A 57,671-nucleotide genomic window follows, 5' to 3' on the forward strand; every position below is an offset into this window, starting at 1 on the left:
GGGGGTGGGGGTGGCCCGGCACCTCGCCGCCCCCCGGGGCCCCCCCCTGCACCCGGGCGCCGCCTCGGGGCGGGGTTTGTTTGTCGGGGGGGTTCACGTGAAACCACGAACAACACAGCCCCTGTGTCCGTCCCGAGCGGTCATGTTTCACGTGAAACATGACCGCTCCGGCAGTATCAGCTCTGCGCCGACCACCACTCCTTGAGTGCCGCCACGGCCTCGTCCCGCTCCATGGGGCCGTTCTCCAGCCGGAGCTCCAGCAGATGCTTGTACGCCTTGCCGATCACCGGCCCCGGGCCCACCCCGAGGGTCTGCATGATCTCGTTACCGTCCAGGTCCGGCCGGATCGCGTCCAGCTCCTCCTGCTCCTGCAGCCGGGCGATGCGCTCCTCGAGACCGTCGTAAGCCCGTGACAGCGCCATGGCTTTCCGCTTGTTGCGTGTCGTGCAGTCCGAGCGGGTCAGCTTGTGCAGCCGGTCCAGAAGCGGCCCCGCGTCCCGTACGTACCTGCGGACCGCGGAGTCCGTCCACTCACCCGTGCCGTAGCCGTGGAACCGCAGATGCAGTTCCACCAGCCGGGAGACGTCCTTGACGAGATCGTTGGGGTACTTCAGCTTGAGCATCCGCGACTTGGTCATCTTCGCCCCCACCACCTCGTGGTGGTGGAAGGAGACCCGGCCATCGCTCTCGAAGCGCCGCGTCTTCGGCTTTCCGATGTCGTGCAGCAGAGCGGCGAGCCGCAGTACCAGATCCGGCTCCCCCTCCTCCAGAGCCATCGCCTGCTCCAGCACGGTCAGCGAGTGCTGGTACACATCCTTGTGCCGGTGGTGCTCGTCACGCTCGAGCCGGAGCTCAGGCAGCTCCGGAAGAACTCGGTCGGCAAGCCCGGTGTCGACCAGCAGTTTCAGGCCCTTCCTCGGCTGGGCTGCCAGGACCAGCTTGTTGAGCTCGTCACGCACCCGTTCCGCGGAGACGATCTCGATACGGTCCGCCATCGCCGTGATCGCGGCGACAACCTCCGGTGCGACCTCGAAGTCCAGCTGGGCGGCGAACCGCGCGGCCCGCATCATCCGCAGCGGATCGTCCGAGAACGAGTCCTCCGGGGCGCCCGGTGTCCGCAGCACCCGGGCCGCCAGATCCTCCAGGCCGTTGTGCGGATCGATGAACTCCTTCTCCGGGAGCGCGACGGCCATCGCGTTGACGGTGAAGTCCCGGCGGACGAGGTCCTGCTCGACGGAGTCTCCGTAGGACACGTCGGGCTTCCGGGACGTCCTGTCGTATGCCTCCGACCGGTACGTGGTCACCTCGATCTGGAACTCGCGAGGCCCCTCGCCGCCGTTTCCGGCGCGCTTGAGGCAACCGACCGTCCCGAAGGCGATGCCCACCTCCCACACGCTGTCCGCCCATGGCCGAACGATCTTCAGGATGTCATCGGGCCGGGCGTCCGTCGTGAAATCCAGGTCGTTGCCGAGCCGGCCGAGCAGCGCATCCCGTACCGAGCCTCCCACCAGGGCAAGCGTGTACCCGGCCTCCCGGAAGCGGCTGGCGAGGTCGTCGGCGACGGGAGAGACCCGCAACAGTTCACTCACCGCACGGCGCTGCACTTGGCTGAGCGCGTCCGTCGGCTGAGGGGTCTGCTGGGTCCGCGAAGTGTGGCTGTCATTGTTGGCGTTCGGCACAACAGAACAGAGTACGTGGCCGAGCCGCTCGGGGCCTCTCCGCTCCGATGGGCCGGGGCTCCCTTGCGATCATGTGGAGCACTCCCCAGCACTTAGCCGCAGCGGGCCTCGTTACCATTCGGGGACGCACATCCAACGACCACCACTGACGAACGAGGGACGGACGATAGCGTGGCCGAGGCGGCACAGTTCCAGGGGAGGCGATCCGCGTCTGCCCGCCGGTGGCTGCGGTGCGCGGTCGCCGCGCTCGTGGGAGGCCCGCTGCTCGCGGGCCTCCTGCAGATCCCCGCCGGCCCCCAGGCACAGGCCGACTCGAACGCCACCGGCTCACGCACCGTCGATGTCTCGATCGATTCGATGACTCCGGACTCCCCGGCCAAGAGCGACACGCTCACAGTCAAGGGAACCGTCACCAACGACGGCAGCTCCGCGGTCACGAACGCCCACGTCGGGCTGCGGCTCGGCCCGTCCCTCAACAGCCGGAGCGCGATCGACAGCGCCGCCCGGCGCACCGGGTTCTCGTACGGCGCCGACGGGCGGGAGGCAGGCGGTGAGCACACCGTCGAGATCGACAAGCTGCCGTCCGGTATTTCGCGCAGCTTCAGCCTCACCATCCCGGTGGAGGACCTGAACCTCGGCCGCGGCGGGGTCTACCAGCTGGGCGTCTCCCTTACCGGGCAGACACAGAAGCAGCCGTTCCAGCAGGTCCTGGGAATGGAGCGGACCTTCCTCCCCTGGCAGCCTTCGGCGGTCGAGCACAAGACTCGGATGAGCTTCATGTGGCCGCTCATCTCGTCCAGCCACCTCACCGCCCGGACCGACTCCGACGCCCAGCAGACCCCGATCCTCCGCGACGACTCCCTCGCCGCCGAGCTGGCGCCCGGCGGTCGGCTGCAGCAGATGGTGGCGCTCGGCAAGAACCTCCCGGTCACCTATGTGCTGGATCCGGACCTGCTGGCGACCGTCGACGCCATGACGAAGAACTACAAGATCGAGGGGCCCGACGGCACGACCACACCGGGCAGGAACCAGGCCGTCGCCAAGCAGTGGCTCAAGGACCTCCAGGACGCCGTGGACGACCATGAGGTCGTCGCCCTGCCGTTCGCCGACCCGGACCTCGCCTCCCTCGCCCACCGGGGCAAGGGCGTCTCCGCCGCACTCGGCCACCTCAAGCCCGCCACCGACCTCGCCTCGGTGACGGTGGAGACCATCCTCGGCACGAAACCCCGCACCGACTTCGCCTGGCCGGTGAACGGCGCCATCGACTCCTCGGTGATCGACGTCGCCACCTCCGCCGGTGCTCACAACGTCATCACCCGCAGCGACAGCCTCCGAGAGACCGGAGGCCTGCCCTACACACCCACGTCGGCCCGCCCGATCGGCGGCGGCAATACGGCTGTGTCGGCGGACGCCCGGCTCTCCACGGGCTTCCAGGGCGACATGTCGCGGGCGGAGGACTCCACGCTCGCCGTACAGCAGTTCCTCGCTCAGACCCTCATGCTCACGATGCAGGCACCGCAGAAGCAGCGCAGCATCGTCGTTGCCCCTCAGCGGACGCCCACGGCGAGCCAGGCCCGGACGATGGCCCAGGCGATCGGCGGACTGGAGAACGACCGCTGGACCGAGCCGGTGGGGCTGAGCGACGCGGCGAAGGCCAAGCCCGATCCGCGGGCGACCAGCCAGGTGCCTGCCGACGCCTCGTACCCCGGCTCGCTGCGCGGGCAGGAACTGCCCACAGAGGCCTTCCGTGAGATCCAGCGCACGCAGGGTGCCCTGGACGGCTTCCAGGTGATCCTCTCCCAGCCGGACCGGGTGGTGACGCCCATCGGCAACGCGATCATGCGCGAGATGTCCACCTCCTGGCGCGGCGACGCCGAGGGCGCGACGGGCTTCCGCAACTCCGTGCGGGGCTACCTCTCCGACCTCACGGAGGAAGTCCAGCTCATCCAGAAGTCGACGCAGACCCTCTCCGGGCAGAGCGCGACGATTCCGGTGACCGTGCAGAACAACCTGGTGCAGGGGATCGAAGGGCTGAAGCTGGTCCTCACCTCCAGCCAGCCGAACCGGCTCGATGTCGGCGAGGAACAGCCCGTCAGGATCGACGGCGGGCACAGCCAGTCGGTGAAGTTCAACACCACGGCGAACGCGAACGGCACCGCCTGGGTGAAGGCGCAGCTCTACACCGACGACGGCACTCCCTACGGCGGGCCGATGACGTTCAAGGTGAAGGTGACGGAGATCACCTCAACCGTGATGCTCGTCATCGCCGGCGGCGTCCTGCTGCTCGTGCTCGCCGGAGTCCGGATGTACACACAGCGCAAGCGCGCGGCGGCCCGCGGGACCGCGGAGAGCACCGAGTCCGATGAGGACCCCAAGACCGACGACCCAGCGGAGACCGAGGGCCCAGAAACCGAGGAGCCGACGACTGACGGGCCCGAAGGCCAGGAGCCGGATTCCGAGCAGCAGGGTGACGTGACGCCGGACACCGGACCGGAAAGCGGCAACGCATCCGGGACGGGTGAGAAAGTGGACCGTTGAGCGATGTCGGGGCCGGTCGGCCGGGGACGATGAGGTGGGGTAGCGATGAACGCGCCGTACGACGGTGACCGCGGCCAGAGCCCGGGCGGTGACCCGGCGGGCCAGGTGCCGCCGCACCCGCGCGCCCATGACCCGTACGTTCAGGACGCCTACGCCTCGGACCCGTACAGCGCCCAGGACCCCGTGACGCAGGATCCGGTGGCCGAAGCGCTGTACGACCGCGCCGCGCACCCGCCGCCGCCCCCCGGCACATACCCGGACCCGCTGCCCCTCTACCAGCAGCCCCCGGCTCCGCGGCATGCCCCGGACCCGAGGCTGTGGGCTCCGACCCCGCCGCCCGAGCCGGACGGCCCCTCCCGGCGGCTGCCGTACGGGGACGACGCCGCGACCACGCAGTACGTGGGCGTGGACGACCTCGTCGGGCAGTCGTCGAACGAACCCCCGCAGCATCAGGACGCTTTCGCCCACCTCTTCCGTGACCAACAACAGCCGTACGAGCCGCAGCGGCCCGCACCGACACCTCCGGCGGTCGAACCGGCCCCGGACCCCGTGCCCACGGCCGCCTCCCCCTCCAAGGGCTCCGGCGGCCGCGCGTCCGGTCTTCTGAAGTCCAGTGCGGTCATGGCAGCGGGCACGCTCGTCTCCCGGCTCACCGGCTTCCTGCGCACTCTCGTCATCACCGCCGCCCTCGGCGCTGCACTCCTGGGTGATGCCTGGACCGTCGCGTACACACTGCCGACGATGATCTACATCCTGACCATCGGCGGCGGCCTCAACTCCGTCTTCGTGCCTCAGCTCGTCAGGGCGATGAAGGACGACCACGACGGCGGCGAGGCGTACGCCAACCGTCTGCTCACCCTCGTCATCGTCGTCCTCGGTGGCATCGTCGCGCTGTCCGTGATCGGCGCTCCGCTGCTCATCCGCATGATGTCGGTCGAGATCGCCGACAACCCCGCCGCCAATGACGTGGCCGTCGCCTTCGCTCGCTACTGCCTGCCGACCATCTTCTTCATGGGCGTGCACGTGGTCATGGGTCAGATCCTCAATGCGCGGGGCCGGTTCGGCGCGATGATGTGGACCCCGGTCCTCAACAACATCGTCATGATCTTCACCTTCGGGATGTTCATCTGGGTCTACGGCACCGCCGACCAGAGCGACATGGGCGTCACGACCATCCCGCCGGAGGGTATCCGGCTCCTCGGCATCGGCACCCTGCTGGGGCTCGTGGTCCAGGCGCTCGCGATGATCCCGTACCTCTGGAACGCGGGATTCACCTTCCGCCCCCGCTTCGACTGGCGCGGACACGGCCTGGGCAAGGCAGCCAAACTCGCCAAGTGGACCGTGCTGTTCGTCCTCGCCAACCAGGCCGGCGTGCTCGTGGTGACGCAGCTCGCCACCTGGGCCGGCGCGCAGGCCGACGACCAGGGCTTCGCGGGCACCGGCATCCTGGCCTACTCCAACGCCCAGCTCATCTGGGGAATGCCGCAGGCCATCATCACCGTCTCCGTGATGGCCGCCCTGCTGCCCCGTATCTCCAGGGCCGCTGCGGACGGGGACCCCGGTGCCGTCCGCGACGACATCTCCCAGGGACTGCGGACCTCCGCCGTGGCGATCGTCCCGATCTCCTTCGCCTTCGTGGCATTCGGCGTTCCGCTGTGCACCTTGATGTACGCCTCCGCCAGCATCGAAGCCGCGCAGTCGATGGGCTACATGCTGATGGCCTTCGGCCTCGGCCTGATCCCGTTCTCGGTGCAGTACGTCATACTGCGCGGCTTCTACGCCTACGAGGACACCCGCACCCCCTTCTACAACACGGTGATCATCGCCGCGGTCAACGCCGCCGCGTCGGCGGTCTGTTTCCTCGTCCTCCCCGCCCGTTGGGCCGTGGTGGGCATGGCCGCCTCCTACGGGCTGGCGTACGCGATCGGCGTGGGTGTCGCCTGGAAGCGGCTGCGCCAGCGGCTGGGCGGCGATCTGGACGGAGCCCACATCCTCCGTACGTACGCCCGGCTGGCCGGCGCCAGCATCCCCGCAGCACTTCTCGGCGGAGCCGCGGGCTTCGGCATCACCCGGGCCCTCGGCAACGGCGCCCTCGGCTCCCTCGCGGCCCTGATCGGCGGCGGGATCGTTCTGGTCGGGGTGTTCTGCATGGCGGCGAAGCGCATGCGTATCGAGGAACTCACCGCCATGGTCGGGATGGTCCGCGGCCGTCTCGGTCGCTGAGCGAGTACAACCTTCGTCCGCCACCGCGTGTCGTGCATAGCGGCGGACTGTGGGCACAATTGGTTTTGCTGTGGTGCGAGAGCGTGCAACGGATGGGGAGGCAGGAACGACGGTGGCGGAACGGAGCACGGCTGCCGTCGACGTGGCCGACAGCAGCGGCGATGAGCCGCTGTCCGCGCAGGCGGAAAAGGCCATGGCCGACGGGACGGACGCCCAGGACAAGCCCGGCGCGGAAGCGGACACCGCGGGTACCGAGACGGCACGGACCGAGAGCGAGAGCTCTGTGCCCGACGTGGACCCCCCAGAGCTGCACAGCGGCCACAAACTCGCCAGACGCTACCGCCTCGAGGAGTGCGTCACCCGTCTGGACGGATTCAGCAGCTGGCGTGCTGTCGACGAGAAACTCCGCCGCGCGGTCGGCGTCCATGTGCTGCCCGCGGAGCATCCGCGTGCCCGCCCGGTGCTGGCCGCTGCCCGCTCGGCTGCGCTTCTGGGCGACCCGCGGTTCGTCCAGGTCCTCGACGCCGTCGAGGAGAACGACCTGGTCTACGTCGTCCATGAGTGGCTGCCCGACGCGACGGAACTCACCACCCTTCTCTCCTCCGGCCTGCTGGAGCCGCACGAGGCCTACCAGCTCGTCACCCAGGTCTCCCAGGCCATGGCCGCCGCACACCGCGAAGGCCTGGCCCATCTCCGGCTGACGCCGAGCTCCGTACTGCGCACCGACTCGGGCCAATACCGCATCCGCGGCCTCGCTGTGATGGCCGCGCTGCGCGGCATCAGCTGCCCCCAGCCGCAGCGCACCGACACCGAGGCCATTGGGGCACTGCTGTACGCCGCGCTGACGCAGCGGTGGCCGTACGAGGAGGACGCGTACGGCCTCTCCGGCCTTCCCAAGGGCGTCGGCCTGATCGCCCCGGACCAGGTACGAGCAGGCGTCCACCGCGGGCTGGCGGAGCTGGCCATGCGCGCGCTGGTGAACAACGGCGCCACCCCGTCCCGGCAGGAGCAGCCCTGCACCACGCCGGAAGAGCTGGCCAAAGCAGTGGCCGCGCTGCCGCGCATCCGCCCGCCGGAGCCGTCCTTCGCGACCCCCACCTACCAGCCCGCGGCATACCAACAGGGCGTGTACGGGAAGCCTGCGGGCACCGGGCAGGGAGCTCCCGCCCAGCCCGCAGCGACGCCCCCGCCGCCGCTCCAGAGCCGGAGCGGCAAGGTCCTCAAGTGGACGGTTGCGGCACTGCTCATCGCGGCGCTCGGGCTGGGCAGCTGGCAGCTGGCCGACACGCTGATGGACCGCGAGGGCCGGACCGACGATTCGGGCAGCTCCCAGGCGAAGGGCAGCGGCTCGGGCAAGAACAAGGACGCCCCCGGCAAGCCGCTGGACATCCGGAACACGACGGAATTCTCCCCGCTGGCCGCTCCCGTGGCCGTGGACAAGGTCGGCAACGCCACAGACGAGCAGGCCGACACCGCCTGGATAACGCCCCGCTACGACGGCTACCCGAACTTCGGCAACCTCTCGCAGCGCAAGCAGGGCAGCGGGCTCATCGTCGACCTCGGGCGCGTGACGGACGTATCCGGTGTCGACATCGACATGTACCGTCCCGGGCAGACCGTCGAGGTTCTCGCAGCCGGCACCTCCGCGTCGGACCCCACTACGCTCAGCGAATTCGATCGGCGCATCACCGAGCTCGACACCGTCGGCGGCAAGTTGGAAGCCACCCTCGACAAGAGCGTGCGGACGCGATACGTACTGATCCACATCACTGAGCTGGCCAACGACGGTTCAGCAGGTTCGTTCCGCGGCGGCATCTCGGAGATCAACGTGCTCGGCTGACCTGCTCAACCCAGTCCGAAGGGGAGGGGCCCGACGTTGGAGGACGCCATACCGGGCGCCGCAAGCGACCAGGACCTCCTCGCCCGCCATGTCGCGGGCGACCCGGAGGCCTTCGGCGAGATCGTCCGGCGCCACCGTGACCGGCTGTGGGCCGTCGCTCTGAGGACCCTCGGTGACCGGGAAGAGGCCGCCGACGCCGTTCAGGATGCCTTCCTCTCCGCTTACCGCGCGGCCCACACCTTCCGCGGCCAGTCGGCCGTCACAACCTGGCTGCACCGCATCACGGTGAATGCCTGCCTCGACAGGGCCCGTAAAGCCGCCTCTCGCCGCACTTCCCCGGTCGCCGAGACCGAGCGCCTCGAGCAGCTCCTGGAGCCCCATGAGTCCGCCGCCGCGCCTGCTGAGCGCAGCGACCTGCTCCGCGAACTCGTGCAGGCACTCGGCACCCTGCCCGCCGAACAGCGGGCAGTGCTCGTTCTGGTCGATATGCAGGGCTATCCAGTCGTCGAGGTCGCCCGCATCCTCGACGTCCCCACCGGAACGGTGAAAAGCCGCTGCGCCAGAGGCCGGGCACGGCTGCTTCCCATGCTCGCTCATTTGCGGGCCGAGGATGGGGATGCTCCCGACCCGGACCGCAGAAGGAACCGGACGCAGGGGCCATCCGTCCCACCAGCGGCAGGACCGAGGGACACAGATACCGTGAAGGGCGGAGGTGGGCGAGCGTGACATCCTCGACTGACACGGGCCAGCACCCGGACGTGGCGGAGATCTCGGCGCTCACCGAGGGCATTCTGGACCCCGACCGCTCTGCCGAGGTACGCGGCCACCTGGCGAGCTGCACCCTGTGTGCCGATGTCTACACGTCCCTCGACGAGATCCGCGGGCTGCTCGGCACGCTTCCCGGCCCGGCTCGCATGCCCGCCGACGTCGCCGGCCGGATCGAAGCCGCCCTGGCTGCCGAAGCCCTTCTGGACTCCACAGCGCCCTCCGGTGTTTCACGTGAAACCGAGCCCGACGCAGAGACGAGCCATGTTTCACGTGAAACGGCGCCCACGCCGAGCGCTCCGCGAACCGGGCAGCGCCCTGAGGGGCATGCGCGGGGCTCGACCGGGCCGGGCCGCCACCCGCAAACCCGCCGTCGCTGGCGCGCGGCCGTTTTCGGTGCCGCATGTGCACTCGCGGCGATCGGACTGGGAGGCGTGCTCATCCAGACCATCGACACCTCGGACAGTGGCTCCTCACCCAACTCGGCCGCCGCACACAAGTCCGATACGCAGAAGGATTCCTCCGGGTTGTCGGCTCACGGAGTCGAGTCGCGCGTTCAAAAGCTGCTCTCAGGTGCGGACACGAAGGCCGCCCCCTCGAACGAGGTCGGCGCCGACTCCAACCACCCGATGCGGGGGAGCGACGCGACTGTTCCCGCCTGCGTACGCGAGGGCATCGGCCGAGCGGACAGCCCGATCGCCTCGGAGCAGGGCAGGTACGAGGGTGCGGAGGTCTACCTCGTCGTTCTCCCGCACTCCTCCGACGCCGCCCGGGTCGACGCATACGTCGTTGACGCCTCCTGCACGGCCAAGACACCGCAGGGCCCCGGTGACGTCCTGCTGAGGCGCGTCTACCAGCGCCGCTGAGCCACGCAGCGTGCAGTGTGCCACGTCGGGAATGCTCGCCCCGTAGGATCCGTTGGGTGGGATGAGAGTCCCGAGTGACCCAGAGAGCAGTCGGCAGAGACGAGGACAACACCCGTGAGCGACGTCCGTAACGTGATCATCATCGGCTCTGGGCCGGCTGGATACACCGCGGCGCTGTACACCGCGCGCGCTTCCTTGAAGCCCCTCGTTTTCGAGGGTGCCGTCACCGCCGGTGGCGCGCTGATGAACACCACCGACGTGGAGAACTTCCCCGGCTTCCGCGACGGCATCATGGGCCCGGACCTGATGGACAACATGCGGGCCCAGGCCGAGCGCTTCGGTGCAGAGCTGATCCCGGACGATGTCATCACCGTGGACCTGGCAGGCGAGATCAAGTCCGTCACCGACTCCGCCGGCACGGTGCACCGAGCCAAGTCCGTGATCATCACCACCGGCTCCCAGCACCGCAAGCTGGGACTGCCGCGTGAGGACGAGCTCTCCGGCCGCGGCGTCTCCTGGTGCGCCACGTGTGACGGCTTCTTCTTCAAGGACCAGGACATCGCCGTGGTGGGCGGTGGCGACACCGCGATGGAGGAGGCCACCTTCCTCTCCCGCTTCGCCAAGTCGGTCACCGTCATCCACCGCCGGGACACCCTTCGCGCCTCCAAGGCCATGCAGGAGCGTGCCTTCGCCGACGCGAAGATCTCCTTCGCCTGGCACAGTGAAGTCGCCGCGATCCACGGAGACCAGAAGCTCTCCGGACTCACCCTGCGCAACACCAAGACCGGTGAGACCTCCGAGCTGCCGGTGACCGGGCTGTTCATCGCCGTCGGCCACGACCCGCGGACTGAACTGTTCAAGGGTCAGCTGGGCCTGGACGAGGAGGGCTACCTGACCGTCGAGGCGCCCTCGACCCGTACCAACTTGACCGGCGTCTTCGCCGCCGGCGACGTGGTGGACCACACCTATCGCCAGGCCATCACGGCCGCCGGTACCGGTTGCTCTGCCGCCCTTGACGCCGAGCGGTTCCTCGCGGCGCTGACGGACGCCAAGCCTGCAGAGCCGGAGAAGGCCGCAGCGGCCCTCTGACGCTTTTCTTCACCTCAGGATCAACGAACTAGGAGACCGCCATGGCCGGCGCCCTCAAGAACGTGACCGACTCCTCCTTCGACGAGGACGTTCTCAAGAACGACAAGCCCGTTCTCGTCGACTTCTGGGCTGCCTGGTGCGGCCCGTGCCGACAGATCGCTCCCTCCCTCGAGGCAATCGCGGCCGAGCACGGTGAGCAGATCGAGATCGTCAAGCTGAACATCGACGAGAACCCGGCCACTGCAGCCAAATACGGGGTGATGTCCATCCCGACGCTGAACGTGTACCAGGGCGGCGAGGTCAAGAAGACCATCGTCGGCGCCAAGCCGAAGGCCGCCATCCTGCGCGACCTCGAGGACTTCATCGGCTGACGCAGTTCGCCGTTTCACGTGAAACAGGCCCGCCCCTGAGGGGCGGGCCTGTTCGTATCTCTAGAGCGGTCGGAGAGCGGGCTCCTTCTGAACTGCGCCGAGCAGCCGGTCCAGCGCCAGCTCGACATCCTCCTTCCAGGAGAGTGTCGTCCGGAGTTCGAGCCGCAGCCGCGGGAAGCGGTGGTGGGGCCGGACGGTTTTGAACCCCACAGCCAGAAGATGCTCTGCGGGCAGAACGCAGGCCGGCTCCTTCCACCGCGCATCCCCAATTGCCTCAATCGCCTTGAAACCTCGCCGGAGAAGGTCCTTGGCCACCGTCTGCACTATGACCCGGCCCAGTCCCTGGCCCTGATAGCCCGGCATGATCCAGGCAGTCATCAGCTGCACGGCATCGGGCGACACCGGGCTGGTGGGAAATGCGGTGGAGCGGGGGACGTAGGCGGGGGGTGCGTACAGCACGAAGCCCACCGGCACCTCGTCCACGTACACCACTCGGCCGCAGGATCCCCATTCGAGGAGCACTGCGGAAATCCAGGCTTCCTTCTCGAACTCCGGCCGACCGGCTTTTACCGCGGCTTCTCCACTGACCGGGTCGAGCTCCCAGAAGACACAGGACCGGCAGCGCTTGGGAATGTCCGGAAGGTTGTCCAGCGTGAGCGGTACGAGCCGACGCCCCATGCAGCCAGTTCCTCACTTTCATCGCCTGCCGCCCCACGGGCGGCTGCCAGAGTTCCACGCTCCCTGATGAGACTGCCGACGAAACCGCCGACAGCCCCCAGGCTCAATCCTGCGGCCACCAGCCCGGTGCGGCTTACCGATCGCATGGCCCGTCCTCCAAATGAGGGGTCTCCACGTGGATGCGCCATACCCGAACACATCGTATCGACGTCGCGATTGCACCGATACCGCAAATAAAGCAAAGAGCGGGCCGTGTCGCCACCGATGGATCCCGTACGACGGGATGTCTCAGCCGGCAGCACAGCCCGCCTTGAGCGCAGAAGAACTATGGATTCGTTTCCTCGTCGTCCTCCGAGGCCTCTTCCGAGAGCATCTGCTCCAGCACTCGCCCTTCGCCGGGAGCCAGGGACCCCAAGATCCGGTCCAGGTCGTCCATCGAGGCGAACTCGACGACGATCTTTCCCTTCTTCTGTCCCAGGTCCACCTTCACCCGGGTTTCGAAACGGTCCGACAGTCGCGAGGCAAGATCCGTAAGCGCAGGCGACACCCGGTTACCGGCTCGCGGCCCCTTTGCCTTGGGCACACTGCTCGGTCGCGAGCCCATCAGGGTGACGATCTCCTCGATCGCCCGCACCGAGAGTCCCTCGGCCACGATCCGGTGAGCCAGCCGGTCCTGCTCCTCGGAGTCCTCGACCGACAGCAGTGCACGGGCGTGTCCGGCCGAGAGCACACCCGCGGCGACCCGGCGCTGCACAGAAGGAGAGAGCTTCAGCAGTCGCAGTGTGTTGGAGACCTGCGGGCGCGAGCGCCCGATTCGGTCCGCCAACTGATCATGCGTGCAGTTGAAGTCCTTCAGCAGCTGGTCGTAGGCAGCGGCCTCTTCCAACGGGTTCAGCTGCGCGCGATGCAGGTTCTCCAGCAGTGCGTCGAGCAGCAGCTTCTCGTCATCGGTCGCCCTGATGATCGCCGGAATGCGCTCCAGGCCGGCCTCACGGCAAGCCCGCCAGCGACGCTCGCCCATGATGAGCTCATAGCGCTCCGACGCCAACTGCCGTACAACCACCGGCTGGAGGAGTCCTACCTCCTGGATGGAATGTACGAGCTCAGCGAGAGCGTCCTCATCGAAGACCTCACGCGGTTGGCGAGGGTTGGGCGTAATGAAGTCCAGGGACAGCTCGGCGAAATGAGCACCGGCCGGCGGCTCTTCTACCGTCGCCGGGGCCGGTTCCTCATGGGAGTCGGCGCCGGTTTCACGTGAAACGCCATTCGGCGGGAGCGCGGCCACCTTGGCTGCCGCCACGCCACGATCCGGCGCCAACAGCGGTACCGCTGCCGGAGACGTGGCCCCTACGCCCACCGAGGAGACGGAATTCTCCGTCCCCTGCGGTGCCGCGGGGATCAGCGCACCAAGCCCACGGCCCAGTCCCCTACGTCGATCACTCACTGCATCCCCTCCGACATGCTTTGCTGGTCCTGCTCAGTGTTCTGGCCCGCGGCATGCACATACTGCGGGTCGTACTGCACTCCGACCCCGCGCAGGGCGATTTCACGAGCCGCTTCGAGATACGAGAGCGAGCCGCTGGAACCGGGGTCATAGGTGAGTACCGTCTGCCCGTAGCTGGGCGCCTCGGAGATCCGCACCGACCGCGGGATGCTGGTCCGCAGTACTTCACTTGCGAAGTGACTGCGAACCTCATCCGCCACCTGCGAGGCAAGTCGGGTCCTGCCGTCGTACATGGTGAGCAGGATGGTCGAGACATGAAGCTTGGGGTTGAGATGGCCTCGCACGAGGTCCACGTTGCGCAGCAGCTGCCCGAGACCCTCCAGAGCGTAGTACTCGCACTGGATCGGAATCAGCACCTCCGCCCCCGCGACCAGGGCATTCACCGTAAGTAGACCGAGAGATGGCGGGCAGTCGATGAGGATGTAGTCCAGGGGCTGCTCGTACGCCTGGATCGCCCGCTCCAACCGGCTCTCGCGAGCCACGAGGGAGACCAGCTCGATCTCGGCGCCAGCGAGGTCGATGGTGGCCGGAGCGCAGAAGAGGCCCTCCACATCCGGTACCGGCTGTACGACATCCGAGAGCGGCTTGCTGTCGATGAGGACGTCGTAGATTGAAGGGACCTCGGAGTGATGGTCGATCCCCAGGGCCGTTGAGGCATTGCCCTGCGGGTCGAGGTCCACCACCAGGACGCGCGCCCCGTGAAGGGCGAGCGAGGCGGCGAGGTTGACCGTGGTCGTGGTCTTGCCGACCCCACCCTTCTGGTTGGCAACCACCATCACCCGGGTCCGCTCCGGCCGGGGAAGTCCCTCACCGGCACGGCCCAGCGCTTCGACAGCGAGCTGGGCTGCACGGCCGATGGGAGTGTCATCCATGGGGGATGGAGTTTCACGTGAAACGTCCTCCCCCGCGGTGGGGGGCCCGGAGGTCACCCCCTGATAGGGCTCAGCGGTGCGGGGACCGGGGACCGGATCGGTCATCGGTCCCGCGATGTTGGCGTCGGACCGCAAGGATTCATCCTCCTCGACTTCAGGCTCGCAATGAACAGAGCCTGCCATGCTTTCGGGGTCGTGAACCAGCGCGGCCCGTTCTCCTGTGGATGAATCCACATCGAAAGCGGGTTTACGATCACGCGATGAGGCAGCCGCGCGGCCACGGCTGATGATTCCATGCAGCAGAGAGCGACGTTTCACGTGAAACACGATGCATGGATGTCAGCCCGAGAACGTCACGACACTCCGAATTGAGTAGTTTTGGCAGCTTGTATGGAGCATTTCGCCCTCAGCGGCGGCGGCGAGTCCGCCCCGTTCGGGCGGCCTTGGCCCGCTTGGCCGCGAAGCGAACACCGCCTGGGCTCTCGCCAACCTCCACCCGCACCACCGTGGACAGCGGCTGCACCACGCCCTCCCCGACGTGAAGTACTGAGGTCTCAACGACACCGAGCTTGCTCAGTGCCGCGCGGGCGGCCTTCAACTCCTCCTCGGCCGTATCTCCCTTGAGCAGGAGCATCTCGCCGTAGGGACGCAGCAACGGAACGCCCCAGCCCGCGAGCCGGTCCAACGGTGCCACGGCCCGTGCGGTCACGACATGCACAGGCGGCAGCTTCCCCAGAACCTCCTCGGCGCGGCCGCGTACTACCGTGACGTGATCCAGCCCCAGCAGCTCGACGACTTCCTGCAGGAAATTCGTACGCCGCAACAGCGGCTCCAGAAGCGTGATCCGCAGATCCGGCCGTACGAGCGCCAGCGGGATACCCGGCAGTCCGGCGCCCGATCCCACATCACAAACCGAGACACCTTCGGGCACGGCCTCGGAGAGCACGGCACAGTTCAGCAGATGCCGTTCCCAGAGCCGTGGGACCTCCCGTGGCCCGATGAGCCCGCGTTTCACCCCGGCATCGGCGAGCAGCTCCGCATAACGGACGGCGTCGGGAAAGCGCTCACCGAACACTGCCTCTGCTTCTTCGGGCGCCGGGGGGAGCTCCGCTGCCTCCGTCACGGGACCGTCCTTCCGTACACGCTGATGCATGCTGACTGTCAGGCTGACAAAGTCCGGCCCCGCCTGCGAACAGACGGGGCCGGGGACACTCCTGGTTCTCCTACCGCGAGGCCGGGGAGACGGTCCGGGTCAGACCGGGAGCACGACGACGCAACGCTGGGGTTCCTCACCCTCGGACTCGCTGCGCAGCCCCGCCGCCGCCACCGCGTCGTGGACCACCTTGCGCTCGAAGGGCGTCATCGCCCTGAGCTTCACCGGCTCGCCGGTTCCCTTGGCCTCCTCCGCGGCCTTGGCGCCGAGCTCCGCGAGCTCCTCACGCTTACGGGCCCGGAAGCCGCTGATGTCCAGCATCAGCCGGCTGCGGTCGCCGGTCTCACGGTGCACCGCGAGCCGGGTCAGCTCCTGGAGCGCCTCCAGCACCTCACCGTCACGGCCCACCAGCTTCTGCAGGTCGCGGCTGGTCGAGTCGCTGATGATCGACACCGCAGCCCGGTCGGCCTCGACATCCATGTCGATGTCGCCGTCGAGATCGGCGATGTCCAGCAGTCCCTCGAGGTAGTCGGCCGCGATCTCCCCTTCCTGCTCGAGGCGGGTCAGGGTGTCGCCCTCTTCGGCAGCCGGGGTCTCCGGGGTCTCCTCTGCCGAAGGCAAGGGGCTGGTCGTGCCTTCCGTCACCGGATGGCCTCCTTCTACTTCTTGGACGGGTGCTTGGGCCGCTGTTGGCCCTTGCGCTGCCCGGACTTGGCGTTACGGGAGTCACCGCTGCCCGGCTTCGACTCGGCGCCCTGCGGCTGCTGCCCCTTCTTCTCCAGCGAAGGCTTCGCATCCGAGCTTTCGGACACCGAGCTCTTGGCGGTGTGCGCCGAGGCAGCGGAATGGCGCTTGGCCTTGCTCTGGCGCTTCGGCTGATGCCGGTTCGCACGAGCGGCTTCGACAGCCTTCTTGGCCTCCACCTCGGCCGGCTCCTCCTTGAGCTTGCCCTGGGCCCGCAGCCTGTCCTGGCGCTGCTTGAAAGCGAGGCTGCCAGGCGTGGGGTTACGGCGGATCACGAACATCTGCTGACCCATGGTCCACATATTCGTGGTCAGCCAGTAGACGAGGACACCGACCGGGAAGTTGATCCCGAAGACGGCGAACATGATCGGGAAGACGTACATCAGCATCTTCTGCTGCTGCATGAACGGCGTCTTCACCGTCATGTCGACGTTCTTGGTCATCAGCTGGCGCTGCGTGTAGAACTGCGAGGCCGACATCAGAAGGATCATGATGACGGTGACGACCCGTACATCGGTGAGAGTGGCACCGAGCGACTCGATCTTGCCCGCGCTGTCCAGGAACTTGGATGCGATGGGAGCACCGAAGATCTTGGCGCTCCGCGCGCTGTCCACCAGATCCTGGCCCATCACACCGACGGCCTGGTCGTTCGCGATCTTGTTCAGCACCTGGTACAGCGCGATGAAGAACGGCGACTGGGCCAGAATCGGGAGACAGCTCGAGAGCGGGTTGGTGCCCGACTCCTTGTAGAGCTTCATCATCTCTTCGGACTGGCGCTGCTTGTCGCTCTTGTAGCGCTCCTGGATCGCCTTCATCTTCGGCTGGAGCACCTGCATGTTCCGCGTCGCCTTGATCTGCTTCACAAAAAGCGGGATCAGGCAGATACGGATCAGTACCACCAGGGAAACGATGGACAGACCCCAGGCCCAGCCACTGTCCTTGTCGAAGACAAGGCTGTACAGCGAGTGGAACTGGACAATGATCCAGGAAACTGCGGTATAGAGAGGACCGAGGATCGTGTCCACGAATCAGGCTCCTTGGGCGTTGGGCTGAGTCTTGGGCTGTCCCGCCGGCGCTTCGGGGGAGCTGTCGCTCCTCCGGCTCCGCAGCCTTTGGTGCCAGACCGGATGCTTCCGGGGAGGGACGTGGTCGACGCCACCGAGCGACCACGGATTGCAGCGCAGAATGCGCCAGGCGGTCAGTGCCGTCCCTTTCACCGCGCCGTGCACATCAATGGCCTGGTAGCCGTAGTGCGAGCACGACGGGTAGTACTTGCAGACCGGCCCGAGCATCGGGCTGATGGTCCACTGGTAGAGCTTGATCAACCACAGCAGCGGGTATTTCATCGCGCCGCCCCTCCCAGCAGCCGCTGCAACGCGGCGTCCAGGTCGCGGGCCAGCTGGTCGTGGTCCGCCTCGCCGGCACCGGGCAGCGCCCGTACGACAACCAGGCTACCTGCGGGCAGCCGGTCGATCCGAACACGCATGAGGTGACGCAGCCTCCGCTTCACCAGGTTGCGGACGACAGCACCGCCGACCGCCTTGCTGACGACGAAACCCGCACGTGAAGGGGGAGCGTTCTCCCCAGACGCGTGCGGGTCTTTACCCCTCTGTTCGGAAGGGCTGTCGCTTCGAAGGTGGACGACGAGGAGAGGGCGCCCGGCCCTGCGTCCCCGGCGTACCGCGGCTGCAAAGTCCTCGCGCCGCCTCAGCCGATTCTCGGTAGGCAGCACGTCATGGACCTTGAGGTCAGGCTGCTCAGGCCGACAGACGCGCGCGACCCTTGCCACGGCGGGTCGCGAGGATCGCGCGACCGGCACGGGTACGCATCCGCAGCCGGAAGCCGTGGGTCTTCGCGCGGCGGCGGTTGTTCGGCTGGAAGGTGCGCTTGCTCACTCGAGGGCTCCAGAATGAATCGGTGGTGGCGGGACATCGCCTGGCTGTCACCGTGCGCCCACGAGTAGCTCGTAATACGCCCGAGTGCACCGCTTCATGACCACGGATCGTGATCTTTGCCCATCGGAGGCAGGCGGCAGCAGCCATCGACAACTCGACCTGGTCACGGTACGCGCGGCTACGCCATCCGGTCAAACCGACCGAGCGCCGGGACACGCTGCACAGGAGCAACTGCCCCGGCCGGAGCACCGGCCATCCGGCATGGCACATTTGTACACACCCTGTGGACAACGACTTGAACGACGCACGTCGCCCTGACTACCGTGGCTCGACTCCGATTCTTCCTGCCCGTCCCGAGAACCACACATTCGTGGGACCTGTCGGCGCCACCCCCACCCAGTGAGCTGAGAGAGCGTGCCTTGTGGCTGACGTACCTGCCGATCTTGCCGCAGTGTGGCCGCGCGTGCTCGACCAGCTCCTCGGGGAAGGCCAGGGGATCGAAGCCAAGGACCAGCGGTGGCTCAAGGACTGCCAGCCCTTGGTCCTGGTCGCCGGCACGGCGGTGCTCGCCGTCCCCAATGAATACGCCAAGGGCGTGCTCGAGGGCCGCCTTTCCCCGCTGATCAGCGAAGCGCTCAGCCACGAGTGCAACCAGCCCATCCGCCTGGCGGTGACCGTCAGCGCCGCCGAGAGCGAGATGCCCGGCCCGCGGAGTCCGGCGCCGCAGAGTACGGCCCCCGCGCAGCCACCCGTACCTCAGCAGTCCCGGCGCTACGAGGAGCCGCCGCGCCGCGAGTCCTCCCATGACCACGACCGTGACCGCGGACCCGAGCGTGACCGCGATCGCGGACAGGACCGCGACCGCGACACGTACGACGGCTACGAGCGATACGACGCCTACGGTCGCCCGGCGGACACGCTGCCCACCGCCCGCCCCGCGTACCCCGAGTACCAGCAGAGCCGCCCCGAGCCCGGTGGCTGGCCCCGCTCCTCCGGCGGCATGGGCGGCCCCGGCCACCGCGACGACTACGGATGGCAGCAGCAGCGGCTGGGCGGCTTCCCCGAGCACGATCCGTACGCCTCCCCCCGCAGCGCGCCGCAGCAGGACCGGCCGCCGTACGAGCCGCCGCGCCGCGAGATCCCCGAGCAGGGCCCCGGCCGCTCGCGCAGCGCCCCGCCCGCGCCCAGTGGCGCCCCCGGACCACTCGCCGCGCAGCCCGCCCCCGCCACCGGCCCCGGCGAGCCGACCGCGCGCCTCAACCCGAAGTACCTCTTCGACACCTTCGTCATCGGCGCGTCCAACCGATTCGCGCACGCCGCCGCGGTCGCCGTCGCCGAAGCGCCTGCCAAGGCGTACAACCCCCTCTTCATCTACGGGGAGTCGGGCCTGGGGAAGACCCACCTGCTGCACGCGATCGGGCACTACGCGCGCAGCCTCTACCCCGGCACGCGGGTGCGCTATGTGAGCTCCGAGGAGTTCACCAACGAGTTCATCAACTCCATCCGCGACGGCAAGGCGGACGCGTTCCGCAAGCGCTACCGCGACATGGACATCCTCCTGGTCGACGACATCCAGTTCCTCGCGAGCAAGGAGTCGACGCAGGAGGAGTTCTTCCACACCTTCAACACGCTGCACAACGCCAACAAGCAGATCGTGCTCTCCTCGGACCGGCCGCCCAAGCAGCTGGTGACCCTCGAGGACCGGCTCCGCAACCGCTTCGAGTGGGGGCTGATCACGGATGTGCAGCCGCCGGAGCTGGAGACGCGGATCGCGATCCTCCGCAAGAAGGCGGTGCAGGAGCAGCTGAACGCCCCGCCGGAGGTGCTGGAGTTCATCGCGTCCCGGATCTCTCGCAACATTCGCGAGTTGGAGGGCGCGCTGATCAGGGTCACGGCCTTCGCCAGCCTGAACCGGCAGCCGGTGGACCTCGGGCTCACCGAGATCGTCCTCAAGGACCTGATCCCGGGCGGCGAGAACGCGGCGCCGGAGATCACCGCGACCGCGATCATGGCCGAGACCGCTCAGTACTTCGGGCTGACCGTGGACGATCTGTGCGGATCGTCGCGCAGCCGCGTGCTGGTGACGGCGCGGCAGATCGCGATGTACCTCTGCCGCGAGCTGACGGACCTGTCGCTGCCGAAGATCGGAGCGCAGTTCGGCGGCCGCGACCACACGACCGTGATGCACGCCGATCGCAAGATCCGCGCGCTGATGGCCGAGCGGCGCTCGATCTACAACCAGGTCACCGAGCTCACCAACCGCATCAAGAACGGCTGACGCGCGCTCTCAGCGCCGGCCGACCCGCGTCCGAAGGGCGCTCCGGGGACGAACTCCCGGAGCGCCCTTCGTCGTTGTGGCATCCATGCTGTTCGATTACGTGCCGGGGTGGTCGGCTTCTCCACAGATTTACCGCCGGGGTCCCGTCCACAGACTGGGGACTGCGGAGTTGTCCAGAACGTGTCCACAGCCGGGGTGGGCAGAAGGGCGTCCTGGGAGGTCAGCCGGGTGTGGAAATGTGGTCAACCCGATTCCACAGACTGTGGACGGCCGGGCCGTCCGGGGAGCACGGATCCCGTTGTCCACTGCCCGCCCACAGGCAGAAGCCACTTGTGCACAGCTTCTCCACACCCCTGTCCACTGTTCGGCAACCCGACACCCGCTCTCACCGGGCCGAGTGAAAGCCGTCACACCAACGAGGTCGGTTGGGCTGGGGAGAACATGGGTAAATCTGGGGACGGCGCTGGGGAGAACCGGCCTCGGGCTGTGTATCGGGTGTGCAGAACTTTCCGGTGTCCACAGCGGGGCCGACTTATCCACGGCTGCCGCCCACAGGGCCAGTGGACAAAAAACCGGTGCTGAGCTGCGCAGACGCGGTTATCCACGGTTTCCACAGGCCCTACTACTACGACTACGTAGATCTAGCGGGAAAGTCATCCGGAAACGGGGCCTGTGCACAACTCGGCTCCGGACCGCCCGGCACCCCTCGCAACGACTTGACCCCGACCCGCACCGACTGTCGGTGGCGTGCGTCAGACTGGTCCAGCGGCATCAGAGCCGACGAAGGCCGGCAGGGCGAGCGAGCAACAGCAGGAGGCGGTTCCGGTGAAGATCCGGGTGGAGCGCGATGTACTCGCGGAGGCGGTGGCCTGGGCGGCCCGTAGCCTCCCGGCCCGTCCGCCGGTGCCCGTCCTCGCGGGCCTGCTTCTGAAGGCGGAGGAGGGCAGCCTGAGCCTCTCCGGCTTCGACTACGAGGTCTCGGCCCGCGTCTCCGTCGAAGCGGATGTGGAGGAGGACGGCACCGTTCTCGTCTCCGGCCGGCTCCTCGCCGACATCTGCCGCGCTCTTCCCAACAGGCCTGTGGAGATCTCCACGGACGGTGTCCGGGTGAGCGTTGTCTGCGGCTCCTCGCGATTCACCCTGCACACCCTCCCGGTCGAGGAGTACCCGGCGCTGCCGCAGATGCCGACCGCCACCGGCACCGTCCCCGGTGACGTCTTCGCCGCCGCCGCCTCCCAGGTCGCCATCGCCGCGGGCCGTGACGACACGCTGCCGGTGCTCACCGGCGTACGGATCGAGATCGAGGGTGACACCGTCACGCTGGCGGCGACCGACCGCTACCGCTTCGCGGTCCGGGAATTCCTGTGGAAGCCCGAGACGGCCGACGTCTCCGCGGTCGCCCTGGTGCCCGCCAAGACGCTTCTCGACACCGCCAAGTCGCTCACCAGCGGTGACACGGTCAGCATCGCGCTGGCGGGTTCGGGTGAGGGTGAAGGCCTGATCGGCTTCGAGGGCGCCGGGCGCCGTACCACCACCCGCCTGCTCGAAGGTGACCTGCCGAAGTACCGCACGCTCTTCCCGACCGAGTTCAACTCGGTCGCGGTGATCGAGACCCCGCCGTTCGTCGACGCGGTCAAGCGCGTGGCGCTCGTCGCCGAGCGGAACACCCCGGTCCGGCTGAGCTTCGAGCAGGGTGTGCTCATCCTCGAGGCGGGGTCGAGCGACGATGCACAGGCTGTGGAGCGGGTCGACTGCAGACTCGAGGGCGACGACATCTCCATCGCCTTCAACCCGGGCTTCCTGCTCGAGGGCCTGAGCGCCATCGACTCCCCGGTCGCCCAGCTCTCCTTCACGACCTCTACGAAGCCCGCGCTGCTGAGCGGTAAGCCGGCCGTGGACGCCGAGGCCGACGACGCGTACAAGTACCTGATCATGCCGGTGCGGCTGAGCGGCTGAGCGTTGAGCGGCTGACCCGGGGCGGCGCTCGGTCCGCGAGCGCCCAGCCGCCGGGAGCGCGCGAGTCCTGCCCGGCAGTGCCGCCGCATGCCGGTGTGACGGTCGGGCCGAGTCCCCCCTTCCCGCTCCTGCGAGCGGTCGATCCCCACAGGTGAGCGCCCGTAACCGGGCGTAGGCTCGACCGCAGGTACGAAAGCTATGAAAGGGCAGTGATGGAGCTCGGTCTCGTCGGTCTCGGCAAGATGGGCGGCAATATGCGCGACCGCATCCGCCGCGCAGGTCACACCGTCATCGGATACGACCGCAACCCGGACCTCGCCGATGTCCACAGCCTCGAGGACCTGGTGGGCAGTCTCAAGGGGCCGCGCGTTGTATGGATCATGGTCCCGGCCGGAATCGCGACCCAGACCACCATCGACGAGCTGGCCGAGGTTCTGTCGCCCGGTGACGTCGTCGTCGACGGCGGCAACTCCCGCTGGACCGACGACGAGAAGCACGCCGAGCAACTGCACGCCAGGGGCATCGGCTTCGTCGACTGCGGTGTCTCCGGCGGCGTATGGGGCCTGGAGAACGGCTATGCGCTGATGTACGGCGGCGCCGCCGAGGACGTGGCCAAGGTCCAGCCGATCCTGGACGCGCTCAAGCCGGAGGGCGATTTCGGCTCCGTCCACGCCGGAAAGGTGGGCGCGGGCCACTTCGCGAAGATGGTCCACAACGGCATCGAGTACGCGATGATGCAGGCCTACGCCGAGGGATGGGAGCTCCTCGAGGCCGTGGACTCGGTCACCGATGTACGCGAGGTCTTCCGCAGCTGGCAGGAGGGCACGGTCATCCGCTCCTGGCTGCTCGATCTGGCCGTCAACGCCCTGGACGACGACGAGCATCTGGAGAAGCTGCGTGGTTACGCGGACGACTCCGGCGAAGGCCGCTGGACCGTGGAGGCAGCGATCAACCACGCTGTGCCACTGCCGGCGATCACCGCGTCACTCTTCGCCCGCTTCGCATCCCGCCAGGACGACTCTCCGCAGATGAAGATGGTCGCCGCGCTCCGCAACCAGTTCGGCGGACACTCGGTCGAGACCGCGTAGTCCGGGGGCCGGGGTTCGCGCCCCGGACAAGACAGCAGTAAGCACACCGCAGGGGAGGCCGGCGGCGCAGGCCGCAGCGCGTCATGCACGTATCGCATCTGTCGCTCGCCGACTTCCGTTCGTACGCCCGGGTCGAGGTCGCGCTCGACCCGGGCGCCACAGCGTTCGTCGGCCCCAACGGCCAGGGCAAGACCAATCTCGTCGAGGCGATCGGCTACCTGGCCACCCTCGGCAGCCACCGGGTGTCCTCCGATGCGCCGCTGGTGCGGATGGGCGCTGAGCGCGCGATCATCCGGGCGGCCGTCGTCCAGGGCGAACGGCAGCAGCTCGTCGAACTGGAGCTCAACCCGGGCAGGGCGAACCGCGCGCGGATCAACCGTTCATCCCAGGTCAAGCCACGTGACGTGCTCGGCATCGTCCGGTCGGTCCTGTTCGCGCCCGAGGACCTCGCCCTGGTCAAGGGCGACCCCGGGGAGCGGCGCCGTTTCCTCGACGAACTGATCACCGCCCGGTCGCCCCGGATGGCGGGCGTGCGCTCCGACTACGACCGCGTACTCAAGCAGCGCAACACCCTGCTCAAGAGCGCGGCGATGGCCCGTCGGCACGGCGGCCGCTCGATGGACCTGTCGACCCTCGATGTCTGGGATCAGCACCTCGCCCGCGCGGGGGCCGAGCTGCTGGCCGGGCGTCTGGACCTGATCGCGGCGCTGCAGCCGCTGGCCGACAAGGCGTACGAACAGCTGGCCCCCGGCGGCGGTCCCCTCGCGCTCGAATACCGCGGATCGACCGGCGAGGGACTCCCCGCCGTGAACACCCGGGAGGAGCTGTACGAGCTGCTGCTCGGTGCGCTCGCCGAGGCCCGCAAGCAGGAGATCGAGCGCGGTGTGACGCTGGTCGGCCCGCACCGCGACGACCTGCTGCTCAAACTCGGCCGACTGCCGGCCAAGGGGTACGCGAGCCACGGCGAGTCCTGGTCGTACGCGCTCGCGCTGCGTCTTGCCTCGTACGACCTGCTGCGCGCCGAACACCTCGGTCCCGAGGGGTCCGCCCCCGAGGGTGAGCCGGGTGGCGGCCGCCGGGCCGGTGAGCCTGTGCTCGTGCTGGACGACGTCTTCGCGGAGCTGGACGAGCGGCGCCGGGAACGGCTCGCCGAGCTGGTCGCACCGGCCGAGCAGGTGCTGGTCACGGCGGCGGTGGAGGACGATGTACCCGGTCTGCTGGCCGGGGCGCGCTTCGTGGTGGCCGACGGTGCGGTGGAGAAGGTGGCCTCATGACGGAGCAGCCGGAGCGGCCCGCATCCTCGGACGCCGAGGCTCCGCGTCCGCCGGAGCCGTCCGGTGTCGATCTCGCGCGGGTGGCGCTCCGGGCGGCGAAGGAGCAGGCCAGGGCCCGTGGCGCCGCCGCGCAGCAGAAGAAGCAGGCCCGCCGCGGCGGTCTGCGCTCGGGAGCGCGGGCGGACGGCCGCGACCCACTGCCGCTGGGCGCCGCGATCAACCGGCTGATCACCGAGCGTGGCTGGGAGGCTCCTGCGGCGGTTGGCGGTGTGATGGGCCGCTGGCCGCAGATGGTGGGGCCGGAGGTGGCGCAGCACTGTGAGCCGCAGAAGTACGACGAAGACGCGCGGGTGCTGACCGTGAGCTGCGATTCGACGGCCTGGGCGACGCAGCTGAGGCTGCTCGCGCCGCAGCTCGTCGCCCGGCTCAACGCGGATCTGGGGCAGGGCACGGTCAAGTTGATCAAGGTGCAGGGCCCTGCCGGCCCACCCCGTCGATACGGCCCGCTGAGGGCCCCGGGGAGCCAGGGGCCGGGCGACACGTACGGCTGAGCGCCCGGAGCCGGGCCGCCGTGCAAAAAGGGCGTTCCTCACCGTAGTGAAGGGTTGACGCTCGGAAGCGCTGAGCGCCACTGTGAGCCTCTTGGAGCCCGGGGCCGCATATGGGGAGTCGGCGGATGGCGGTTCAGGGCGGCACATGCGGACTCAGGCACCCGCAAACCGCCATTCATGTCGGCGCTACCGGTAGACTAGAGAGCAATCCCGCCGACTCGCGGAACATGTCGAACGACGCAGCCGCTCCCGTATGCCCGGAGACGGCTTGTGCTGTGCCAGAAAGGGCGCTTCGTGGCCGATTCCGGCAACCCCAACGAGAACATCACCGCTTCCACCACCGAGGGAGACGCTGTCGGCTCGGGCAACGGGCCCGCCGTGACGGAGGCACCGTCGTACGACGCGAGCGCGATCACGGTCCTCGAGGGTCTGGACGCGGTCCGCAAGCGACCCGGCATGTACATCGGGTCGACCGGTGAGCGGGGCCTGCACCACCTGGTGTACGAGGTCGTCGACAACTCCGTCGACGAGGCCCTGGCCGGGCATGCCGACACCATCGACGTGACGATCCTGCCCGACGGCGGGGTCCGCGTGGTCGACAACGGCCGCGGTATCCCGGTGGACATCGTCCCCTCCGAGGGCAAGCCGGCCATCGAGGTCGTGCTGACCGTCCTGCACGCGGGCGGCAAGTTCGGCGGCGGCGGCTACGCCGTGTCCGGCGGTCTGCACGGTGTCGGTGTCTCCGTGGTCAACGCGCTGTCGGCCAAGGTGTCGGTCGAGGTCAGGCGGGATGGCCACCGCTGGACGCAGGACTACAAGCTCGGTGCGCCGACGGCTCCGCTGGCGAAGAACGAGCAGGTCCACACCACGGGGACGACCGTCACTTTCTGGGCCGACCCGGACATCTTCGAGACCACGGACTACTCCTTCGAAACGCTGTCCAGGCGCTTCCAGGAGATGGCGTTCCTCAACAAGGGCCTCACCATCTCGCTGACCGACCAGCGCCCCGACCACGTGGACGAAGACGGCAACGCGCTGACGGTCCGGTACTACTACGAGGGCGGCATCGTCGACTTCGTGAAGTACCTCAACTCCCGCAAGGGCGACCTGATCCACCCCACGGTGATCGATGTCGAGGCCGAGGACAAGGAGCGGATGCTCTCCCTCGAGATCGCGATGCAGTGGAACTCGCAGTACAGCGAGGGTGTCTACAGCTTCGCGAACACGATCCACACGCATGAGGGCGGTACCCACGAGGAGGGCTTCCGCGCGGCGCTGACGGGTCTGATCAACCGCTACGCGCGCGAGAAGAAGCTGTTGCGGGAGAAGGACGACAACCTCACGGGTGAGGACATCCGCGAGGGCCTGACCGCGATCATCTCGGTCAAGCTCGGCGAGCCGCAGTTCGAGGGCCAGACGAAGACGAAGCTGGGCAACACCGAGGCGAAGACCTTCGTCCAGAAGATCGCCCACGAGCACCTGACCGACTGGCTGGACCGTAACCCCAACGAGGCCGCGGACATCATCCGCAAGGGCATCCAGGCCGCCACGGCCCGGGTCGCCGCCCGCAAGGCGCGCGATCTGACCCGCCGCAAGGGGCTGCTGGAGAGCGCGTCACTGCCGGGCAAGCTCAGCGACTGCCAGTCGAACGACCCGGCGAAGTGCGAGATCTTCATCGTCGAGGGCGACTCGGCCGGTGGCTCCGCGAAGTCCGGCCGCAACCCGCAGTACCAGGCCATCCTGCCGATCCGCGGCAAGATCCTGAACGTGGAGAAGGCGCGGATCGACAAGATCCTCCAGAACACCGAGGTCCAGGCCCTCATCTCGGCCTTCGGCACGGGTATCCACGAGGACTTCGACATCGAGAAGCTCCGCTATCACAAGATCATCCTGATGGCGGACGCCGATGTCGACGGCCAGCACATCAACACCCTGCTGCTGACCTTCCTCTTCCGGTTCATGCGGCCGCTGGTGGAGGCCGGGCACGTCTACCTCTCGCGCCCGCCGCTCTACAAGATCAAGTGGGGCCGGGACGACTTCGAGTACGCGTACTCGGACCGCGAGCGGGACGCCCTGATCGAGCTCGGCCGGCAGAACGGCAAGCGGATCCGGGACGACTCCGTCCAGCGCTTCAAGGGTCTCGGTGAGATGAACGCCGAGGAGCTGCGGATCACCACCATGGACGTGGACCACCGCGTCCTCGGCCAGGTCAGCCTGGATGACGCGGCACAGGCCGACGACCTCTTCTCGGTGCTGATGGGCGAGGACGTCGAGGCCCGGCGCTCGTTCATCCAGCGAAACGCCAAGGACGTCCGTTTCCTCGACATCTGAGTCGGCCTGCCCGCCCCCTGGCCTGCGGCACGGGGGACCTGAACTTCGAAAGGACGTTGACCAGTAATGGCCGACGACACTCCTGACATTCCCGAGACCACCGTCACGCCCGAGGGCACACCCGCGGCCGTCGAGGGCGTGGGCCTTCGCGTCGAGCCCGTCGGGCTCGAGACGGAGATGCAGCGCAGCTACCTCGACTACGCGATGTCCGTCATCGTGTCGCGTGCGCTGCCCGATGTCCGCGACGGCCTGAAGCCGGTGCACCGCCGCGTCCTGTACGCGATGTACGACGGCGGCTACCGGCCCGAGAAGGGCTTCTACAAGTGCGCCCGCGTCGTCGGCGACGTCATGGGTACGTACCACCCGCACGGCGACTCCTCGATCTACGACGCGCTGGTGCGGCTCGCCCAGCCGTGGTCGATGCGGATGCCGCTGGTCGACAGCAACGGCAACTTCGGTTCGCCGGGCAACGACCCGGCCGCCGCCATGCGGTACACCGAGTGCCGGATGAAGCCGCTGTCCATGGAGATGCTCCGGGACATCGACGAGGAGACCGTCGACTTCCAGGACAACTACGACGGCCGCAACCAGGAGCCGACGGTCCTGCCGGCCCGCTTCCCCAACCTGTTGATCAATGGCTCTGCCGGTATCGCGGTCGGTATGGCGACCAACATCCCGCCGCACAATCTGCGGGAGGTCGCCGAGGGTGCCCAGTGGGCGCTGGACCATCCGGAAGCCTCGCACGAGGAGTTGCTGGACGCACTCATCGAGCGGATCAAGGGCCCGGACTTCCCCAGCGGCGCGCTCGTGGTGGGCCGTAAGGGCATCGAGGAGGCGTACCGGACCGGGCGCGGCTCGATCACCATGCGCGCGGTGGTGGAGGTCGAGGAAATCCAGGGCCGGCAGTGCCTGGTGATCACCGAGCTGCCGTACCAGGTGAACCCCGACAACCTCGCGCAGAAGATCGCCGACCTGGTGAAGGACGGCAAGGTCGGCGGGATCGCGGACGTCCGGGACGAGACCTCCTCGCGTACGGGGCAGCGTCTGGTCATTGTGCTGAAGCGGGACGCTGTCGCCAAGGTCGTCATCAACAACCTCTACAAGCACACCGATCTGCAGACGAACTTCGGCGCGAACATGCTCGCGCTGGTGGACGGGGTGCCGCGCACGCTCTCGCTGGACGCGTTCATCCGCCACTGGGTGACGCACCAGGTCGAGGTCATCGTCCGCCGGACGAAGTACCGGCTGCGCAAGGCCGAGGAGCGGGCGCACATCCTGCGCGGTCTGCTCAAGGCGCTGGACGCGATCGATGAGGTCATCGCGCTGATCCGGCGCAGTGACACGGTCGAGGTGGCGCGCGAGGGCCTGATGGGCCTGCTCGAGATCGACGAGATCCAGGCGAACGCGATCCTGGAGATGCAGCTGCGCCGACTGGCGGCTCTGGAGCGCCAGAAGATCGTCCAGGAACACGACGATCTGCAGGCGAAGATCAACGAGTACAACGCCATCCTCGCTTCGCCCGAGCGGCAGCGGCAGATCATCAGCGAGGAGCTGACCGCGATCGTCGAGAAGTTCGGCGACGACCGGCGAAGCAAGCTGGTGCCGTTCGACGGTGACATGTCCATCGAGGACCTGATCGCCGAAGAGGACATCGTCGTGACGATCACGCGCGGCGGCTATGTGAAGCGTACGAAGACCGAGGACTACCGCTCGCAGAAGCGCGGTGGCAAAGGTGTGCGCGGCACGAAGCTGAAGCAGGACGACATCGTCGACCACTTCTTCGTCTCCACGACCCACCACTGGCTGCTGTTCTTCACCAACAAGGGCCGGGTGTACCGGGCGAAGGCGTACGAACTGCCGGACGCGAGCCGGGACGCGCGCGGTCAGCATGTGGCGAATCTGCTGGCGTTCCAGCCGGACGAGCAGATCGCGGAGATCCTGGCGATCCGGGACTACGAGGCTGTGCCGTATCTGGTGCTGGCCACCAAGTCCGGCCTGGTGAAGAAGACTCCGCTGAAGGACTACGACTCACCGCGCTCCGGCGGTGTCATCGCGATCAATCTCCGGGCGATGGACGACGGCCGGGAGGACGAACTGATCGGTGCCGAGCTGGTGTCGTCCGAGGACGATCTGCTGCTGGTCAGCCGGAAGGCGCAGTCGATCCGGTTCACGGCGACGGACGACGCTCTGCGGCCGATGGGACGCGCGACTTCCGGCGTCAAGGGCATGAGCTTCCGGGAAAGCGACGAACTTCTCTCGATGAATGTCGTCCGGCCGGGTACGTTCGTCTTCACCGCCACCGACGGCGGGTACGCGAAGCGGACGAATGTCGACGAGTACCGCGTCCAGGGTCGTGGGGGCCTCGGTATCAAGGCCGCCAAGATCGTGGAGGACCGTGGCTCCCTGGTCGGCGCTCTGGTGGTCGAGGAGACCGACGAGATTCTCGCCATCACGCTGAGCGGCGGTGTGATCCGTACGCGGGTCAACGAGATCAGGGAGACGGGCCGTGACACCATGGGCGTCCAACTGATCAACCTGGGCAAGCGCGATGCCGTGGTCGGCGTCGCCCGGAACGCCGAGGCAGGTCGTGAAGCTGAAGAGGTCGAGGAATTGGCCGACGCAGCCGAGGGTGCCGCGCCGGAGGCGGCCGAGGGCATTGACGCCCCGGCCGACGAGCACGAGGAGTAAGTCGTGAGTGGAGCCACGGGCGCCGGGACGGGCGGTCCGAGAGCCGAGGGGCGCGCCCCTTCCGGGTCCGCGACCGCGGCGGAGGGAGCCCGTGGCTCAGCCGGCGACGGCGGTGAAAGCCCGCAGGACGCTTCACACCAAGGGGACTCCGGTGGCGGGACGACGGTGACGGGCACGCGCCAGCCGCAACCGCAGCCCCAGCCGCAACCGCAACCGCAGCCCCAGCCGCAACCGCAGGTGCAGCTTCAGCCGCCACCGCCCCAGCCGTACCACCCGCCGCAGGCCTACGCGTCGCCGCCGCGCGCTGCGCAGGACGGTGGCGCACCGACAGGCCGTCCGGGGCAGCAGCAGTCGGTGCGGCGCCCCCGTACCGGCGCCCGTACGATTCCGCGCATCCGCAAGGCCCGGCTGCGGGTGGCCAAGGCCGACCCGTGGTCGGTGATGAAGGTCAGCTTCCTGCTCTCCATCGCGCTGGGGATCTGCACCATCGTTGCGGTCGCGGTGCTGTGGATGGTCATGGACGCGATGGGCGTCTTCAGTACCGTCGGCGGGACGATCAGCGAGGCAACGGGTTCGAACGAGAACAACGGCTTCGATCTGCAGTCCTTCCTTTCACTGCCCAGAGTGCTGATGTTCACCTCGATCATCGCGGTGATCGACGTCGTGCTGGCCACGGCGTTGGCTACGCTCGGCGCGTTCATCTACAACCTGTCGGCGGGCTTCGTCGGCGGTGTCGAGCTGACACTGGCCGAGGACGAGTAACCGATTTTGGGACTGTGCACGACGTGCGCTAATCTTTCGATGCAGCGCGGGGCTATAGCTCAGACGGTTAGAGCGCTTCCCTGATAAGGAAGAGGCCACAGGTTCAAGTCCTGTTAGCCCCACCGCGTGATCGGGCCCGGACGGAGGTTTCTCCGCCGGGCCCGACTCGTTGGCGGGGCGAGGAACTTGGGCCGGGCGTAGGTCACCGATCGGTATCGGTCGGTGTGTATAGTCGGGCGCCAGAGGTCCCCTACGTCAATGAAAGACGAGGTCGCGCGGTGAAGAAGCTTCTCCTGGTCGCACTGGCCGCCATCGGCGGGCTCCTCGTGTACCGCCAGATCCAGGCGGATCGCGCCGAGCAGGATCTGTGGACGGAGGCGACCGACTCCGTGCCCGCAGGTCCGGGTGTGTGAGCCGAACAGCCCTTTCAAGCCCCGGCCGCTCGGCGGCCGGGGCTTCATGCTGTTGCGGGACCGTGACGCAGGGCTCTTGAATTTGCCTCAGCAAATCAATACCTTGCGTGAGCAAAGCTTTTGGTCCTGTGAGGGGGAGTACAGGGATGGCGAGACTTCACTGCCGGGCGGCGGGGGCACTGATCTGCGGCACGTTGATCGCACTCACGGCGTCTTCGCTGCCGGCCGGCGCGGCGCCGGCAGCCGGGTCCGTCGCCGGGCCGGCCGATGGCAGGAGCAGCCTGGTGATGGTGCTCGACTCGTCCGGCTCGATGGCCGAGGACGACGGCTCCGGCAGTACGCGTATCGAATCGGCCCGTAAGGCGGTCCGCACGGTGGTGGACACCCTGCCCGACCGCTACCCCACCGGACTGCGGGTCTACGGCGCCGACAAACCGCAGGGCTGCACCGACACCCGGCTGGTACGCCCCGTGGAGCCGCTGGACCGTGGAGCCATGAAGCGGGCCGTCGCCGCCGTGCGGCCCAAGGGGGACACCCCTATCGGGCTGTCCCTGCAGAAGGCCGCGGCCGACCTGCCCGCGCGGACCGACAGCTCGCTCGGCCGCCGTACGATCCTGCTGATCTCCGACGGCGAGGACAACTGCGGTGCCCCGGAGGCGTGCAAGGTCGCCGAGCAGCTCGGAGAGAGCGGGGTCGATCTGCGGGTCGACGCCATCGGCTTCCAGGTGCGGGGAGCGGCCCGCAAGCAGCTGGAGTGCGTAGCCGAGGCGGGCAACGGCCGTTACTACGACGCTCCCGACGCCGACGCGCTGGCCCGGCAACTGCAGCGCGCAGGGCAGCTGTCGGCCGACGGTTACCGCTTCAAGGGGAAGAAGGTCACCGGTTCGCTGAGCCAGGGCAACGCCACTGCTCTGGAGCCGGGTCAGTACCTCGACACCATCGGGCCCGGCGAACGGCGCTACTACTCGGTGGAGTTGGACGGCACCTCGACCGCGAACTTCTCGGCCACGGCGGCCCCGCAGCCCGGAGCGGCCGTCGATGTCACCGACGCGCTGCGCACCCAGGTGCAGGCCGGGGCCGACAGCGTCTGCGAGAGCAGCACCGAGCAGTTCGCGCAGAACGAGGGGGCGACTCCGATCACCTCCGGAGTCAGCCGCATCCCGTCCGAGGACGGCTACGGGAGCTGCGACGATCCGGGCCGCTACCGGCTGATGGTCGAACGGGAGGCCGGGAAGGGCTCGGATGCCTCGCGGTGGCCGCTGGAGCTGACGTACGACGTCGAGAAGCCGCTGAAGAAGGGCGTCACACCCGCCCAGTCGGAGCCGGAGTACGGCGCGGGAGCCAAGGACGCCCAGCTGCCCACCGGAGCGCCGAAGCGGATCAACGGCGGTACGAGCTTCAATGACGCCAAGGAGATCGGGCAGGGCGTGTGGCGGGGCACGGTTCTCCCGTCGCAGACGCTCTGGTACAAGGTGCCCGTCGGCTGGGGGCAGCAGCTGCGCTACGACGTGGAGTTCGCCAACGAACCCACGGTCAAGGGGTACAGCTCGGAGATCTCCTACGGCGCCACCCAGGTCTACACCCCGGCCCGGCACCCGGTCGGCGGCGGCACCGGCGAGTTCACCCCGCAGGTCAGCTACGACGGACGGCTCAAGGCGCTCCGGATGGGCACGGTGCCGGTCGCGTGGACCAATCGCTACGAGTCACATCCCAACACCGTTCCGGTGCACGACGAAGGCAATTTCTACATCGCGGTCACCCTGGGCGCGAAGGCCGCCGAGATCGCGGAGAACCCGCAGATCGGCGTGAAGCTGCGAGTCGCCGTGCTCGGCAAGGAGAAGGCCGGGCCGCAGCACAACGCGCCCGTGGTGAAGGCCGCCGATTCCGGCCCCTCGGCAGACAGCGGGGAAGCCGGCGGTGGAGGATGGGCCTCCGGCCCGGTCGTCGCAGCCGTTGCCATCGGTCTGGGCGTCGTCCTCCTGTCCGGGCTCGCGGTGGCCTACGGACGGGCGCGTAAGAAGAACAGCGGTACGGACCCGATGAGGAGAGACGCGTGGTGACGCGGGGCACGAGGGCGAGCGGCCTCGCCGCGGTGGCGGCGCTGTGCACGGTGGTGGTGCTGCCGGGAGCGGTTCTGGCCGATGACAAGGGTGAGTTGCCGACGTACCGGGCCGCCGACGACGCCAAGCCGGTGAAGGGCGCACGCACCAGCGCGGACGCGCCCCCGATCGAGCCCGGAACGTACACCGACACGATCGGGCGCGGTGAGAAGAAGGTCTACAGCGTCGAGCTGGACGCCAGATCGAGCGCTTTCCTCTCGGCGGTGGCGGCTCCGGCCCCCGGCACGAAGGTCGAGGACTACACCGACGGGCTGAAGGTGACGCTGTCGGACCACAGCGGCGACGAATGCTCCACCAGTGAGGACGCGAACTTCGAGGGTGGCGGGATGGCGTATCCCATCGCCGATTACGCCACCCGCCTGGTGGGTGGGGACCGGACGGCCTGCCAGCAGAAGGGCCCGTACTACTTCTACGTGGAGCGGCAGGGCGAGGCCACGTCCAACCCCGGCCGCTGGCCCATCGAGCTGCGCTTCATGTCCGAACCTGGGCTGAAGGGAAGTGTGCCCGCCGAGCCGGGCGAGGGCAGTTGGAGCACGGAGACGCCCGCGCCGCTGGCCGGCAGCTCGAAGCGGAAGGCTATGGGCGGGACCGGTTTCAATGACGCCGGATCGGTCGGCCAGGGCGTGTGGAAGGACCGGATCAGGCCGGGCGAGACCCGCTTCTACCGGGTGCCGGTCAACTGGGCGCAGCAGCTCAATGTGAGTGCCGAGCTGCCCAACTCGCCATCTGAAAAGGGAACTTCGAATGGCTACATTCCGGATGCCCTGGGGCTGTCGGTGTTCAACCCGGCACGAGGGCCGGTGGACGGCGCCGACTTCGCCGACTACGAGGGCGAGCAGTCGGCAACGTCGCTGTTCACCGCTCCGGTGAACTACGGCAATCGCTTCAGCAGCAACGGACCGGTCTCGGCCATGCGATTCGCGGGCTGGTACTACCTCGCTGTGTCCATGCACCCCGACACCGCCAAGTTCTTCGGGGGGAAGGGCGCCGACCTCACGCTGCGCGTGGACCTGAAGGGCACGCCGAAGGCCGGGCCCGCGTACAGCAAGGAAGCGGCGGACTTCTCCGTCACCCCGCAGGACCGGGAGATGGCCGAGAACGGGCTGACGGAGGAGCAGGCGGAGCGGAACGACACCATGCAGCTGGTCGCGTACGCCGGGATCGGCGCCGGTACGGTCCTGCTGCTGGGGCTCGGTGTCTGGATCCTGCTGGCCCGGCGGCGCTCATCGGCCGGTGCCGCACCGGCCGCCGGTGCCGCGACGGCCTCGCGGCAGGCACAGTTGCCCCCGCAACACTCTCCGCACCCGCAGCAGGCAGGCCACGCACAGCAAGGGGGCCACGGGCAGGCAGGGCCGCCGCCCCAGGATCAGCAGTACGGGCCGCCGCCCAGCTGGTGAGTCACCCCGCGGTCAGCGCCCAGATGCCGACCGCGAAGCAGAGCAGTGCCACGAGCAGCACCGGGACCGTCACCTTCGGGGGCGGTCCCGGACGGCTTTGCGGGGCAGGAACCGGCGATGCCGGCGGAGCGGGAGCAGGAGCGGGAACCTGCGGGCCGTGAGCGGTGTATGGACGAGTAGGTGCGTAATCGCGATGTGCCGCCGACGCCGGAGTCTGGGATTGGTTCGGCGGGGCTGAGGACAGGGGGGCCAAATCATGGGACGTCTGTGGGACCGGGGCAGGAGCGTGTGCGGGCGGTTGCGTCGGTACCGGTGTGGGCGTCGGTGGGGTGCTCGGCTGCGCGGGCGGTGCCAGCTGGAAGCTGCCCGTCTCCGACGGAGCGGACTGGGGGGGTACGAGCCCTCCCGCGGCTCCCGCGGCTCCCGCGGTGCCCGTGGGGCTCTCGGGGGTGTGGGGAGCCCCCGAAACCGGGCCGTCCGGGCCGAACCCTGCGGGCAGTGGCCCGATGTGGTCGAAGACCTCGACGGCCTCTTCCTCGACGGTCGCTTCGGTCAGCATCTCCGCCGCGGCGACGATCGCCTTGCGCGCTCCCGTGGCCGTCCTGAACCGCGCCTGCGGGTCAGGTTCCAGCAGATTCGCGAGCACCTGCCACAGCGGCTCCGGGACGCTCTCGGGCGCGCTCGGCACACCGTGCGAGGCGAAGTGCTCGATCAGGGCCTGGGAGTCCGGCTTGCGGCCGGTCAGCAGATACAGAGCGACCAGGCCGACCGCGAAGAGGTCCGCGGGAAAGTCCGGTTCGGCGCCCATCATCTGCTCGGGCGCGAAGTAACCGGGCGTTCCCACCACATAGTTGGTCTCGGTGAGCCGGGGCTCGCCCTTGCGCATGGAGATGCCGAAGTCGGACAGCCGCAGATGGGGGCGGCCGGTGCCGGTGGCCTCCAGAAGGATGTTGGCCGGCTTGATGTCGCGGTGCACAACGCCCTCCGCGTGCACCGCGGTCAGTCCGGACAGCAGCTGGTCGAGAAGCGCACAGACGAAACGGGGCGGCAGCGGGCCGTAGTCTCCTATGAGGTGGGCGAGCGAGCCGCCGCTCACCAAGTCCATGGTGAACAGCACCTTGTCGTCGTCCGCGGCCCAGCTCGCCGGGGCGAGGACATGCGGATGGTCGATCCGCAGCGCCTGTTCCCGTACGAACCGCAGCAGGGTGTGCGCATCGCTCTGCTGCAGCACCTTGGCAGCGACATAGCGCCGCCGTCGCTGGTCCCATGCGCGCCAGACAGCGCCCACCCCACCGCGCCCGATCGGGTCGATCAGCTCGTACCGGCCAGCGAAGACCTCACCCATTGCGCCTTGTCCGCCCTCGTCGCTCAGCCTTGGTGCGCCTCGTAATGGGCCACCGCTTCCGCGGTCCGCCCGGCGCCGTACACCCGGAGGAACTCTGCCAGCTCCGGCTGGGTCGGTGCGAGTGAGTCCGCCGCTTCGATGATGTCCCCAGCCGCCGCGACCGATCGCAGCAGCGACTGGATCTCGCGGACCACACGGCGCACGGTCGGAGCCCCGGAGCTCGACGTGGACTGGGACGTGGTGCTCAGCATGGAGCCGCCGGAGGTCTTCTTGATCTCTTCCATGCGGTCCGCGGCCTCGGCCGCGCTGACACTGCCGTCCGCGACCTGCCCCGCCAACTGCTGGAGCGCCTGGACTCGTTGAACGACAGCAGGGTTCCCGATCTTCGCTCGCTGACCGCTCATCAGCTGCGACAGCATGGGGGCCGACAGTCCCAGCACAGCGGCCAGTCGCGCCTGATTGAGGCCGAGGTCATCGATCAGCCGGCGGAAGAGCGCCCCCAGCGGTTCCCCGTACCAGCTGCGCTGCAGCTCACGGGCCCTGGCGGTGGTTTCCTGCTGTGCTGCATCCATGACGACTCCCCTTCGCTGCTGCGAACCTCGCGCGACATCCTACGGAGCGTGATTGCGGATCGGGAGTCCCTTATCCTTTTGCGAGGTTCCCCCGAACACCAGGTACTCTGGTCTGCGGCAGTCGGCGGGGCGCAGTGCGCGACGGTCCGATTCACCACCCCTCGGGGCCTTAGCTCAGTTGGTAGAGCGCTGTCTTTGCATGGCAGATGTCAGGGGTTCGACTCCCCTAGGCTCCACATCGAGAAAGCCCCTCTGAACTGCGGAAACGCGGTCAGAGGGGCTTTCTGTGTTGTCCTTCTGGGGACACGGAGTGGGCACATCACTTCGATTACGGCCTTTCGCCTGGCCCTCCATCGAGACCAAGGGACGCAGGGACGGGGAGCCCACATACGTCGTCCGCCGGCGCGCAGGTGAAGCCCGGCACGGCAAGCGAGTCGGAGCCCTCCGACGACCTCAAGTCGGCCGAGCTCTACGCGTGCATGGCGGCCCTCGTCCCGTGCAGCGCTGCGTGCAGCATCGCGGCGGCAGCGTCGCCACAGCGGGTGCGGCGGCGGGGCCGCGGCACCCGCTGTGGCGACGCTGAACCGTGAGCACGTGACGCCGGACGCAGTCGCAGCGTGTGCGATCCCACATAACCCGAGCCATCCCATCGGCTCCTGGCGAAATCCCGTTGGTGAATGTCACTTCAGCCACTACTGCGAACGGAAGGCGGGCCCATAGCGTCTGTTGGGCCATCCTCCTCGCCTCAGGCCAGGTGGTTTTCCAGCGAAGGGCAGGCCCCGACCATGACCGTCGTCGCGCCGATTTTCATTGGCGTCTTGTATGTGTGTCTCATGTCCCTCATCCGCGAGCCGCACCGGCGCCGATTCAATGCGATCATGGTCGCCGGAGCCGGAGCCGTCTACATCAGCGGAGGGGGCTTCGGTCCTTGGGAATTCGCTTTCACGGCGGTCGTCACGTACTGCGCTTACCGTGGCTTGGAGTCGTGGACGTTCATCGGCATAGCGTGGCTGCTGCACACCGGATGGGACCTGCTGCACCACCTGCACGGTAACCCGATCATCCCGTTCGCGGAACACTCCTCTTTCGGCTGCGCTGTCTGCGACCCCGTGATCGCCGTGTGGTGCTTCACGGGTGGCCCCTCGGTCACCGACATTCTCCGATCGCGGATCTCCCGCTCCCGGTCGGCCATCGGTCAAAGGAAGATGGCCACGACGCCGGGAAGTGATGAGGCGGCCAGCGCAATCAGGCCCCAGAGGGACGGGCCCCCGCCGGCGTCGCTGCCCGTCTCCGTTCGCTGGCTGCTTTCGCACCCGACGGGAAGAAAGACCCGTGATGCTCGACCGAGTTCTATTCCGCCCATCCGGCGGTGTGCATCGCAGAAGAATCCGCACCCTGATAACGGCCATGGTCGTAGCCGGGGCGTTGGTCTGGGGAGCCCTTGTGGTTACCGCCGATTCCCCGGGCGGGCGATAGAAGGCGGCTAGGAAGTCAATGGGCCCGATGAAGGAACCGATGTGGCACAGCTCTGGCGTAAACGGAAGGTGATACGCCGGATACGACTGGCTGGTCGGACAGGGGATGGGGGTTTACGACCCCGGCCTTGACGGGCTGAGGGAGCGGAGTGTCACGCTCATGCTGATGGGTGACTCGATCACCCACGGCTTGGGCAGTTCCAACAAGGCAGGTCACCGGTGGAACTGTGGGACGACCTGGAGGGGAAACGAAGAAGCTGGACTTCGTCGGGTCGCGGCGGTGGGGTGATATGCCCGACGGCGACAACGAGGGCCACCCTGGCCGGCGGATCGATCAGATCGCCGAGATCGCGGATTGCTCGGTGCCGTCAAGTCGGCCCATTGTGATCACGTTGCACCACGCCGGCACCAACGACCTGAACCAGAACCATGAGATCGGGCGCCGACCAGGCTCAGCGGCCTGATCAGCGAGGCATTCCAAGACGCCCCGGAAACGATGGTGCTGGTCGCCGCTCTCATTCCCGCCGGGAAGCCGGGCCTGCAGCCCAGGATCGACGCGTACAACGCCAAGGCCGACTACCTGGTGGTCCAGGACGGGGGATCCGTCCGCGTCTGGCTGAACAGAGGCGGAAACACCGGAGGTTGCATCCACCTTCGGGCGGCGGTGGCGACCAGCCTCCTCCTTCGGGCGGTGGAGGCGTCGTCGGACCGGGCACCCCGGGACTGACCCGACCGACAGGGCCGGCCCGGCAATTCGACTCCCCTGGCCTCCACCCCGATACTCCGTGCGGCGGGAGACCTCAGGTCTCCCGCCGCACGGCATGTGCCGGCCCTCACCGGCTCCCACCGGCTTTCAAGAGTTCAGCGCTTGTGTCCGCGCTTGCGTCCCTGCGCCTCGGCCTCGGCCTGCTTTGCCTGCACCTCCGGGTCCAGAGCGGCTTGCTCGCTGCCGTCCACCGAGGTCAGCGGGCGGTCACCCAGTTCTGTCGCGGCGGGGGGCTCGACCAGCCAGTCCGGGTTGGCCTGCTTCTCCCACCACTTCCATACGGCGATGGCGCCTCCGGCCAGCGCGCCGAGCACCAGCACCCGCTTCGCAGCCCGGGCGCCCTTCGCCCGTCGGCGGCGCTTCCTCACCAGCTTCTCGATGTCCGCGGCTGTCACGTCTCCGCGCAGCGCTGCGAGAGCCGCGGCGCTGCGCTGTACGGCTTCCTCGCGCATCGGTTCGGCGGCGGCCACCGCGTGCTCAACCCTGGGCACGGTGTATTCCGCCGCCTGCTTGGCGGCCTTGCGAGCGCGCTTGGCCGCGCGGCTCGCGGCGGCGTCGACCTTCGGTGGCAGCGCACCGCGAGCCTGGTCGAAACCGTGCTGGAGACGCGGCTGGAGGTGCGTGTCGTACTGGACGAGAGCGCTGTCACGGGCTTGCTGTGCGGCGTGGGAGACCTTGGGCGCCAGCCGAGCGCGGGCCTCTTGCGCGTAGTGCGCGGCCTGGTCCCTGGCCGTGCCGGCGTATGGCGCCACCACCTCCGCGGCGTGCACCACGCTGTCCTTTGCGGTGCCGGTCGCGGCGCGCACGCTGTCGATGCGGGTCACGGGATCCTCCTCTTCGGTGGCGGTACGGTTTTCGCCTTTCCACCCGATAAGAGATCATGCCCGTTCGCGCCGTATACGGAATGGCGGCCGGGCATCCGGGTAAAGGTCCCCAAAAGCAGATCAAGCAGACGCTTCGGGACCTTCTGCTGACGATGCCATGGTTCGGCGTCGCGCGCTCCGGTTCGGCGGGTACTCGTCGCGATACCGTCCGTGCGAGGATCGTGGAAGGCCAGTGAAAACTACGGAAGGCAGATCGTGGCTGAGCAGCTCTACGCCACCCTGAAGACCAACAACGGCGACATCGAGATCCGGCTTCTGCCGAACCACGCGCCGAAGACGGTCAAGAACTTTGTCGAGCTCGCGGAGGGCTCTCGTGAGTGGACGCACCCCGCGACCGGCAAGACGTCCACGGACAGGCTGTACGACGGCACCGTCTTCCACCGGGTGATCAGCGGCTTCATGATCCAGGGCGGGGACCCGCTGGGCAACGGCACCGGTGGCCCGGGCTACGAGTTCGGTGACGAGTTCCACCCGGACCTCGCCTTCGACAAGCCCTACCTGCTGGCGATGGCCAACGCCGGCCCGGGCACCAACGGCTCGCAGTTCTTCATCACCGTGTCGCCCACCGCGTGGCTCACGAACAAGCACAGCATCTTCGGCGAGATCGTCGACCCGAAGAGCCAGCAGGTCGTGGATGCCATCGTGGCGGCCCCGACCAACCCGCGCACCGACCGTCCGCTGAAGGACATCGTGATCGAGTCGGTCGTCGTGGAGACCCGGGAAGGCTGACCCGGAACGGGAACCAACCTGCCCCGCCCGTCCGTATGACGTGCGGGGCAGGTCTTTGGCGGGCCCGAGCCCGTTGAGCATGGAGACGAGGGGACCGATGGATCAGGCGCCAGGAAGCCCGGACAGTCCTGCGGCCGCGGGCGGCATGCCGGTCTGCTACCGGCACCCGGACCGTTCGACCGGCATCAGCTGCACTCGCTGCGAGCGCCCGATCTGCCCGGACTGCATGGTCAGCGCCGCGGTCGGTTTCCAGTGCCCGGAGTGTGCCCGGGGCGGCTCCGGTACGGGGCATGCGCCGCACGCCTCCCGGCCGCGCACCATCGCGGGCGGCACCGTCACCGACGACCCGCGCCTGGTCACCAAGATTCTTCTGGGCCTCAATCTGGCGATCTGGTTCGCGGTGCTCGCCGCCGGCGACCGGCTCGTCAACGATCTGGACCTGGTCGGGACCGTCACATACTCCTACGAGGGCGCCCAGGGCGTCGCCGAGGGCCAGTGGTACCGGCTGCTGACCGCGATGTTCCTGCATCAGCAGGTCATGCACATCGCCTTCAACATGCTCTCGCTGTGGTGGCTCGGCCCGCCGCTGGAGGCCGCACTCGGCCGGGTGCGCTTCCTGGCGCTGTACATGCTCTCCGGGCTCGGCGGCAGCGCGCTGTCGTACCTGCTGGCGGCTCCGAACCAGCCCTCGCTCGGTGCCTCCGGTGCGATCTTCGGCCTTCTCGGCGCGACCGCCGTACTGATGCGCCGGATGAATTACGACATGCGGCCGGTCATCGCACTGCTCGCGCTCAACCTCGTCTTCACGTTCACCTGGAGCAACATCGCCTGGCAGGCCCACATCGGCGGCCTGGTGGTGGGCGCGGCGGTCGCGTACGGCATGGTGCACGCGCCGCGTGAGCACCGCGCCCTCATACAGCGCGTCACCTGCCTGGTGGCGCTGCTGGCGATAGTCGCGGTGGTGTGGGTACGCACGCTCCAGCTCGCGGGCTGAGCCTCCCGGCGAGCCCGGGGCGGTCAGTTGTCCACAGCGGGTGGCGGATCTTGTGCATGCTGTGGGGAACGGCTGTCCGCAATCGCACTGACCTGCGTTTTCCCAGCAAGGTCAAGGGGTGGACGGGGGTCGTAGGACGTACCACCAGTCACACCGGCGTCAACGGCCGAGAGGTTATCCACAGATCGTCTGACCTTTTCCCCATGTGGACAGAGCTGTGGATAACTCTGTGGGCAACCTTGGGTCAAGGCTTGCGGGAACGGGCCGGTCGGTGACCAATGGCCGGGGACCGAGGCAGCGGCGGGCCCGCCCTGCCCGGTCGGTGAGGACCGGAAGGGCGGGGCGGCGCCGGGCGGTGCTGTGCGGAAGCGGGCGGGGCCGCTACTTCCACTGGGTGGAGACCACGAACCCCGCGGCGATGAAGCCGAAGCCGACCACGATGTTCCAGTTGCCCAGCGAGCCGATCGGCATGTCGCCCGTGGTCACGTAGAAGACGACGATCCAGGCCAGGCCGATGAGGAACATCGCCAGCATCAGGGGCGCGACCCAGCTGCGGCCGCTGGAGAGGTTGATGCTGGTCTGCTTTGTCGTCGTCGGCGGCGTGAAATCGGCCTTTTTGCGGATACGTGACTTCGGCACGAGGAGTTCTCCTGTCGATGCGCTGCGTGGCCGCGCAGATATCTCGGTCTGTCGGCCGGGGCGGGGGGCTACGGGGAGCGCTTCCTCTCCCAGGCGTCAGTTAGCGTAGTGCTTCCACGGCGTTGAAGGAGATAAGGGTACGGTGAGCAATTCTGCGGGCCCTCCCGCCGGCCAGTCCACGCGGTCCCGCCGGTTCCGTCCGGTACGACTGCTGACCGCCGGGGTCTTTGCCCTCGCCGGGCTCATTTTCTGGACAAGTTTCAACACGGCCCAGGGTACTGATCTCCGTACCGATGCCTCGATGTTGAAGCTCTCCGATCTGATCCGGGAGCGCAGCCGGAAGAACGCCGCGCTGAACGACGAGGCCGGGGCCATGCGCTCGCAGGTCGAGCGACTCGCCGAGCGCGACGACGACAGCACCGAGGCCGAGAAGATCAAGCTCAACACGCTGGAACGATTCGCAGGCACCAAGAAGCTCAGCGGCCCGGGCCTGACGGTCACCCTCACCGACGCGCCCCCGAATGCCACCGCCCGCATCCCCGGCATCCCCGAGCCGCAGCCCAATGACCTCGTGATCCACCAGCAGGACCTCCAGGCCGTGGTCAACGCTCTGTGGCAGGGCGGCGCCCACGGCATCAGGGTCATGGACCAGCGGCTGATCTCCACCAGCGCGGTCCGCTGCGTCGGCAACACCCTGATCCTCCAGGGCCGGGTCTACTCGCCGCCGTACAAGGTGACCGCCGTCGGTGACCGCGCCCGGCTGCAGAAGGCGCTGACCGACTCCCCGACGATCCAGAACTACATGCAGTACGTCAACGCCTACGGGCTCGGCTGGAAAGTCGAACAGCGCCCGGCGGTGACTCTTCCCGGCTACTCCGGCACAGTGGATCTCCACTACGCGAAGCCCGTGAGGTAAGCCCGGGACGGAGGGACCACCGGTGGCGGGGACGGTGCGGCTGATCGTCAGGACATTCAGCGAAGTCTGCGTCACCGTCGGCACCGTCATCGTGCTGTTTGTCGTCCATGTGCTGTTCTGGACCGGAGTGCGGGCCGACGCCGCGATGGACGGCGAGATCGGCCGGCTCCAGGAGCGGTGGTCGACCGGCCCCGTGACCGACGCCACGCAGGGACAGGAAAAGCCGCAGCAGGACGGGTCGGCGGCGGAGCACGGACCGAAGCCGTACGAGAGCGGCAAGGCCTTCGCCGTCATGTACATACCGCGCTTCGGTGGCAGTTGGGCCAAGCCGGTGCTGGAAGGCACCGGCACCGGCACTCTCAAGAAGGGCCTGGGCCACTACGCCCGCACCGCCCCCCTCGGCGGCACCGGCAACTTCTCGGTCGCGGGCCATCGCCGCACGTACGGCGACCCGTTCAAGGACTTCCCGGAGCTGCGCCCCGGCGACGCGGTGGTGCTGACCGACGGCGCCACCTGGTTCACGTACCGCATCGACCGGAAGCCGTACCGCACCCTTCCGTCCGACACCGGGGTCCTCGATCCCGTCCCGCAGAAGGCGGGTTTCGGCCGCCCGGGCCGGTATATGACGCTGACCACCTGCGAGCCGGAGTGGGGCCACAGCCACCGTCTGATCGCCTGGGCGCACCTCGACGCGACCCGGCCCGTCGAGCGTGGCAAGCCGGCCGCATTGCGCAGCTGACCCACCTGGCCCACCCGCGAGCCTTACTCTGGTGCTGCAATCGACTTCGGATCGGCGAGTAGGGACAGCATGTACGGCTGGGTCTGGCGGCATCTGCCGGGTAACGCTTGGGTACGGGCGGGGATCTCGCTGGTGCTCGTACTGGCGATCGTCTTTGTGCTCTTCCAGTACGTCTTCCCGTGGGCGGAGCCGCTGCTGCCGTTCAACGATGTGACGGTCGACAACGGCGGAGCCGCCCGATGAGCGCCCGCATCCTCGTCGTCGACAACTACGACAGCTTTGTCTTCAACCTCGTCCAGTACCTGTACCAGCTCGGCGCGGAGTGCGAAGTGCTGCGCAACGACGAGGTCGGTCCGGCGCACGCACAGGACGGCTTCGACGGCGTGCTGCTGTCCCCCGGGCCGGGCGCTCCGGAACAGGCCGGTGTCTGCATCGACATGGTGCGGCACTGTGCGGACACCGGGGTGCCGGTGTTCGGGGTGTGTCTGGGCATGCAGTCGATGGCGGTCGCGTACGGCGGGGTCGTCGACCGGGCACCCGAGTTGCTGCACGGCAAGACCTCGCGCGTGACGCACGAGGGCGTGGGTGTCTTCGAGGGCCTGCCGTCGCCGTTCACCGCGACCCGCTACCACTCGCTGTCGGTCGAACGGGGCACGGTCCCCGACGCGTTGGAGATCACCGCCTGGACCGGCGGCGCCGACGCGACCAGTGGCATCGCGATGGGGCTGCGGCACCGGGATCTGCCGGTGGAGGGTGTGCAGTTCCACCCGGAGTCGGTGCTGACGGAGTGGGGGCACCGGATGCTGGCCAACTGGCTGGTGGCATGCGGGGATGACGGCGCCGTGGAGCGGTCGGCGGGGCTCGCGCCGGTGGTCGGCAAGGTCGGCGCGTGACCGAACTCCGCCCCGAAAGCGACTCCGCGTCGCCGTACGGAGACTCGTACGGCGATACGGGCGCGTTCGAGGCGGCTGTCGGGCGCCTCGACGATCCGCTGAACGATCCCCTCCCGGGACAGGCTTCCCCCCAGGTGCCCCGGCAGGTGCCCGGCCAGGCGTCGGGCCAGGCGCCGGGGCTCGTACCGGAGCAGTCGAACGGCCAACTGCCGGGCCGGCAGGGCTCACCCTGGTTCCGCCCCCGGGAGGAGCCGGAGCCCGGGCCCGGGGCGGCTTCGCAGTCGACGTCGTACGGCCAGGGGTACGCGGCCAAGCAGCAGGGCCAGGAGTACGCACCTTCGCCGGAAGGCGGTCAGTCGTACACGACAGCCGAAGCCTGGCGGATCGTCGCCCGGACTCCCGCCCCGGAGGCATACGCGGCCCCGGCCGACGCGACGGCCCCGGACACCCCGGCGGACCCGGTCGCCCCAGCCGTACGGCGGTTCGCCGAAGTGCCCTTCGACGACAAGCCGTTCGGCGATGAGCCCTTCGACTCCGAGACGGTGGCCCTCCGGGTGGCCGAGCCCCGGGCGGGCGGCCGGGGAGCCGCGGGATCACCCGAGTCGGGGCCGCCGCAGGACGGTGGCCGCGCCGCGCGCCGGCGGGCCGCCAAACAGCGCGGCGGCCGGCGTGCGCGGGGGCGCCGGCCCGCTCACGGCGCCGCAGCGACGGCATCCGCAGCGACGGCATCCGCAGCGACGGCATCCGCAGCGACGGCGTCCGCCGCGGCGGTGACCGCTCCCCGGTCCCGCGTGGAAGCCCGTCGGCAGGCGCGGGCCCGCAAGGATCCGCCCGGAGTCATCGCCAGCCGGGCCATCGGTGAGACGTTCATCACGCTCGGTGTGCTGATGCTGCTGTTCGTGACCTATCAGCTCTGGTACACGAACATCCTCGCCCAGCAGGAGGCGGGCGGCGCCGCGAACAACCTGCAGAACAGGTGGGACGAGGGAGGCGAGGGGGACCGGAAGCCGGACGCGTTCTCGCCCGGCCAGGGCTTCGCCATCATGTACATCCCCAAGCTGGATGTGAAGGTCCCGATCGCCGAAGGCATCGACAAGCAGAAGGTCCTCGACCGCGGGATGGTCGGCCACTACTCCAAGGGCAGGCTCAAGACCGCGATGCCCTGGCAGAAGGGCAACTTCGCGGTCGCCGGGCACCGCAATACGCACGGCGAGCCGTTCCGGTACATCAACAGGCTCAAGCCGGGCGACGAGATCATCGTTGAGACGCAGAGCACCTACTACACGTACGAGATGGCGAGCATCCTTCCGCAGACCTCGCCCAGGAACATCGACGTGATCGAGCCGGTGCCGCCGGGATCGGGGTTCACCAAGCCGGGGCGGTACATCACGCTGACGACCTGCACTCCCGAATTCACCAGTACGTATCGAATGATCGTCTGGGGCAGGATGGCCGACGAGCGGCCGCGCAGCGAGGGCAAGCCCGACGCACTCGTCGCCTAGCAAATCCCCGGGAACGGCGTATCTGCACAGCAGTCACAGCAGATACAACAGGCATGGCAAGCACAACAGGCACAACAGGTACAACAGGCACACAGAAAACATCAAAGCCTTGAAACGGAGTACGACGCGGTGGCAGCGACCCAGCACGCACAGGACACCGAGGCGCATCCACCGCAGCGCCCCCGCCGTACGGGCGGCCGGATAGCGCTGGCCATCAGCGTCGTCGGCGAGCTGCTCATCACCGCTGGTCTGATCCTCGCGCTGTTCGTCGTCTACTCGCTGTGGTGGACGAACGTCCTCGCGGACCGGGACGCCGCGAAGAAGGGTGACCGGATCCGTGACCGCTGGGCGGGCGGGCCGGGCGCGCTGGACACCGGGGACGGCATCGGCTTCCTGCACGTGCCCGCGATGAGGGCGGGCGAGGTGCTGGTCACCAAGGGCACCGACGCCGACGAGCTCAACCACGGTGTGGCGGGCTACTACACCAAGCCCGTGAAGTCCGCGATGCCCTGGGACAAGAAGGGCAATTTCACCCTGGCCGCGCACCGCGACGGGCACGGTGCGCAGTTTCACAACATCGACAAGCTCGACGAGGGCGATTCGGTCGTCTTCGAGACCCGGGACACCTGGTACGTCTACAAGGTCTTCGCGAAGCTGCCGCAGACCTCGAAATTCAATGTGGACGTGCTCGAGGACATCCCGAAGGAGTCGGGGAAGAAGAAGGCGGGCCGCTACCTCACCCTGACGACGTGCACGCCCGTCTACACCTCGAAGTACCGGTACATCGTGTGGGCGGACCTGGAGCGTACGGAGAAGGTGGACGCCGACCGTACGCCGCCGAAGGAGCTGAGCCCGGCCTCGTAGCCGTAGCCGTAGTCGAAGCCGTAGGCGGCCGCGAGAGCGGCTCGGAGGCAACGAGAAGGCCCCGGGAACCCTGTGCGGTTCCCGGGGCCTCTGCGCGCCGTGTGGCGGCTTGTCAGTCCTTGGCCCTGGCGCCGGTCTGGCCGCCGAAGAACCCGCCGTCGTCGCCGCCGTCCTGCCCACCGTTGCCCTGCTCGGGAGTGGTGGCCAGGCCGACCGAGTCGCCCTTCTTCACCTCGGTGCCCGCCGCCGGGCTGGTGGCCACCACGGTGGCGTTGTCCTCCTGCGCCGGACCGATGCTGCCGACGACCAGCCCCGCGTCCTCGAGCGCCTTCTTGGCGTCCTTCACCTTCTGGTTGGTCACATCCGGCATGGGGAACGTCTCCGCCGCCTTGGCCACCGTCAGGGTGACCGTGGAGTTGACCTTCGCCGACTCATTGGCCCCGGGGCTCTGCCGCAGGACGGTGCCGGGCGGCTGGTCCGACTCCTCCTCCTGCTTGTCGACGTCGAAGCCCTGTGCCTCGAGCTGCTGCTTCGCGGCGTCGAAGGCGAGCCCGGTCACCGGGGGGACCGTCCTGCGCTCCGCCGCCTTGGCCACCGAGAGGGTGATGGTCGCGGTCTTCGGCCGATCGCTGCCCGCGTCGGGGGTCTGGGCGATGACCGTGTCGGGGGTCCGCTCCGACTCGACCGGCTTGACCCGGACGGTGTCGAAGCCCTTCTTGCTCAGCTCGTCCTTGGCCTCTTCGAGCGACGCGCCCTCGACGTTCGGAACCGAGATCAGCTGCGGGCCCGAGCACAGGGTGACCTTGACCGTGCTGTTCTTCTCGATCTTGCTGCCGGAGGGCGGGTTCTGCTTGTTGACGTGGCCCTTCTTCCGGTCGTCGCAGGGCTCCTTGCCGTCCGGGACGACGGTGAAGCCGCCGTTCTCGCCCTGTTTCTGGGCCTCGGCGAGGGTGTCGTCGACCAGATTCGGCACGTTCACCCGGTTCGAGGCGTTGCCGCCCGCGAACAGTTCCCGCCCGATGAAGATCGCCCCGACCAGCACCAGTATGCCCGCGACCACCAGCAGTACCGTCGAGGTGCTGCTCTTCTTGCCACCGCCGCCACGGCGCCGGTCAGGGCGCTCGTCGTAGCCGTAGCCGCCGTCGTCGTCGCGCATCGGCGGCAGCATGGACGTCTGCCCGCCCGCGTCCTGCTGGCGCAGCGCGGTCGTCGGCTGGTCCTGGCCGTACCCGCCGTAGCCGACCGCTCCCATGGCGGCCGTGGCGGCCACCGGCTGGCCGTCGAGGGCCGCCTCGATGTCGGCACGCATCTCGTCGGCCGACTGGTAGCGGTAGTCGGGATCCTTGGTGAGCGCCTTGAGGACGATCGCGTCCATCTCCGGAGTGAGCTCCGGATCGAAGGTGCTCGGCGGCTGCGGATCCTCACGGACGTGCTGGTACGCCACCGCGACCGGGGAGTCGCCCACGAAGGGCGGCCGTACCGTCAGCAGCTCGTACACCAGGCAGCCGGTGGAGTAGAGGTCGGAGCGCGCGTCGACCTGCTCGCCCTTGGCCTGCTCGGGCGAGAGGTACTGGGCGGTGCCGATGACGGCGGCGGTCTGGGTCATGGTCATGCCGGAGTCGCCCATGGCGCGGGCGATGCCGAAGTCCATGACCTTGACCTGACCGGTGCGCGTCAGCATGACGTTCGCCGGCTTGATATCACGGTGCACAATCCCGGCCCGGTGCGAGTACTCCAGCGCCTGAAGGATTCCCACGGTCATCTCCAGTGACCGTTCGGGCAGCAGCTTTCTGCCGGAGTGCAGGAGCTCGCGGAGGGTCGACCCGTCCACGTACTCCATCACGATGTACGGGATCGAGACCCCGTCGACGTAGTCCTCGCCGGTGTCGTAGACCGCGACGATCGACGGGTGGTTGAGCGATGCGGCCGACTGGGCCTCTCGGCGGAACCGGGCCTGGAACGACGGGTCGCGGGCAAGATCCACCCGCAGCGTCTTCACAGCAACGGTGCGGCCGAGGCGCGTGTCGTGGGCGAGGTGAACCTCGGCCATGCCACCGCGGCCGAGCACCGAGCCCAGCTCGTACCGGCCGCCGAGGCGACGCGGCTCTTCCATAGCTTTCTCCAGCCCTCTCCGTCTTTCCCGACGCACCGGTGTGGGGTCCGGCGATGTGCTGCTCGGGATACCGTACCCGGCACGCCGTGGGAGACCCGGCCAGCGGCTGCGACCTGATACCTGACCGGTACGTATGCGCGCACGGATCGGCTCAGATCGTGACCCGGGTCACTTGTTGCCGCTGATTACCGCCTCCATGACGTTCTGGGCGATGGGTGCGGCGAGGCCGCCGCCCGAGATGTCGTCCCGGCTGGCGCTTCCGTCCTCGACGACGACGGCGACCGCGACGGGGGAGCCCTCGTCGGTCTTGGCGTAGGAGATGAACCAGGCGTACGGCTTTTCGCTGTTGTCCACGCCGTGCTGGGCCGTACCCGTCTTGCCACCGACGGTGACACCCGGGATCTGGGCCTTGGTGCCGGTGCCCTCCTTGACGACCGTCTCCATCATTTCCTGGAGCTTCTGGGCGTTGCCCGGCTGGAGCGGCTGGCTCATCTCCTCGGGCGTGTGCTGCTCGACCTTGGTGAGGTTGGGGGCACGCAGCTCGTCCACCATGTACGGCTTCATGAGCTTGCCGTCGTTGGCGACGGCGGAGGCGACCATGGCCATCTGCAGCGGGGTGGTGGCCGTGTTGAACTGGCCGATCGAGGAGAGGGCGTTGCCGGGCGGGTCCATGGTCTTGTCGTAGACGCTCTTGTCGGCGCGGACCGGTGTGAGCACCTCGTCGTTGAAGCCGAACTTCTCGGCCTGCTCGACCATCTTGTCCCGCTTGAGGTCGGCGCCGATCTTGCCGAAGACGGTGTTGCAGGACACCTGCAGGGCCACCCGGAGGGTGGCGTTCTTGCAGGGGATGTCGCCCTCGTTCTCGAGGTTCTTGGAGCTGAGCGGCAGCTGCCAGGGCAGCGGCGTGTTCGTCGGCGCGTCGATGTCCGTGTAGAGGCCGTTCTCCAGGGCTGCCGCGGCGGTGACGACCTTGAACGTGGAGCCGGGCGGGTACGTCTCGCGCAGCGCCCGGTTGACCATGGGCTTGTCCTCGTCCTTGTTCAGCTCGATCCAGGCCTTCTCGTCGGACTTGGAGCTGCCGGCGATGCGGGACGGGTCGTAGCTGGGGGTACTGGCAAGGGCGAGAATCGCGCCGGTCTTGGGCTCGAGCGCGACGACGGCGCCCTTCTTGTCGCCCAGGCCCTGGAAGGCCGCCTTCTGCGCGTCGGCGTTGAGCGTGGAGACGACCTGGCCGCCCCGCTTCTCCTTGCCCGTGACCATGTCGATCGTGCGGTTGAAGAACAGGGTGTCGTCGTCCCCGGTCAGGATGCCGTCGTTGAGCTTCTCGAGCTGGTTGGAGCCGTACACCTGGGACGCGTAGCCGGTGACCGGGGCCCACATCGGGCCGTCCTTGTACGTCCGCTTGTACTTGAAGTCGGTGCCGTTGGTCGCGGTGGAACCGGTGATCGGCTGGCCGTCGACGATGATGTTGCCGCGCTTTTGGCTGTAGCGCTCGATGCCGACCCGCCGGTTCTTGTCATGGGTCTTCAGCTCGTCGGCCTGGACGAACTGGACCCAGTTGGCGCGGACCATCAGGGCGAGGACGAGAAGGCCGCAGAAGATCGCGACCCGGCGCAGGGGCTTGTTCATGGTCGGACCACCTGGGTCATCTCGGCGTCGGGGGACGGGGCGGGGGCGGGCGCCGGGCGCCGCGCCGTGTCGCTGATGCGCAACAGGATGGCGACCAGTGCCCAGTTGGCGATGACGGATGAGCCGCCCTGTGCGATGAAGGGCATGTTCATACCGGTCAGCGGGATCAGACCGGTGACGCCGCCGACGACGGCGAAGATCTGGATGGCGAAGGCGGCGGAGAGACCGATCGCGAAGAGTTTGCCGAACGGGTCGCGGGCGGCGAGTGCGGTCCGTACGCCGCGCTCGACCAGCAGGCCGTACAGCAGCAGGAACGCCATCATGCCCGCGAGGCCGAGTTCTTCGCCCACGGTGCCGAGGATGAAGTCGGCCTTGGCGGCGAACTGGATGAGGTCGGAGTTGCCCTGCCCGAGACCGGTGCCGAAGATGCCGCCGGAGCCGAAGGCGAACAGGGACTGGGCGATCTGGTCGGTCGTCGCCCAGGACGGCGGGTTGGCGTCGAACACGGCGAAGGGGTGCAGCCAGGCCATGACGCGGACGTTGACGTGCGGTTCGACGGAACCGACGATCGCCGCGCCCGCCGAGGACATCAGCAGACCGAAGACGATCCAGCTGGTGCGCTCGGTCGCGACGTACAGCATCACGACGAACATGCCGAAGAACAGCATCGAGGTGCCGAGGTCGGTCTCGAAGACCAGGATCAGCAGGCTCATCGCCCAGACCACGAGAATCGGTCCGAGGTCACGGCCGCGCGGCAGGTACAGGCCCATGAAGCGGCGGCTCGCCAGTGCCAGCGCGTCCCGCTTGACCATCAGGTAACCGGCGAAGAACACGGCGAGAACGATCTTCGCGAACTCCGCGGGCTGGATGGAGAATCCGCCGATGCTGACCCAGATCTTCGCGCCGTTGATGGCGGGGAAGAAGATCGGGGCGATCAGCATCACCAGCGCGACGACCATGCTGATGTAGGTGTAGCGCTGCAGGATGCGGTGGTCCTTGAGGAACAGCAGCACACCGACGAAGAGCGCGATACCCACGGCGGAGTACAGCAGCTGGGTGGGTGCCGCGCTGTTCGAGATGCCCTGCAGTTTCGCCAGCCGCTCCAGCCGCGGGGACTGGTCGAGCCGCCAGATCAGCACCAGGCCGAGCCCGTTGAGCAGCGTCGCGATGGGGAGCATCAGCGGGTCGGCGTACGGGGCGAACTTGCGCACCATGAGGTGCCCGACGCCCGCGAGGAGGCCGAGGCCCAGTCCGTAGCCGAGCATGCCTGTCGGCATCTCGCCGTCGAGGGCGAGGCCCACGTTGGCGTAGGCGAAGATCGGGATCAGGACGGCGAAGACGAGCAGGGCGAGTTCGGTGTTGCGCCTGCTCGGTGCTCCCACGGAGCTGATCGTGGTCGTGTTCGTGGTGCTGCTCATGGCTTGGATGGCCCCCTACGGCTACTGCTGGGTGCTATCGCACTGCTTGGCCAGCTGCTGCTCTTCCTCCGACAGGGTGGGGCCGGGCGCCGGAGTGCTGTTGCTGGTGAGGTCGGTGTTCTGGTCGCCGGTCCGGGTCACGGGCCGGCTGCCGGCCGCGCCGCCGGCTTCCCCCTGCTTGTCCCCGGCCTTGTCCTTGGCCTTCTCGCGCTCCTTGGCGGCCTGCTCTTCGGCGGCCTTCGCCTGGTCGGCACGCTTCTGGCAGGCCGAGGCCTGCTTGCTGAGCTCGCCGACCTTGTCCTTGGCCTGGCCGAGGTCGCTGACGGCGATGGTCTCCTTGACCTGGTTCCGCTGGTAGGCCGGGAGGTACTTGAGTTCGATCTCGGGGTGGTCCGCGTGGACCTCGCTGAGGCTGATCCAGCCGAGGTCCTGGCTGATGCCCTGGTAGAGGGCGATGTGCTCACCCTTGGTGCCGACGTAGTACTGGGTCTGGGTCCAGCGGTAGCCGCCGTACAGGGCCCCGCCCACGACGCCGAGCGCAAGCGTGATGAGCAGCGATCTCTTGAGCCACGTGCCGCGCCGGGGCTTGATGAAGTCCTCGTCCGTGTACGCGCCGTAGCCGCCGTCGGAGAGGCCGGCGATCCCGGGGTCGCCGCTGCCGGGAGGGCCGAAGCCGCCGGCCGGGGCTCCCGAGGACTGCGGCGGCACGCCTCGGCCGAGCTCGGCGGCGCGGCCGGCTGGGGTCTGCATGGCGCCGTTGTCGTTCAGCTGATGCTGGTTCTCGGCCACCGCGCCGACGACGACGGGGGTGTCGTTGAGTTGCCCGGTGAGGGTGTCGCTGTCGTCGACGTCGAGGACGTCCGCGACGATGCAGGTGATGTTGTCGGGGCCGCCGCCGCGCAGCGCGAGCTGGATGAGCTCCTGCACGGTCTCGTGCGGGCCCTGGTAGCTCGCGAGGGTGTCCTCGAGGGTCTGCTGGCTCACGACGCCGGAGAGGCCGTCCGAGCAGATGAGGTAGCGGTCCCCGGGGCGCACCTCACGGATGGAGAGATCGGGCTCGACGTGGTCGCCGCTGCCCAGTGCGCGCATCAGCAGGGAGCGCTGCGGGTGGGTGGTCGCCTCTTCCTCGGTGATCCGGCCCTCGTCGACGAGCCGCTGCACCCAGGTGTGGTCCTGGGTGATCTGCGTGAGGACGCCGTCGCGCAGCAGGTACGCGCGCGAGTCGCCGACATGGACGAGGCCGAGTCGCCGGCCGGTCCACAGCAGGGCGGTGAGCGTGGTGCCCATGCCCTCGAGCTGCGGGTCCTCCTCGACCATGACGCGCAGCTGGTCATTGGCGCGCTGCACGGCCGTACCGAGTGAGGTGAGGATGTCGGAGCCCGGGACGTCGTCGTCGAGCTGGACGAGGGTGGAGATCACCTCGGAGCTGGCGACCTCACCGGCGGCCTGGCCGCCCATGCCGTCGGCGATGGCGAGGAGGCGTGGCCCGGCGTAGCCGGAGTCCTCGTTGCCCTCGCGGATCATGCCTTTGTGCGATCCGGCGGCGAAACGCAGTGACAGACTCATGCGCACCTCGCCCGTCGGCTCGGGGTACATCCGCACGGTGCCCACCCTCCGGTCGTCATGGTCCTACTACTTCCGCAGCTCGATGACGGTCTTGCCGATGCGGATCGGCGCGCCCAGCGGAATCGGTGTCGGAGTGGTGAGTCGGGTCCGGTCGAGATAGGTGCCGTTCGTGGACCCGAGATCCTCGACGATCCATTGGCCGTCACGGTCCGGGTAGATCCTGGCATGCCGGCTGGACGCGTAGTCGTCGTCCAGCACGATCGTCGAGTCGTGCGCCCGGCCGAGGGTGATGGTCTGGCCCTGGAGCGCGACCGTGGTGCCGGTCAGGGTGCCCTCGGAGACCACCAGCTTGCTGGGTGCCCCCCGCCGCTGGCGATTGCCGCCGCTGCCGCTGCCACGGCCGCTCGGCTGGGTGCGCTGCGGCGGTGGCTGCTGCTGGCGGCCGGCCGGTGGCCGGTTCTGGTTCTCTGCGCGACGGGACGCGCGCTGGGTCACACGCGTACCGAACAGATCGCTACGGATGACCTGTACGGCCACGATGACGAACAGCCACAGTACGGCGAGAAAACCCAGCCGCATGACCGTCAGGGTCAGCTCTGACATTGCCCCCGCTTCACCCTTCGGCTTGCCGGTAAACGATGGTGGTGCTGCCCACGACGATCCGCGAGCCGTCGCGGAGCGTAGCGCGGGTGGTGTGCTGCCCGTCTACCACGATGCCGTTGGTGGACCCCAGGTCCTGGATCGTCGGGGGCGTTCCTGCCCGGATCTCGCAGTGCCGACGCGAGACACCGGGGTCGTCGACCCGCACGTCCGCCTCGGTGCTGCGGCCCAGAACCAGGGTGGGCCCGGAGATCTGGTGGCGTGTGCCATTGATCTCGATCCAGCGTCGGATCTGCGTGCTCGGCATCGGGCCCGCGCTCGCGCCGGGCAGCCGGGTCACGGGTGACGGACGGCCGCCGGGAGGCGGTGAGGCGGGGACCGGCGGCGGGTTCGCGGGCTGCGCGGGGTATCCGCCGGGGTGCGGGGCGGCGACGGGGCGCCTGCCCTGCGGGTTCTGGGTTTCGCTGGACGCCAGGGTGCGGCTGCGTACGCGGTACAGGCCCGTGTCGAGGTCCTCAGCCTTCTCCAGGTGCACCTTGATCGAGCCCATGAAGGTGTACCGCTGCTGCTTGGCGTAGTCGCGCACCATGCTGGAGAGCTCGTCGCCGAGCTGACCCGAGTACGGGCTGAGCCGGTCGTAGTCCGGTGCACTCAGCTCGACGATGAAGTCGTTGGGGACCACGGTGCGGTCCCGGTTCCAGATGGTGGCGTTGTTGTCGCACTCACGCTGGAGTGCTCCCGCGATCTCGACGGGCTGCACCTCGGACTTGAACACCTTGGCGAAGGTGCCGTTCACGAGACCCTCGAGACGCTGCTCGAAGCGCTTCAGTACTCCCACGGGGCACCTCCTTCCCTGATGCGTTCCTCGAAGTCGTCCTGGTACTGCTTACTGATCGTATCCACGAGCGGCAAACACAGGTGGTTCCACTTCCCGGATCCGCCGTCGAGTGTCGCCTCTCACAGCCCCTGGCGGGACTGCTTCCGGGACCCCGCGGGGGCCGCCGGTGGAGCCGGCGGCCGGACCTGCTCGACGGACCGGTCACTGCGGATCGTAGAGGCGGAACCTAGGACAGTGTCGCGCAACCGCAGCGGTGCCCGGACCGGTGGGGCGAGGAAATACGCGTGTGAACCCACCCTTGCCAGCGTGCTAATCTTCTGGATGTCGGAAGGAGCTCCCACACGACGCGGCCGGATCGGTCCGGGGACTGTGCGAGCATCGAACGGCAACACCCTTTGCGCGGGTGGCGGAATAGGCAGACGCGCTGGATTCAGGTTCCAGTGCCCGAAAGGGCGTGGGGGTTCAACTCCCCCCTCGCGCACCATGAGGTACCGACGAAACGGACCCCTCCGAAGTGACGATAGTCACTCGGAGGGGTCCGTTTCGCATTGTCGAGCGATGGTCGCCGGGCGTGACGAGCCTCCAGTGTTGTGTTCCAACCGCAACTTGTTGGCTGATCGGGCGTCAGTTCCGTTTGATCGGCGCTAACTTGGTGAAAGTCTCTGCGGTCCGGGGTTGTGTCCCCCTCGGGCGTTGGGCTGGGGCAGGTCCAGGTGTCAGCAGGTCCCCAAGGGCGGCAGGTCCAGGTGTCAGCAGGTCCACTGTCGCGCCCGGCGCGCGGCGAGGGCGGACTCGAGGTTGCCGGCCATGGCCGACAGGGTCCGGACGACCTCCGTGTACTGCTGCGGGGCCAGGCCTTCCATGGCGACGGCCCGGGAGCGGCCGATCCCGGGCTCCCGGGCTGCCGCGCTGCCCGCACCGGACGCCGGGCCTGGTTTCGGGGCCGTCCTCGGACGGTTCCAGCAGTGCCCGGCGCCCTGGCGGATCAGCGGTTCTCGCGTGGGCGTCAGGCGGCGACGCGCGAGGCGAGCGCCTTGCCCTTCTCCGAGGCCTCCTCGTGAGCCTTCGCGCGGGACGCGTCGGAGAGGTCGACCAGGTCCGCCATCGCCGGGTTGGAGCGGGCGACGGTCAGCTCCGGGACGATGAAGTCGACCTCGAGGCCGAGAAAGTCTCCCAGCACCTTCTGCAGGTACGTCTGCACGAACTCGAAGTCCTCGCGCGGGGTGCCCGGAGCGTACGAGCCACCGCGGCTGGCGACCACGGTGACCGGGGTGCCGGCGGCGGAGGGGGCGTCACCTCCGGTGCGGCCCATCACGATCACCTGGTCCAGCCATGTCTTCAGGGTGGAGGGAATCGTGAAGTTGTACATCGGCGCGCCGATCAGGACGGCATCGGCCTGCTCGAGCTCGGAGGCGAGCTCGGTGCGCAGGGCGAAGGCGGCCTGCTGCTCCGCGGTGTGCTCGGAGGGGTCGGAGAAGCCCGCGGAGATCGCGGGCAGGTCGATGTGCGGCAACGGGTCGGCGGCCAGGTCGCGGTAGATGACCACGCCGTCCGGGTGCTGCTCCTCCCAGGCCTTGCGGAAGGTGGCCGTGACGTCACGGGAAGCGGAGCCGCCCAGCGGGGAGGCGGAGGAGTCGAGGTGCAGGAGCGTGGGCATGGGGAGCCTCCGGCAGATGTCGTGCCTGGTTAAATTCCGTGCGTAGCTATTAATAGCACAGTTGCTTACTTTTCTGCAGTCCCGAACATTGAGGCAGTACCCTGGAGCCATGGCGGACCACGGCGAGGACGAGCGGGCGTGCAAGAAGGTCGACAGCGGTATGACGCGCGTCTTCACGCTGCTCGGCAAGCGCTGGACGGGGCTGATCGTGTCCGTGCTGATGCAGCGGGCCGTGCACTTCGCCGAACTGCGCAGGGCGATCCCGGGGATCAGTGAGCGCATGCTGTCCGACCGGTTGGCGGAGCTGGCGGCTGCGGGGCTGCTCGTACGGGAGGTGGACTCGGGGCCGCCGCTGCGGGTGGCATACCGGCTGACGGAATCCGGTCTGGCGCTGGAGCCCGCGCTCAAGGAGCTGGGACGGTGGGCCGAACAGCATCTGCCGGAGGGCGGCGCCTGC

50 protein-coding genes, 3 tRNA genes and 1 pseudogene (1 of these 54 running past the window's edge) are annotated in these 57,671 nt (G+C 68.4%); 33 read left to right on the forward strand and 21 right to left on the reverse strand.

Annotated features, from left to right (window positions below):
• Positions 1 to 176: 176 nt before the first annotated feature.
• The gene (locus ABZW18_RS12350; protein WP_356185852.1) at positions 177 to 1,679 is read right to left on the reverse strand and encodes a CCA tRNA nucleotidyltransferase; all 1,503 of its coding nucleotides are present in this window, start codon (positions 1,677 to 1,679) and stop codon (positions 177 to 179) included.
• A gap of 171 nt (positions 1,680 to 1,850) precedes the next feature.
• Here ABZW18_RS12350 and ABZW18_RS12355 point away from each other — a divergent pair, with 171 nt between their 5' ends.
• The 7 genes from ABZW18_RS12355 to trxA all read left to right on the forward strand — a co-directional run bounded on the left by ABZW18_RS12355 (position 1,851) and on the right by trxA (position 11,371).
• The gene (locus tag ABZW18_RS12355; protein WP_356185855.1) at positions 1,851 to 4,217 is read left to right on the forward strand and encodes a DUF6049 family protein; all 2,367 of its coding nucleotides are present in this window, start codon (positions 1,851 to 1,853) and stop codon (positions 4,215 to 4,217) included.
• 45 nt (positions 4,218 to 4,262) lie between these two features.
• Positions 4,263 to 6,440 carry a murein biosynthesis integral membrane protein MurJ gene (gene murJ, locus ABZW18_RS12360; RefSeq protein WP_356185858.1) on the forward strand — a complete coding sequence of 726 codons (2,178 nt, stop codon included), beginning with the start codon at positions 4,263 to 4,265 and terminating at the stop codon, positions 6,438 to 6,440.
• A gap of 112 nt (positions 6,441 to 6,552) precedes the next feature.
• A complete protein-coding gene (locus ABZW18_RS12365; RefSeq protein ID WP_356185860.1) occupies positions 6,553 to 8,280 on the forward strand; it encodes a protein kinase family protein in 1,728 nt (575 codons plus the stop codon).
• Positions 8,281 to 8,316: 36 nt separating this feature from the next.
• Positions 8,317 to 9,006 carry an RNA polymerase sigma factor SigM gene (sigM, locus tag ABZW18_RS12370; RefSeq protein ID WP_356185863.1) on the forward strand — a complete coding sequence of 230 codons (690 nt, stop codon included), beginning with the start codon at positions 8,317 to 8,319 and terminating at the stop codon, positions 9,004 to 9,006.
• Positions 9,003 to 9,911 (forward strand): hypothetical protein, encoded by a 909-nt coding sequence (locus tag ABZW18_RS12375; RefSeq protein WP_356185866.1) that lies wholly within the window; start codon positions 9,003 to 9,005, stop codon positions 9,909 to 9,911. The genes sigM and ABZW18_RS12375 overlap by 4 nt, the downstream gene beginning before the upstream one ends.
• A 114-nt stretch (positions 9,912 to 10,025) precedes the next feature.
• Positions 10,026 to 11,000 carry a thioredoxin-disulfide reductase gene (gene trxB / locus ABZW18_RS12380; RefSeq protein ID WP_356185868.1) on the forward strand — a complete coding sequence of 325 codons (975 nt, stop codon included), beginning with the start codon at positions 10,026 to 10,028 and terminating at the stop codon, positions 10,998 to 11,000.
• Positions 11,001 to 11,041: 41 nt separating this feature from the next.
• Entirely contained in the window at positions 11,042 to 11,371 is a 330-nt protein-coding gene (gene trxA, locus ABZW18_RS12385) for a thioredoxin (protein WP_356185871.1), read from the forward strand.
• Between the two features lie 60 nt (positions 11,372 to 11,431).
• Here the strand turns inward: trxA and ABZW18_RS12390 are convergent, their stop codons facing one another.
• From ABZW18_RS12390 to rpmH, 9 genes are all read right to left on the reverse strand, one after another.
• A complete protein-coding gene (locus tag ABZW18_RS12390) occupies positions 11,432 to 12,049 on the reverse strand; it encodes a GNAT family N-acetyltransferase (protein ID WP_356185873.1) in 618 nt (205 codons plus the stop codon).
• 325 nt (positions 12,050 to 12,374) lie between these two features.
• Positions 12,375 to 13,493, reverse strand: a complete 1,119-nt coding sequence (locus tag ABZW18_RS12395; protein ID WP_356185876.1) for a ParB/RepB/Spo0J family partition protein — start codon at positions 13,491 to 13,493, stop codon at positions 12,375 to 12,377.
• The gene (locus ABZW18_RS12400; protein ID WP_356185878.1) at positions 13,490 to 14,608 is read right to left on the reverse strand and encodes a ParA family protein; all 1,119 of its coding nucleotides are present in this window, start codon (positions 14,606 to 14,608) and stop codon (positions 13,490 to 13,492) included. The genes ABZW18_RS12395 and ABZW18_RS12400 overlap by 4 nt, the downstream gene beginning before the upstream one ends.
• A gap of 223 nt (positions 14,609 to 14,831) precedes the next feature.
• On the reverse strand, positions 14,832 to 15,548 hold the full coding sequence (rsmG, locus tag ABZW18_RS12405) for a 16S rRNA (guanine(527)-N(7))-methyltransferase RsmG (protein ID WP_356185881.1): 717 nt from the start codon (positions 15,546 to 15,548) through the stop codon (positions 14,832 to 14,834).
• Between the two features lie 129 nt (positions 15,549 to 15,677).
• On the reverse strand, positions 15,678 to 16,199 hold the full coding sequence (locus tag ABZW18_RS12410; protein ID WP_356186050.1) for a R3H domain-containing nucleic acid-binding protein: 522 nt from the start codon (positions 16,197 to 16,199) through the stop codon (positions 15,678 to 15,680).
• Between the two features lie 38 nt (positions 16,200 to 16,237).
• The gene (yidC, locus tag ABZW18_RS12415) at positions 16,238 to 17,347 is read right to left on the reverse strand and encodes a membrane protein insertase YidC (protein ID WP_356185883.1); all 1,110 of its coding nucleotides are present in this window, start codon (positions 17,345 to 17,347) and stop codon (positions 16,238 to 16,240) included.
• Positions 17,348 to 17,350: 3 nt separating this feature from the next.
• Positions 17,351 to 17,668: a membrane protein insertion efficiency factor YidD gene (yidD, locus tag ABZW18_RS12420; protein WP_356185886.1), complete on the reverse strand. Its 318-nt coding sequence runs from the start codon at positions 17,666 to 17,668 to the stop codon at positions 17,351 to 17,353.
• Positions 17,665 to 18,054 carry a ribonuclease P protein component gene (gene rnpA, locus ABZW18_RS12425; protein WP_356185889.1) on the reverse strand — a complete coding sequence of 130 codons (390 nt, stop codon included), beginning with the start codon at positions 18,052 to 18,054 and terminating at the stop codon, positions 17,665 to 17,667. The genes yidD and rnpA overlap by 4 nt, the downstream gene beginning before the upstream one ends.
• Positions 18,055 to 18,079: 25 nt before the next feature.
• On the reverse strand, positions 18,080 to 18,217 hold the full coding sequence (rpmH, locus tag ABZW18_RS12430) for a 50S ribosomal protein L34 (protein ID WP_030354375.1): 138 nt from the start codon (positions 18,215 to 18,217) through the stop codon (positions 18,080 to 18,082).
• Between the two features lie 421 nt (positions 18,218 to 18,638).
• Between rpmH and dnaA the strand changes: the two genes are divergently transcribed.
• From dnaA to ABZW18_RS12490, 12 genes are all read left to right on the forward strand, one after another.
• Entirely contained in the window at positions 18,639 to 20,495 is a 1,857-nt protein-coding gene (gene dnaA / locus ABZW18_RS12435; protein ID WP_356185893.1) for a chromosomal replication initiator protein DnaA, read from the forward strand.
• Positions 20,496 to 21,320: 825 nt separating this feature from the next.
• On the forward strand, positions 21,321 to 22,451 hold the full coding sequence (dnaN, locus tag ABZW18_RS12440) for a DNA polymerase III subunit beta (RefSeq protein WP_356185896.1): 1,131 nt from the start codon (positions 21,321 to 21,323) through the stop codon (positions 22,449 to 22,451).
• 212 nt (positions 22,452 to 22,663) lie between these two features.
• Positions 22,664 to 23,539: a phosphogluconate dehydrogenase (NAD(+)-dependent, decarboxylating) gene (gnd, locus tag ABZW18_RS12445; RefSeq protein ID WP_356186052.1), complete on the forward strand. Its 876-nt coding sequence runs from the start codon at positions 22,664 to 22,666 to the stop codon at positions 23,537 to 23,539.
• Positions 23,540 to 23,622: 83 nt separating this feature from the next.
• Positions 23,623 to 24,813: a DNA replication/repair protein RecF gene (gene recF, locus ABZW18_RS12450; RefSeq protein ID WP_356185898.1), complete on the forward strand. Its 1,191-nt coding sequence runs from the start codon at positions 23,623 to 23,625 to the stop codon at positions 24,811 to 24,813.
• Positions 24,810 to 25,364 carry a DciA family protein gene (locus ABZW18_RS12455; protein WP_356185901.1) on the forward strand — a complete coding sequence of 185 codons (555 nt, stop codon included), beginning with the start codon at positions 24,810 to 24,812 and terminating at the stop codon, positions 25,362 to 25,364. Before recF ends, ABZW18_RS12455 begins: the two co-directional genes overlap by 4 nt.
• Positions 25,365 to 25,634: 270 nt before the next feature.
• Complete coding sequence (gene gyrB, locus ABZW18_RS12460) at positions 25,635 to 27,695, forward strand: DNA topoisomerase (ATP-hydrolyzing) subunit B (protein WP_356185904.1); 2,061 nt, start codon at positions 25,635 to 25,637, stop codon at positions 27,693 to 27,695.
• A 66-nt stretch (positions 27,696 to 27,761) separates the two neighbouring features.
• Positions 27,762 to 30,383: a DNA gyrase subunit A gene (gene gyrA / locus ABZW18_RS12465; protein WP_356185907.1), complete on the forward strand. Its 2,622-nt coding sequence runs from the start codon at positions 27,762 to 27,764 to the stop codon at positions 30,381 to 30,383.
• A gap of 3 nt (positions 30,384 to 30,386) precedes the next feature.
• Positions 30,387 to 31,145 carry a DUF3566 domain-containing protein gene (locus ABZW18_RS12470; protein WP_356185909.1) on the forward strand — a complete coding sequence of 253 codons (759 nt, stop codon included), beginning with the start codon at positions 30,387 to 30,389 and terminating at the stop codon, positions 31,143 to 31,145.
• 48 nt (positions 31,146 to 31,193) lie between these two features.
• A tRNA-Ile gene (locus ABZW18_RS12475) sits at positions 31,194 to 31,267 on the forward strand.
• Positions 31,268 to 31,423: 156 nt separating this feature from the next.
• Positions 31,424 to 31,558, forward strand: coding sequence for a DLW-39 family protein (locus ABZW18_RS12480; protein WP_219818897.1), 135 nt, complete (start codon positions 31,424 to 31,426; stop codon positions 31,556 to 31,558).
• Positions 31,559 to 31,704: 146 nt separating this feature from the next.
• Positions 31,705 to 33,618: a VWA domain-containing protein gene (locus ABZW18_RS12485; RefSeq protein WP_356185913.1), complete on the forward strand. Its 1,914-nt coding sequence runs from the start codon at positions 31,705 to 31,707 to the stop codon at positions 33,616 to 33,618.
• Positions 33,612 to 35,075, forward strand: coding sequence for a hypothetical protein (locus ABZW18_RS12490; protein WP_356185915.1), 1,464 nt, complete (start codon positions 33,612 to 33,614; stop codon positions 35,073 to 35,075). Before ABZW18_RS12485 ends, ABZW18_RS12490 begins: the two co-directional genes overlap by 7 nt.
• Before the next feature lies 1 nt (position 35,076).
• Here the strand turns inward: ABZW18_RS12490 and ABZW18_RS12495 are convergent, their stop codons facing one another.
• Together ABZW18_RS12495 and ABZW18_RS12500 are read right to left on the reverse strand one after the other, a co-directional pair.
• Positions 35,077 to 36,420, reverse strand: coding sequence for a serine/threonine-protein kinase (locus ABZW18_RS12495; RefSeq protein ID WP_356185918.1), 1,344 nt, complete (start codon positions 36,418 to 36,420; stop codon positions 35,077 to 35,079).
• 23 nt (positions 36,421 to 36,443) lie between these two features.
• Positions 36,444 to 36,992 carry a DNA-binding protein gene (locus ABZW18_RS12500; RefSeq protein WP_356185920.1) on the reverse strand — a complete coding sequence of 183 codons (549 nt, stop codon included), beginning with the start codon at positions 36,990 to 36,992 and terminating at the stop codon, positions 36,444 to 36,446.
• Between the two features lie 163 nt (positions 36,993 to 37,155).
• Between ABZW18_RS12500 and ABZW18_RS12505 the strand changes: the two genes are divergently transcribed.
• The 4 genes and pseudogenes from ABZW18_RS12505 to ABZW18_RS12520 all read left to right on the forward strand — a co-directional run bounded on the left by ABZW18_RS12505 (position 37,156) and on the right by ABZW18_RS12520 (position 39,194).
• Positions 37,156 to 37,228, forward strand: a tRNA-Ala gene (locus ABZW18_RS12505).
• 549 nt (positions 37,229 to 37,777) lie between these two features.
• Positions 37,778 to 38,161, forward strand: a pseudogene (locus ABZW18_RS12510) (DUF6010 family protein); the annotation flags it as partial.
• 596 nt (positions 38,162 to 38,757) lie between these two features.
• A complete protein-coding gene (locus ABZW18_RS12515; protein WP_356185923.1) occupies positions 38,758 to 38,931 on the forward strand; it encodes a hypothetical protein in 174 nt (57 codons plus the stop codon).
• Positions 38,932 to 38,963: 32 nt separating this feature from the next.
• Positions 38,964 to 39,194 carry a hypothetical protein gene (locus ABZW18_RS12520; protein WP_356185926.1) on the forward strand — a complete coding sequence of 77 codons (231 nt, stop codon included), beginning with the start codon at positions 38,964 to 38,966 and terminating at the stop codon, positions 39,192 to 39,194.
• A gap of 134 nt (positions 39,195 to 39,328) precedes the next feature.
• On the opposite strand, the gene ABZW18_RS12525 is transcribed toward ABZW18_RS12520, so the two are convergent.
• Positions 39,329 to 40,057 carry a DUF5324 family protein gene (locus ABZW18_RS12525; protein WP_356185929.1) on the reverse strand — a complete coding sequence of 243 codons (729 nt, stop codon included), beginning with the start codon at positions 40,055 to 40,057 and terminating at the stop codon, positions 39,329 to 39,331.
• Positions 40,058 to 40,312: 255 nt separating this feature from the next.
• Between ABZW18_RS12525 and ABZW18_RS12530 the strand changes: the two genes are divergently transcribed.
• On the forward strand, positions 40,313 to 40,846 hold the full coding sequence (locus ABZW18_RS12530; RefSeq protein WP_356185932.1) for a peptidylprolyl isomerase: 534 nt from the start codon (positions 40,313 to 40,315) through the stop codon (positions 40,844 to 40,846).
• A 97-nt stretch (positions 40,847 to 40,943) separates the two neighbouring features.
• Complete coding sequence (locus tag ABZW18_RS12535; protein ID WP_356185935.1) at positions 40,944 to 41,840, forward strand: rhomboid family intramembrane serine protease; 897 nt, start codon at positions 40,944 to 40,946, stop codon at positions 41,838 to 41,840.
• Positions 41,841 to 42,221: 381 nt separating this feature from the next.
• On the opposite strand, the gene crgA is transcribed toward ABZW18_RS12535, so the two are convergent.
• A complete protein-coding gene (crgA, locus tag ABZW18_RS12540; protein ID WP_356185938.1) occupies positions 42,222 to 42,479 on the reverse strand; it encodes a cell division protein CrgA in 258 nt (85 codons plus the stop codon).
• A gap of 142 nt (positions 42,480 to 42,621) precedes the next feature.
• On the opposite strand from crgA, the gene ABZW18_RS12545 reads away from it, so the two are divergent.
• The 6 genes from ABZW18_RS12545 (at position 42,622) to ABZW18_RS12570 (ending at position 47,393) form a co-directional block, all read left to right on the forward strand.
• Entirely contained in the window at positions 42,622 to 43,395 is a 774-nt protein-coding gene (locus ABZW18_RS12545; RefSeq protein ID WP_356185941.1) for a DUF881 domain-containing protein, read from the forward strand.
• A gap of 22 nt (positions 43,396 to 43,417) precedes the next feature.
• Positions 43,418 to 44,134, forward strand: a complete 717-nt coding sequence (locus ABZW18_RS12550; protein ID WP_356185944.1) for a class E sortase — start codon at positions 43,418 to 43,420, stop codon at positions 44,132 to 44,134.
• Between the two features lie 69 nt (positions 44,135 to 44,203).
• Entirely contained in the window at positions 44,204 to 44,377 is a 174-nt protein-coding gene (locus ABZW18_RS12555) for a hypothetical protein (RefSeq protein WP_356185947.1), read from the forward strand.
• Positions 44,374 to 45,027 (forward strand): aminodeoxychorismate/anthranilate synthase component II, encoded by a 654-nt coding sequence (locus ABZW18_RS12560; RefSeq protein WP_356185950.1) that lies wholly within the window; start codon positions 44,374 to 44,376, stop codon positions 45,025 to 45,027. The genes ABZW18_RS12555 and ABZW18_RS12560 overlap by 4 nt, the downstream gene beginning before the upstream one ends.
• The gene (locus tag ABZW18_RS12565; RefSeq protein ID WP_356185952.1) at positions 45,024 to 46,529 is read left to right on the forward strand and encodes a class E sortase; all 1,506 of its coding nucleotides are present in this window, start codon (positions 45,024 to 45,026) and stop codon (positions 46,527 to 46,529) included. Before ABZW18_RS12560 ends, ABZW18_RS12565 begins: the two co-directional genes overlap by 4 nt.
• Before the next feature lie 129 nt (positions 46,530 to 46,658).
• Positions 46,659 to 47,393, forward strand: a complete 735-nt coding sequence (locus ABZW18_RS12570; RefSeq protein ID WP_356185955.1) for a class E sortase — start codon at positions 46,659 to 46,661, stop codon at positions 47,391 to 47,393.
• A gap of 112 nt (positions 47,394 to 47,505) precedes the next feature.
• Here ABZW18_RS12570 and pknB read toward each other — a convergent pair whose 3' ends face one another.
• The 6 genes from pknB to ABZW18_RS12600 all read right to left on the reverse strand — a co-directional run bounded on the left by pknB (position 47,506) and on the right by ABZW18_RS12600 (position 55,557).
• On the reverse strand, positions 47,506 to 49,506 hold the full coding sequence (pknB, locus tag ABZW18_RS12575) for a Stk1 family PASTA domain-containing Ser/Thr kinase (RefSeq protein ID WP_356185958.1): 2,001 nt from the start codon (positions 49,504 to 49,506) through the stop codon (positions 47,506 to 47,508).
• Positions 49,507 to 49,674: 168 nt separating this feature from the next.
• Positions 49,675 to 51,135, reverse strand: a complete 1,461-nt coding sequence (locus tag ABZW18_RS12580) for a penicillin-binding transpeptidase domain-containing protein (protein WP_356185961.1) — start codon at positions 51,133 to 51,135, stop codon at positions 49,675 to 49,677.
• Positions 51,132 to 52,553 carry an FtsW/RodA/SpoVE family cell cycle protein gene (locus tag ABZW18_RS12585; RefSeq protein WP_356185963.1) on the reverse strand — a complete coding sequence of 474 codons (1,422 nt, stop codon included), beginning with the start codon at positions 52,551 to 52,553 and terminating at the stop codon, positions 51,132 to 51,134. The genes ABZW18_RS12580 and ABZW18_RS12585 overlap by 4 nt, the downstream gene beginning before the upstream one ends.
• Before the next feature lie 21 nt (positions 52,554 to 52,574).
• On the reverse strand, positions 52,575 to 54,119 hold the full coding sequence (locus ABZW18_RS12590; protein WP_356186055.1) for a PP2C family serine/threonine-protein phosphatase: 1,545 nt from the start codon (positions 54,117 to 54,119) through the stop codon (positions 52,575 to 52,577).
• 66 nt (positions 54,120 to 54,185) lie between these two features.
• Positions 54,186 to 54,722: an FHA domain-containing protein gene (locus ABZW18_RS12595; protein ID WP_356185965.1), complete on the reverse strand. Its 537-nt coding sequence runs from the start codon at positions 54,720 to 54,722 to the stop codon at positions 54,186 to 54,188.
• A 10-nt stretch (positions 54,723 to 54,732) separates the two neighbouring features.
• Positions 54,733 to 55,557 (reverse strand): DUF3662 and FHA domain-containing protein, encoded by an 825-nt coding sequence (locus ABZW18_RS12600; protein ID WP_356185968.1) that lies wholly within the window; start codon positions 55,555 to 55,557, stop codon positions 54,733 to 54,735.
• A gap of 397 nt (positions 55,558 to 55,954) precedes the next feature.
• Here ABZW18_RS12600 and ABZW18_RS12605 point away from each other — a divergent pair.
• A tRNA-Leu gene (locus ABZW18_RS12605) sits at positions 55,955 to 56,041 on the forward strand.
• Between the two features lie 522 nt (positions 56,042 to 56,563).
• Here the strand turns inward: ABZW18_RS12605 and ABZW18_RS12610 are convergent.
• Positions 56,564 to 57,214, reverse strand: a complete 651-nt coding sequence (locus tag ABZW18_RS12610; RefSeq protein ID WP_356185970.1) for an NAD(P)H-dependent oxidoreductase — start codon at positions 57,212 to 57,214, stop codon at positions 56,564 to 56,566.
• A gap of 109 nt (positions 57,215 to 57,323) precedes the next feature.
• On the opposite strand from ABZW18_RS12610, the gene ABZW18_RS12615 reads away from it, so the two are divergent.
• A protein-coding gene (locus ABZW18_RS12615; RefSeq protein WP_356185972.1) for a helix-turn-helix domain-containing protein crosses the window boundary here: on the forward strand, positions 57,324 to 57,671 show its 5' portion. The gene runs 21 nt beyond the window's last position; only the first 348 of its 369 coding nucleotides appear in the window; it begins with the start codon at positions 57,324 to 57,326; its stop codon lies off the right edge, out of view.

The sequence above is a fragment of the Streptomyces sp. NPDC004647 genome, assembly GCF_040609575.1.
Classification (GTDB): Bacteria; Actinomycetota; Actinomycetes; order Streptomycetales; family Streptomycetaceae; genus Streptomyces.

Bases quoted from the DNA above. Each gene is read 5' to 3' on its own strand.
- murJ (WP_356185858.1), top strand. From the start codon at position 4,263: ATGAACGCGCCGTACGACGGTGACCGCGGCCAGAGCCCGGGCGGTGAC.
- trxA (WP_356185871.1), top strand. From the start codon at position 11,042: ATGGCCGGCGCCCTCAAGAACGTGACCGACTCCTCCTTCGACGAGGAC.
- ABZW18_RS12390 (WP_356185873.1), bottom strand. From the start codon at position 12,049: ATGGGGCGTCGGCTCGTACCGCTCACGCTGGACAACCTTCCGGACATT.
- ABZW18_RS12400 (WP_356185878.1), bottom strand. From the start codon at position 14,608: ATGGCAGGCTCTGTTCATTGCGAGCCTGAAGTCGAGGAGGATGAATCC.
- yidD (WP_356185886.1), bottom strand. From the start codon at position 17,668: ATGAAATACCCGCTGCTGTGGTTGATCAAGCTCTACCAGTGGACCATC.
- gnd (WP_356186052.1), top strand. From the start codon at position 22,664: ATGGAGCTCGGTCTCGTCGGTCTCGGCAAGATGGGCGGCAATATGCGC.
- recF (WP_356185898.1), top strand. From the start codon at position 23,623: ATGCACGTATCGCATCTGTCGCTCGCCGACTTCCGTTCGTACGCCCGG.
- ABZW18_RS12455 (WP_356185901.1), top strand. From the start codon at position 24,810: ATGACGGAGCAGCCGGAGCGGCCCGCATCCTCGGACGCCGAGGCTCCG.
- gyrA (WP_356185907.1), top strand. From the start codon at position 27,762: ATGGCCGACGACACTCCTGACATTCCCGAGACCACCGTCACGCCCGAG.
- ABZW18_RS12485 (WP_356185913.1), top strand. From the start codon at position 31,705: ATGGCGAGACTTCACTGCCGGGCGGCGGGGGCACTGATCTGCGGCACG.
- ABZW18_RS12495 (WP_356185918.1), bottom strand. From the start codon at position 36,420: ATGGGTGAGGTCTTCGCTGGCCGGTACGAGCTGATCGACCCGATCGGG.
- ABZW18_RS12500 (WP_356185920.1), bottom strand. From the start codon at position 36,992: ATGGATGCAGCACAGCAGGAAACCACCGCCAGGGCCCGTGAGCTGCAG.
- ABZW18_RS12515 (WP_356185923.1), top strand. From the start codon at position 38,758: ATGCCCGACGGCGACAACGAGGGCCACCCTGGCCGGCGGATCGATCAG.
- ABZW18_RS12520 (WP_356185926.1), top strand. From the start codon at position 38,964: ATGGTGCTGGTCGCCGCTCTCATTCCCGCCGGGAAGCCGGGCCTGCAG.
- ABZW18_RS12535 (WP_356185935.1), top strand. From the start codon at position 40,944: ATGGATCAGGCGCCAGGAAGCCCGGACAGTCCTGCGGCCGCGGGCGGC.
- ABZW18_RS12555 (WP_356185947.1), top strand. From the start codon at position 44,204: ATGTACGGCTGGGTCTGGCGGCATCTGCCGGGTAACGCTTGGGTACGG.
- ABZW18_RS12560 (WP_356185950.1), top strand. From the start codon at position 44,374: ATGAGCGCCCGCATCCTCGTCGTCGACAACTACGACAGCTTTGTCTTC.
- pknB (WP_356185958.1), bottom strand. From the start codon at position 49,506: ATGGAAGAGCCGCGTCGCCTCGGCGGCCGGTACGAGCTGGGCTCGGTG.
- ABZW18_RS12580 (WP_356185961.1), bottom strand. From the start codon at position 51,135: ATGAACAAGCCCCTGCGCCGGGTCGCGATCTTCTGCGGCCTTCTCGTC.
- ABZW18_RS12585 (WP_356185963.1), bottom strand. From the start codon at position 52,553: ATGAGCAGCACCACGAACACGACCACGATCAGCTCCGTGGGAGCACCG.
- ABZW18_RS12590 (WP_356186055.1), bottom strand. From the start codon at position 54,119: ATGAGTCTGTCACTGCGTTTCGCCGCCGGATCGCACAAAGGCATGATC.
- ABZW18_RS12595 (WP_356185965.1), bottom strand. From the start codon at position 54,722: ATGTCAGAGCTGACCCTGACGGTCATGCGGCTGGGTTTTCTCGCCGTA.
- ABZW18_RS12610 (WP_356185970.1), bottom strand. From the start codon at position 57,214: ATGCCCACGCTCCTGCACCTCGACTCCTCCGCCTCCCCGCTGGGCGGC.